The following is a 56,105-nucleotide window of genomic DNA, read 5'->3' as shown; positions in this document are numbered from 1 at the left end:
TTGCTACCCAATTGTTTTGCTTTTTCAACCGATTCCTTGGCAATGGCATCTGTCATTTTGACCAAATCTTTAACCGTGCCATTGGTTTCCGTTGTACGTGTGATTGGCGTCTTGGTCAGGTTCGTACCGTTAACACCGTTCACATCTACCACGAGCTGTTCTTGCTTGGCCGTTGGTGCAGGGGTAGACGTTACTGGTGCAGATGATCCACCGCCACCGTTACCACCTGTGTTGTTGCCCGGGTTAGGTGTGGAACCATTCCCATTACCGCTGTCACCATTGGCTGTAAAGACGATCTTCACAGCGCGTCCTGGCAATGCATCACTAACGGCCTTATGACGCACCCAGACTGTTTTGTTACCGCTAAAATCCAACTTCTCAATGGAAGCCAGATCAATCCAGTTCAGTTTTCCATCAAAAGAAATTTCCATCGTGTCATTCAGACCTGTTATTTTGTTGTTGATGTCGTCGCCCTGCACATTAGGAGCTGTGAAGAAACGATTAATGACGTATTGCAGATTCCCAATTTCCTTATAGCTGTCTTGTTCATCAAGTACCCATTGTGCCAATTCCTTTTGATCTTCCACGCTAAGCTCTGCTCTTTTGGACAGGTCGAGGGCACCCGTACGATCAAAAGCATATTTCTTGAAGAAAGCCTCACCCTCCATTTGATCTTTCATAGCACTTTCGAGCCACTGACTCATTGGATCAATTTTGGTGGCCTTTTCAATAGATTGATACGGGGCAGTCAAAAGCCCTAACACTACCATTGGTTCAACAATATCTCCTTGGTAGAGTCCTTCCAACTTTTCATAGGCCATCGAATACAGATATTTATAAGCAAAAACATTTTTGTCTACTTTATTGGAGAGTTTCAAATAGTTTTGACCAATGCTTCCATACTCTTCTGCTTCTTGGTCGTTAAAGTACTCTGATATATCTACCAATTTTTGTGCGAGTAGATCCAGTTTATTGCTCAAAGCAGTAAGCTCCGTTTGTTCCCAAACAGATTGTGCCAACATGCCAAGTTCAATCATAAGCTGAACCTGATTTTTATTCTCGTAATCTTCACTGACGTATTGGATCAAGAATCCTGCAATGAAATCTCTAACCTGTGGGTTTAAATTTTCGTAGCCGTCAGGAAATTTAATTCCTAAAGCCGGATCTTCCATAGCATCACGCATGGCTGTTTTATTTCCATTTTTCCTCGCAGCGTTCAAGACAGACAATACATCCGTGTTATTATCGCTGGAGAAAAATTTGTCAAAAGCGGTCTGGATTTGAACAAAGGATTCGTACCCGCCAGCTGGCCGCTCCGCAATCATATGATCTGCCAGTGCATTTAACTTTTGTGCATCTGTCTTTATTCCATTCATTTTGCTCATATCTAGCAGAAAGCTATTTACAGGATCTCCTGGTTTGTTATTGTTGTATTCCGTAATTTCAGACTGAATATGTTGCAATTCGTACAGAGAAACCAGCATTTCATTAGTGGTCAGCGCCTTGTTAATTACGGGAGTGAACCTTGCTGCATCATCGAGATAATTTAATAACCTGAACACAGACGACGGACCCTTTTTAAGTTGTAGCTCAGTCATAGTCGCTGTGATACGTTTTTCAATGCCTGAGAATTGAGAATACTTACCAACAAACTGATAAAACATACTATTAGGGGCAGGGGAATCCAAATAGTTCACTTGTTGCATCTGCTTCGCATATAGTTCATCAAGTGAACTCATTTCATCCGGTCCACCAATGTCATGAATGAATTCAACCGCTTTTAAAGCTAGTTGCACGAGGTATTCAACTTGCGCTTTATTCTCGTACCCTTCACTGGTTGGTGGATCTAAATTAAGCATATATACTGCGATATCCTTCTGATCATCTAAGGATAGTTGCTTGAAACCAGGCGCATCTATGAAACTTTCATCACTCAATTGTTCAACAGCATCAGCTAAAAAGTTGCTTGCGTTGCCTTTTGCTGCTTTTATTAATTCGTTGTACTTTCTCAACCCTGGTTCAAAGAACGCATCGAATGCTTTTTGCACATCAGACACGGTTTCATAGCCATCCTGCTTGTGATCCAGCATCCATTGAGCAAGTAACTCTCTTTGGGATACATCGCTTTCCATAACCATAGAGAACATCTTACTCATATCAACCGGGTAAATATGAAAATTAAGACTGGGATTTGCACTGGCAAAGCTGGAGCTCATTAAGTGATCACCAAACATCCCTTCAAGGGCCACATCCATATCCGTAACATTGTCTGCAGCGTTGATAGAATGGTAATCATTTAGCGTTTTGATCAAAGCTTGAAGTTGACCATTGTAGTTAATTGGATTTTTATATTCTCCTAAAACTGGCTCGAACATGATGAGATTAGTGAATATAAGCCTATCTACATTGCTTAATGTACTGTACTTTGCACTTGCTGCAACCATGGAACTTGCTTGATACACCGGAATAGTAACATCCGCAATACTGTACAAAGCATATGTCTCATTCAGGAGATTCTGTACAGTTGTTGGATCTAATGTTTTAGGTAACTTGACCAAGTTATGCATTAACATAAAAACATAATCAATTTGGCGTTGATTGCTATACTCTTGCCCGCTTGGCAAAAGTAAAATCATACCGCGAGCAAGTTCTTTTTTCTGTTCTGCATCGAGCGGATCATACAGTGTAGTTTGATCAGTAATATCTATTAAACTGCCGTCCTGAAGCATATCTTGGACTTTATTGATTGCATCATCAATGTCTTCATTCTGATTTCGAACCTGATTCAGTTTTTCATATCCTGTCAATGGATCAGCACTGGCAACTCCTCCCGCACTAACAACCTGTAGCAATAAAACTGTAGCTAATAGACAACTTACCAACCTTTTAAAATACATTTCCCTACTCCTCCTCATCCCATTTTCAATTGAAATTGCAGACATCCTGAGACGTAAGACCTATTTTAGAACACAGCAATAAACAGATTCTAAACAAGAAATGATAATAAACGGAAAAAAATCCACTCCATAGTTGAAAATAGAGTGGATTTCTTCATATTTTTCGTCAAAATTCATCATTTTAAAAAAATTTTAAGCGAAATTCATTGTTAACTATCCGGCTTCACCTGATACTCCCGTAATCTACCCTCATACACCAGCTTCAACTGCTCGCACTGGCGAAAATCATCCGGAGTTACGAGCGCAGGCAACTTGTTCCATAGCTTGATGCCTGAGCGTTGCAAAATTTCGGCTACAAACTGGGAGCAGAAATAAGAGTTGCTGAACTCCACCGGCTCCTTGAGTGTAATACCAAGAACGCCCAGCAGGTTGTACATATATTTCTGGCGGCTGCGAATGAAAATGTGCAGCACACGCTTCATTTTTTCCACTTCCCGCTCCGAGACCCGAAGCTCATAGATGACACATGTCGTATTGGGATACTTACTGTATGTACCCGTCTGGATATCTTCCTTCACAAACCCGCCATTCAGCGGATTGCTGGGATGTTTGCGTCCAAAGCTGTACAATTCCGTTAATTCCCGGTCAAACGAGATGGAGGCGTGGTTATACGGCGCTCTGGTGTAGGTCTGAATGACTCTTGTAAACAACGTACCTGTATTCGTCAGCAAAATATAAATCGAACGTTCCTCGGTCATCCTCATATTTCCCCTTATCAAGTTGGCACTATTCCTTCATAATAACATAGGTACCCTATAATGGAATCTCACATTGAATAAGCAGGTGATCTTATATGAGTAGCTCTCTATTCACATTAACCCTGATTTTTGCAGCCTTACTAGTTATACATATCGTCTACAAAGTAATTGCCAAGCTGCAGCCGGACAAGGATTATTCGGGCATTGGAACAAAAATTAAAACCTGGTGGGGCATGCTGGTCATCTTTTGCCTTGCAACCCTGTTCAATCCCATCGTCTCGCTGATCTCACTCATGGTGCTTGCCTTTTTCTCGCTCAAAGAATACTTTTCCATGATCCGTAACACCCGGAAAGCCGACCGCCGCCTTTTTCTATGGGCATACCTCGCGATCCCGGTGCAATTTTACTGGATATACATTGGATGGTATGGCATGTTTATCATCTTTATTCCGCTCTATGTATTTCTCGTCTTGCCCATGCCACGTCTGATTAACAAGGGAACGATCGGATTCCTGCGTAGTGTCAGCTCCACCCAGTGGGGACTCATGCTCATGGTGTTTGGATTAAGTCATCTTGCTTATTTTCCATTTGCCTCACCCGAGTACGGATCGAAACTGGTGTTGTTCCTCGTTGTGCTAACACAGCTCAATGATGTGGTGCACTATCTCGTATCTCTTTATCTGGGCAAACGAAAAGTGGTGCCTACAGCGAATCCTTTTATTACATGGGAAGGATTTGTGTGTGCATTCCTTGTCACGACGGCAGCCTCCTATTTCATTCATCCCTACCTCACGCCATTCGACTGGCCATTTTCGTTGTTCATCGGGGCGCTGATCGGCCTCGCCGGATTCTTCGGCAGCCTCACCGTATCTGTGCTGAAACGGGATCTGCTCATCGGGGATGATAACAAGTCGGATGCGCTCAAAAAAAGCTATCTCAGCCGGGTAGACAGTCTTACCTACACCTCGCCGGTCATGTTCCACGTCGTTCGTTATTTCTTTGAATTCATGTAGAAACGACCGTTTACTAATCATATAAAACAAATTCTAAAAAAACGATAATGCATATCAAAAAAAGCAGCCCGAAGGCTGCTTTTCCCGTTTTATTTTTATCTCTATCCGTACAGTGATTATGTTTCTCCGTTTCCTGAGCTCTCTGTGTCTACTTCAACCTAATCTCCTTCTCGGACATCAGGATGTTACCCTTATCGTTGGTAAAAACAAATATGGCTTTCCCGCGTTCACCCTTCATCTCGTCCGAATAGATAAAGCCTGAGAACTGTCCATTACCGCTAAAATAAAAGCCGTCTTCTCCGTTCCCGCCGTGCTCGATCGCTTCCTGCATCGTATTCACAATCGTTACCGTGTTGGATGTCCAGCGCATTTCCGTTAGGCTGTAACCTTTGGGCACTTGTTTGATCGCAAAATCAAAGCTGTTGCCTTCACTCGGTTTATCCGATTGATCAATGACAATGTTGATCTCCTCAGAAGTTGCCGCAACGTTAGACTGCGTCTGCATCTTGTCCTCTTCATCTTTTGCGCTACTCTGATCGTTCTTGTTTTTGGCCTCCGCATTAGGTACCGATCCCTGTCCAGCGTCCTCGATGGGTTGCTTGGACTGCGGGTATGCGTGCTCCTGTACAGACTCTTTATTATTTTTGGCGCCACAGGCGCTAATAACAATGACCATACATAACACAGCAGTATACAGTGCAGATTTCTTGATCACCTGTTTCATACTCCATCTTCTCCCTTCGTTCTTCTTGCATCCTTCTCACACACAGATTAGAACCTTATTCATCACTACACCATATCGTCCCTCATGAAGCTCCATAATATGTAAATGATTTAAAATTCCAGACTGCACCTGTTCTTTTGCAGTGATGCGTGTATGAGTTTTCATGCAAAGCGATGGGAATCAGACGTGTATCATCTCTTATCATTAATGTTGAAATTGCGGCAACTCCAGCACTTGTCCTGTCTGAATGTTTCCGTGTGACAATTGGTTTGTATCTTTGAGCGCTTCGACATAAATCCGGGTATCCATCTGATCCGGTTTGTTCGCAAGAGATATACTCCACAGCGTATCGCCGGAAGATACAACAACCTGTTCATTCAGCAACACTGGCTGATCTCCCGCCGATGCCTTGAATACTACACTGCAACCAGCGATAAATACGCTCATCGTGATGAGTAGCTTAATCATCGCCGGGCGTGTAATCTGATCTCGTAAAAAGAGCCTTGAAGCGTGTTTTCCATATGAAAATTCCGGCTTGGTTCTTAGAACCTGCTCAGGTTCATGAATGCTTTTGTACGTGGAATATTTCATTTCCATCTGACCCCCGATTGTTATCTTCCTTTTTTCGTCAATCTTCAACTTGCTTGCCTATATAACTTCATTTAACAACATAATTTCCATCTCTATCTAAAGACAAATAGGCACATATTACTAGCTTTTAATCGAACACATAGGTCTATGTTATCACTTCATTCTAAACAAATTCTGAACAATGCCCGGGCCGACTGAACAAAAGTTTAAATTCGAGAATGGGTGCCTGATTTTCGGCGATGGGACATATAATTCTGCCCTATAATAAGGGAAAGATTGTGATTCTACTGGAGTAAGGGTGTGCAGTTTATGATCTCTGCTGATCTGAAGGAACAATATTACCAGGCGCTAATCGCTAAAGATTCAGAATACGAAGGTTTATTTTATGTGGGGGTCAAAACAACAGGGGTATTCTGTCGTCCCACCTGCCCGGCTCGGAAACCTAAATTTGAGAATTGCGAATTTTATGAAACCGCTCAGCAAGCACTGCTTGCGTCATTTCGTCCATGCCAGCGATGCCGGCCTCTATCTCACCCCAATCATGTCTCGGATGTGGTTCGCATGCTGGTTGAGGCTGTCGAGAAGGAGCCGGAAAAACGCTGGAAGGGACAAGATTTCAGGGCACTATCCATTGATGAATCTACCGCTCGCCGTCAGTTCAAAAAAAGATTCGGGATGACCTTTGTTGAATACGCTCGCGCACGGCGTATGGGACTAGCGCTGAAACATATTCGTTCAGGGCGCACCGTCATCGATAGCCAACTCTCCACCGGATATGAATCCAGCAGTGGATTCCGCGATGCCTTTTCAAAGATTATGGGAGCTGCACCTACACACGTAGATGACGAACGGGTACTGAAGGCAACCTGGATCGATACAAGGCTTGGCCCCATGATGGCTATAGCGGATGAGCAAGCTTTATATTTACTTGAATTTATTGATCGCAGAGGGCTGGAACGCGAGGTGGAACGCCTGCGCAAGCGCACCAAATCCGCGATTGTACCTGGCACAACAGCACCTATTCAATCCATTGAACGGGAATTAAATGAATATTTCGACGGCAAAAGGACAGCGTTCGACACACCGTTGTTCTGTTTAGGAACACCATTTCAGAAGCAGGTCTGGGAAGCGTTATTAGCCATTCCGGCTGGGGAAACGAGGTCTTATCAGGAGATTGCAAACGCCGTTGGAAAACCGTCTGCATGCCGGGCCGTAGCCCAGGCGAACGGGGCAAATCAGCTAGCTATTGTTATTCCGTGTCACCGTGTGATTAATGCAAGTGGTGAGTTGGGCGGTTATGGAGGTGGACTGACACGAAAAAATTGGTTGCTTCAGCACGAGAGACAGATGTCATTGCAGTAGGAATTCACAGTAGTAGCAGCCTATCTATTTCTATAAAGGAAGTGAGCCACGATGAAAAACAACCATTGCACACAAAAAGAAAAAGCTGAACAATTTCATCAATATCATGTGAAGGGACAACCTCTCGTACTGGTGAACGTGTGGGATGCCGGGAGCGCACAGACCATTCAATCTACGGGTGCCAAAGCTCTGGCTACGGGAAGCTGGTCTGTTGCCGCCGCTCATGGGGAACAGGATGGTGAAGCTCTGCCGTTTCAACTCGTGCTTGCTAATCTCGCACGTATTATAAAGAGCGTAGATCTACCTGTCACCATCGATATAGAGGGAGGGTATGGCAGGTCCGTGTCAGAAGTGAAGCAAAACGTGTTGCAAATTATTGAACATGGTGCGGTAGGCATTAATATCGAGGATCAGTTGCCCTGTGATGAAGGCCTGTACAGCGTCGCAGAACAATGTCTGAGACTATCCGCTGCTCGCGAAGCGGCACGTGAGGCAGGCATTCCCCTTTTTATCAATGCACGCACAGATTTATTTCTACAACAAGTTCCTGAGAAACATAATGAAGCGTTAGTTAACGAAGCAATTGCACGGTCCGAGGCATATGCGGAAGCAGGGGCAAGCGGTATATTCATTCCAGGTTTACAGGATCAGTATTGGATTCAGGAACTATGTGACCGTTCGCCAATCCCCGTCAACGTGATGGTAACCTCCAACGAACCTTCACCCAGACAACTGGCAACACTAGGGGTGGCACGAATCAGCTACGGGCCTTATCCTTATCTGCAAGTTATGGAGAACCTGAAAGCACTTGGGCAACGTATTTTAACAGGAGCATAAGGATTATACTAATGAGGTGTGTTCATGCCACGGCGTCCCACACGGACAGAAGATAGGATGTTTCCAGCCTTCACCTGTGGTATAATCCCACTACCTAACAGTAACAGGAGGCACATATGCTTAACGTTGAACAAAAGCTTGAAATTCTCGAGTCGTACCCACAGCTGCAGCGCAAAAATGTATCTCTGGGTCGTGTGAATTTCCACTACGAGGACAGTGCCTACGAGAAAAAAATTGTAGCACTCCATATTCACCCTAACGGTAACGGTTATATCTATGCAGGGTTATTGCCGAACTACGAGACGGATGCCAAAGGGTTCGTCAATGTCCGTGATTACTCCGAGGGAGATCTGCGTACATTGCTGGATGCAACGCTCAAAGCGATGTCTCATAATCCAGACGCAGTTGAAGTGACTGAGAACGTACCATCCCCTAAAGAATCTGCCCCGGTCACCCTGTCATCAGGCGGTGGTATCTGGATCAATGAAGAGGGACACACACTTACGTTAAAATATGACAATGACATGTGGTGTGTATATGCTGGTCAGGAACTGGAGATGGCTTTTGAATCACGCGGTGAAGCTGGCGAGTATCTTGAAGAGGAAGGTTTCAAATCGCAAGCTCAAGCATAGATTAGAGTACAACCCATGGGAGAAAATACAATAAACACGAGGTGAGCACACACTCCCTCGTGTTTTTTTATTGCCCTGTCGAATGCCTTTTCTAAATCTTATATCCCTTAAGAAAAGTCTTTCTCCCGGTAAGCTTTTGGCTGAACTTTCGTTAGTCTTTGCTCCCTTTTCGACCAAGCGGCGCATGCTTCATCATGGGATACGTGGATAGAAGGAACGCTCCGCCGATTAAACCCAGTACGGTGAACAGCACGATCCTGTTTAATCCGGCAATCCACAGCATCAGCTGTCCCAAGTCTGCAAATGCAATGATCAGTGACAGCACCAGACCAAAGCCAAACAACAGAATCAGGAAATTACGCAGGCCCAGCCGAATCCAGCAAACCGTCAAGAAAACAGATAGACCGAGTACCAAGAGCCCCAGCATCACGTCAATCCACAGATAAGGAAACACGAGATAACTCGAAGAATAGAGCATTCCCGGTTGGTACAACGTGACCTGTAGCCATCCCCCGACATTCAGCAAATGAACGACCCCATAGATCGCATGCAGAATGATCATCGTGCCCACAACCATACAGGCTCCCATCATATAGAAAGATTTCATGAATTGAATCCGTGTACTGCCCATACCAATGGCCACCGGGTAGAGCGTGATTAGACCCGCAATGGCAAAAGTACAGATCCCTCCATACATCGGCCCGAATAACTGCGATGAATAACTGACATGAAACAGAAAAGCAATCGCCACATAGACTGCTGTCAATCCAAGTGCAATGGATGTAAAGATGATCAGATATAAACGCATATCATCTAAAATCAGCCGATTCGTTCCTTTTACTGCATTCATGCTCTCACCTCCTCCTGCTTCCGCGTTACATTCACCAGATAATCCTGGAGCGTCGCTTTTTCAATGGAAATCCCGTGATGCCCAGCCTTCGCTACCCATTCCTTCGAGTAAACATCATCAATCATCACTTTGCCGGTTGTACCCATGCGAGCAGAATCAATAATATTAGCATCTGCAGAGGCCAGCTTAACATCTTGAATTAACCCTGTTAGAAGAATCCCGCGCTCACGTACTTCCTCCATGGGGTGATGATATAACACTTTTCCTTGATGTACCACGATCAGCGTTTCACACAAAGGCTGTACCTCTTCGATATGATGCGTTGATATCAGAATCAGACGAGGGTTATCTTCATACGTTTCCAATAATGCTTCATAGAAAAGTTTTCGTTTCTCGGCATCGAGTCCATTCGTAGGCTCATCCATAATCGTTACACTCGCATTACTGCACAGCCCCAGAATAATTTGAGCAGCTGTCTTCATGCCCTTCGAAAATTTACTCATTTTCTGTTTGGAAGGCAGCTCAAATATATCGATGAGCCGCTTGGCAAGTTGTTGATCCCATTGTGAATGGAAATGTGATCCGATGGTGACCAGATCATTTATTGTCCAGTTTTTACCAAGCGGATGATTCTCCTGGATGTAACATAGATGTCCTTGAGCAGACAGATTATTGTAAGGGTTCTGACCCATAATTTGAATGGTGCCACTGTCAGGGCGGTTATGTCCGGCGAGCAGGCTCATTAGCGTCGTTTTACCAGCACCGTTCCTTCCCCAAATTGCACCAATGACAGGTTCATTCTCATGCAGGGTGACACTGTTCAGAATAGAGGGTTTACTCTTTTGATAGCTGTAACATACCTGCTCCATATGAATCATATTTCACTCTCCTTATCCTTCTTACCGCGAATCAGATCAATAATCATGTCCTCGTCCATCCGAATACGTCTGGCTTCTTCAAGTAGAGGTTTGATGTATTCCTCGTAAAAATGTTGCTTTCGTTCAACAAGCAAGGCTTCTCTGGCTCCTTTGGCAACAAACATTCCCACACCTCGCTGTTTGTATATGATGCCTTTGTCTACCAACTCCTGTAGCCCCTTTCGCGCCGTAGCCGGATTAATATTGTAAAAGCGTGACAGTTCATTCGTCGAGGGAACCTGCTCCTCCACCCTCAATCTGCCTTCCACAATATCATCCATGATCATCATGGCGATCTGATGAAAAATAGGCTGGGATTCATCCAAAGTCGATTTCATCTGTTTCCAACTTTCATACATAATAATGATTCTGCGTGTGTCTTATCTTTGGGTCAATTTTTCATCCCTTAGTTAGTTGGTTAGTTACTTATGTAACTAACTATAGTATACAAGAACATAAATGTAAATAGACCTTTGTTAATTGATTAACTTCTCCACACGGATTCGGTTATATTGGTTCAGGAGAGCGTCAAGGAGTATGGACTGTCTAATCACTTCAGGATGAAGCAGGCTACCGTATTGCAGATGTATCTGATGCAGCTGTTGTCTCGCGTCTTCTATCTGTGATTTTAATTCCATACGATCCATAGCACCCCCTCCTTTTGTCATATTTTAGCTTATTATGCCAATCGATAGTTTAATGAGGGTATGACAGATAAGCTCTTCATACGTTACCGGACCGTTTATACATACAAAAAAGAACGCCTCTGAGTTATTCAGGAGCGTTCTGTGGCTCAGGCTTATGTCCCTAAACCGTGATCATTCGTTCGGTAGATTGGAGGAGGGGTATCTTCCTTGACTGGAGATGGCCCGGTAACCGTCGGCAGGATGTTCACCGCGATACTACAAGTAACTATCAGCAAAGCCAGTTTTTTCTTCATTGATTTTTTGCACCTCACCAATCAAGATTTTGTATTGCTGTATAGCAGTATCGGACGCATAATCCCTGTATTGTTCGAATAGTCCGACACTTCTAAGCATACCTCGTCCATCACTAATTTCAATAGCAAATCTTAAGCTATCCAGCACAAAATTTAAACCTTGTGCAAAGTGATCCCTCTTCAGATAATATTTGCCCAATCCAGCCAATAATCGAACGTAACGATCATCCGTAACCTGCTTGCTGACTTTTCCAATTCGGTTCCGTTGCTCCTGATAAGTAAAATGCGGTGCATACTCTTCTAATACATCATCGATATCCATATCGTATCGATTCGCCGCAGTAACAATATCACATAGCGCTGGAAAGATCTCGTTCTCTTTTGTTGAAATGTAGGCCAGATACTGGGGAAGAATTTCAAACTGTCCAGCCATTAATTGATATATATAACGATTCCCCTCAGCCCATTCCTGAAATTGTTGAATAACAACCATTTCTTCATGATCCGGATTTTTGACCCAGGAGGAATCGGTGTATAACGAAACATATTTGAGGGCCATCTCATAGTTGTCTAAATGGAAGTAAGCACTTCCCGATGCCAAATAAGCATACATAACATAGAATATAATAGGTCTTTTCGTTTCTTCCGCTTTCTTTCTCCCATTCAATTCATAGTGAATGGTTGCCTTTACTCGCAGTTTTTCTGACAACTCCTGCACCTTACTCCACCGATGAAGCGAGGCAAACGCATTAATCAGTTCATTCAATGCATCCAGTTGATAGCGTTCATCCAGCCGATCCACATAATATTCAAATTGAGCCGCAATAATAACATTCCGTTGCTGATCATTCGACAGTCCGAGCTTGAACAGACGATACTGACAGAGCGCAAGCCGCTCGGAATGTTGCATCTTCTCACTTTCAGCGATTGTTTCATATAAGAGAGTTGCCGGTTTCCATTTACCAGCATGATAGAACTCCTCCGCCACATCAAATAACATCGGGATATACGAAAGATTATCCATCATGAGACGGACGACCTCTTCGATACAGTCCAGCTTATCCAGTTCAGCACATCGATGCAGAAAAGGACCTAACCTCCGCCAATCCGGCGTTGCGTGCACAAAGCACTCATCAATATACAACTCATAGAAATGGCCCGCTGCAAGCTTCATAGCCACCGTAATACGGTCCAGCTGCTGCATGGAGATAGGTCGATTTTTATTCAAAATGTTGCTGAGTGTGCCAGAATTAATTCCGGACAGCTCTGAAAATAAACTGATCGACATCTGTTCACGCTTCAGATAGCTTGCTAAATGATCGCGTATCGTGGTTGTTGTCGGCTCCAAGGGAACACCACCCTCCAAAATAAAAACACCAAAAGCGAGCATACAGGTACATGCAAAAGTAATTATATGTAATATGTACGTGCTTTTCAATAAAATAATTTCAACTAATTTGTATTAATTACATTTTAACCCTTTTAGAGCGAGAAAATATGTATCTATATTTTATATCGAAATGGTCTGTTCTTCCAAGACCCAACTGCACAAAAAAACACGAGCCAGGCGGGCTCGTGTCATTTGTCAGAATATCATTACGCATTCGGCGTATTTTCACTTTTACTCCATATTCAATGTATGTGACTTAAGGCAGTACATTCCCTGCAGCGCGATAAATTTCATACCACTCTGGACGAGTGAGGTGAACTTCACTTGCTTTCACACAATCTTGCAGACGTTCAATGTTCATGGTTCCTGTCACGGGCTGCATCTTTGCAGGGTGACGAAGCAGCCACGCAATTGCAATGGTTGTGTTGCTCACGTTATACTTCGCAGCGATCTCATCGATCTTGGCATTCAATTCCGGGAATTTCTCATTGCCAAGGAAGACCCCCTCGAAGAATCCGTATTGGAACGGAGACCACGGCTGAATGGTGATATCATGCAGACGGCAGTAATCCAGAATGCTGCCATCTCTGTTCACCGCAGCGTCATTCTCCATATTCACGTTGATGCCGCTATCGATCATCGTCGTGTTGGTAATACTCATCTGTAGCTGGTTGGCTACCAGAGGCTGTTTGACATATTTTTTGAGCAATGCGATCTGGTTCGGATTCTGGTTGGATACGCCGAAGTGACGCACTTTTCCCTCACGCTCCAACTGATCGAATGCTTCGGCCACTTCCTCCGGCTCCACAAGTGCATCCGGGCGGTGCAAGAGCAACACATCCAGATATTCCGTTCTCAGACGTTGCAAAATGCCATCCACTGAATTCAGGATATGCTCTTTGGAGAAATCAAACATACCCTTGCGAATGCCGCATTTGGATTGAAGAATCAAATTCTCACGAACTTGGGGATTCATCTGCACAGCATCGGCAAAAATCTCCTCACATGTCCCTGTGCCGTAAATATCGGCGTGATCGAAGAAATTCGCGCCTACTTCCATAGCAGAACGTACAAAATGCTCCGCATCCTTACTATCCAAAGAATTGATTCGCATACAACCTACAGCAACTACAGGCACATCGAGTGCACTGCTGCCCAGTTTAATGGTTCTCAAGATGTTTCCCCTCCATTATTCAAAAATAGTTTATGCGCATGAGACACTGATACATATCCGTATATGTACGTCCACGCTTGTCTTCCGTCTATGATTGTGACACACATCTGCAATCGGTTTCAATAGACTTTCCCTACATTTATATGGAGAAATGATTTGTTTTAAGTCATACTGCCCAGCCTTGGGCAGAAATCATTAATCTTTTTCCGGCACGATCACCTTCATATAACCAGGCAATACACGGATATCAATCGGTAAAGCTGGGCCTTCCTCTCCATCAACATTCGTACGGATGGTTTCGTCGGAGCGAACACGCACTTCTTTGGCTGTAAAATAGTGCACGTCCTTATGGGCCTTCAGATTGCCGAAGAACAGTGAAGTGCCTAAGGTCAAGCTGTTGAACACACCGATGTTCTGAATCACAAAGCAGTGGATCAATCCGTCGTCTACCGCTGCATCCGGTGACAATTTTTCGAACCCTCCGACCGAGTTGGTAAGTGCTGCCACAAAAAGCGGAGTCTCTCCTTCCCAGAATTGCCCGTCATATTCGATCTTCAAAACGTTTGCCGGTGTATTTACCAGATCCTTCAAGCCTTCTTTCAGATAAGCGAATGATCCCAGCTTTGATTTTTCCTCTGACGAAACCGAGAATAACGCCTCCGCCAAGGAGCCGGCTGCCAACACATTGGCAAACAGTCGCCCATTCACCATGCCGAGATCTACCGACCGGGTCTGTTCCGAACGTAACTGCTCGATCGCTTCCTCCGGGTCAAGGGAGATATGTAACGCCCTTGCAAAATCATTCACTGTTCCCAGTGGAACAACGCCTAGAAGAGGACGATGTTCCTGATCCAGCATACCGTTGATCGTCTCATGCAATGTGCCGTCTCCACCGATCGAGATGACCAGATCATACCCTTCTTTGCAGGCATGCAGACCGTAATGGGTGGCATCCCCTTCCCCGGCTGTTTCGTTAACCACGACTGCGTATTGTCTGGATTCCAGAATAGCCCGAACTTGGGATACATATTGCTCTGCTTTTTCCTTGCCTGACGACGGATTGCTAATGATCATTGCTTTCCTCATCGATACATCTCCCTCTCCGCATATAGCCTCTGTACATCCTTACCCTTTCCAAGATGGGATTGAATACAGTGTGATGCAACTATGTTGATCACCATACAAATTTTTATAATTTGCACAAAGTTATGCTGAAAAAGTGCAGGGCATGGGCCTTATCATATAGAATAAAAGTATAGATAGATAAACGTTATAAAATCACTGTTCCTATATCCCCAAGACGGGTTAATAATAAGAGATGTTATGATTTGGAGGGAAGGCATGTAATGAAGAGAATCGCACTATTATTGTTGATATGTATTCTAAGTATAGGTACGGCGGGGCAAGCGAAGGCATACGTGCTCGATGATTCAGATCATTCCCTAATTAAAGATCCCGCGCTCGAAGAAGGACTGAAGCTGATTCTGAACATCCCTGTAGGTGAACCCCTGACATCCAAAGACCTGAAGCAGCTTCGTGTGGTGGATCTGAGCAATGCCGGCATTCAGAGTCTTTCCGGGCTGGAACATGCCGTAAGTTTGACCCATCTGCGTCTATACGGTAATGAAATTACAGATCTCACACCACTGGAACACCTGACGGAGCTTCGCGAGATTGACGTCCGCAACAATTACATTACATCCATTCAGCCTCTCGCGGCATTACGGCAACTGGGACGTCTATATATCAGTAACAACTCAATATCCTCCATTGACGTCGTGCGGGAATTCCCCAGACTACATACATTGCATGCCAGCGGCAATCAGATTCCAAGCCTGAATGCTCTAACAGAGCTACATTCGCTGAAATGGCTCGAAATCTCAAATAATTTCATTACAGATCTTACACCACTTACGGAACAGACTGAGCTGAAGCGGCTGAATGTGGCTAACAATCAGATTGAAGCACTGGATGCTCTCGCAGAGTTGCCAGATACCCTGCGTGAGCTGAATGTGGCAGGTAACCATATATCTCGCTTGGCACCCCTGAGCCACATGAAAGAACTGCGGAAACTGGATATCTCGGGTAACCAGATCCAGCAACTGAGCGACATCGCAACATTAACAAACTTAACGGAGCTGAATGCGGAGTCCAATCAGATCTATAATCTGGAGCCGCTACGCAAGTTAACCAAACTAAACGTCTTGAAGCTATCGGACAACCGGATATGGGATCTGACACCAATCTCCGAATTATCCTTCACACCGGATAACTCAGATGTACCAAGCGTAAACAACATCTCTGATTCCACTTCTATGTCCTTAAGCACACCAAATATGATGACAGAGGCAACTGATGCCGGGCTTACTGTACATAACAATTATCTGGATGTGACAAGTGGCAGTCATACGATGCAACTACTGAACGAGATGAATGTCAGAGAGCAGAAGCGTACGCCGCAGGGCCGTTTTCAACGCTTAATTGAAGGGTCTGCCACAGCATATGTGGGCGACCGTGCGTACGAACTTGATGGAGCTCCTTTTATTAATGAAGGCCGGACATATGTGCCTCTTCGATTTGTATCCGAGCATTTAAATGCTCGTGTGAACTGGAACAGCGGTACACGCGAAGCAGTCATTACACAAGAGGATCAAACCATTCGCTGGGGCGTAAGCAACAAGCAGGTCACCGTTAACGATGAACTCATCATGAATGATGCTCCGCTGTTAATGAAGGATGGCAATGCCTATGTTCCAATTCGATTTATTTCAGAGCAGCTTCATACAACCGTTGGATATATCGCCAAGAGTAAAACGATTCTGATCTTTGAAAACAAATAACTATATCCCCGCCGCATTGTTGGTGGGGATTTTTTCTGTTTTCAGAGGAATAGGGTATATCTTGCTAACTATATGATGATCCCTTAATCACAGCCAGCATAAGTGTTATAGGTGTAGTGAGCCACTTCCTCCCACTCCATAATGATTCATTTCCAAACGAACTACCTTGGATTAGGGTAAATATTGCACGGATTAGCACATCTGCTTTTGCTACGGAAGTTGGTATACTTAACGTAATCAAAAGGATTACTTACCAGCCTACGAGGAGGATCATCATATGACATTTACGTTTAACGGATTTTCGACTACACCTACAGAGCCGTGGAACGAGTTATCTTTTTCAACTACTCATGAAAGCGCTAACTTAAAATTAACCGGTGAGCAGCATCAGCTGGTTGAAGGGTTCGGTGGTTGCTTCAATGAACTGGGTTATTTGGCTTTGGCCCATTTAAGTGACGAGCAGCGACATGAAGTCATGCATTCCCTGTTCCACCCGGAAGGGGAACACCGGTTCACGATCTGTCGCCTGCCGATTGGCGCGAGTGACTATGCAGAGCAGTGGTATAGCCACAACGAAGTAGACGGAGATGTGGCGATGGACCATTTTTCCATCGAACGAGATTTCAAATATCTGATCCCTTATATCAAGGAAGCTTTGAGTTATAACCCGGATTTGCAATTATTCGCATCGCCATGGAGTCCGCCAACCTGGATGAAGTTCCCCAAAGCTTACAACTACGGAACACTGCGCTGGGAAAAGGACATTCTCGAAGCCTACGCTCTGTATTTTGTGAAGTTTGTTGAAGCCTACCGCGAAGCAGGCATTACGATTCATCAGGTACATGTGCAGAATGAAGTGATCGCGGATCAGAAGTTCCCTTCCTGCATGTGGACAGGCGAGCAGCTACGTGAATTTATCGCTGATTATCTAGGGCCTGCTTTTGAGAAGCATGGTCTGGACACCGAAATTTGGCTGGGTACGATCAATGCGCCTGATCCGTGGGAAGAACTGATGAAAAAGAAAACAACCGGATTCGATGAATATGCCGGACTGGTGCTCAGCGATCCCAAAGCCTACTCCTATATCAAGGGGGTCGGATATCAATGGGCAGGCAAACATGCCATTCAGCGTACCGTTGCTAGTTACCCGGAGCTTCGCTATATGCAGACCGAGAATGAGTGCGGGGATGGGAACAACTCGTGGAACTACGCCAAGCACGTGTATAACCTCTATCAGCACTATTTCAGTAACGGCGTCAACGCCTATATCTATTGGAATATGGTGCTTGAGCCTAGAGGACGTAGCACATGGGGCTGGGAGCAAAACTCAATGATCACCGTTGATCCTGCAAGTAAGGATGTCACTCGTAATCCAGAGTATTATGTCATGAAACATTTTGCTCATCATATCGTTAACGGCGCTCGCCGGCTGGGTCTCTCTGGAGCATGGAGCGGCAAAGCCGTTGCTTTCCGCAACCCGGATAACAGCCTCGTTATCGTTGTTAACAATCCGTTCTCGGATCGCCGCGACCTTCACTTGACGTTCGCCGAAGGACAAACGATTCATGTGCAGCTAGAGGCTGATTCCTTTAACAGTATGGTGATTACAGCGAATTAAAACACCTTGCAGGATGGTAAGAAACGTAAACATGGCATGATGTTTCTACAAGCCAAAGAGCCTGTCCCATATCATAACGGGACAGGCTCTTATTTGAGGGGATAATGCAGGTCAAACGATTTTAGCTGATAGAGCGAATCCATTCTACTTGTACTTGTACTACAGTGTTATACAATTGCCAACTCCAAGGTTCGCACCTGGGCTTAAGGATTGTTCGCCAGGTAGTTTTTCAGCCACTGCATTGCAGGACGCTCTGTGCCATTACTTCTTATCAGGTGGGAACCACTAGTCCAAGTTTGGTTTTCGTTGTAACCCCACAGCGTAACACCTTTAACAGCCGGGTGTTTCCAGAGTACAGGGAACTTCTGTTGGTAACGTTGCAATTGGGTATTGTCATCGCCAGTCATATCCAGCTCGGATACATACACTGGAAGACCTGTTGCTTGCAATTTGTTCAGAACAGTGTTCATCGTGTTCACAGATACATTGTCCATATTGAAGTAATGCGCTTGAATACCGATGCCATCAACGAGGCCTCTGTTTTTCAGCAGGTTGATGATTTGGATATATTGATCTGCTTTGGCAGGATCACCGATAATGCCATATTCATTGATCAGCAATTTGGAATTCGGGAAAGCTTGTCTTGCTTGTTGGAAAGACCAGATAACCCAATCCCAACCTGTCTGCCCATCTCCGCCAATCGCGTTGCGGAAGGATGGCTTCGCATGCAACGGCTCATTGACTACGTCAACATACTCCGCTTGGGAATAACGCTGTCCTGCAGCTCTGATCCATTGAAGCACTTCGTTTCTCTGATCATTAGCAGAGAGGCCATTAATCCAGTTAGGTGCCTGGCTACCCCACACAAGGGTATGGAATTTGAAAGGCATATTATTGTTCTTCGCGTAGTTGTAAGCCATATCTGCCTGGCCCCAGTTCATCACATTACGCGTGCCTTCTACTGCACCCCATTTGGTGGAGTTCTCTGGCGTTACCTGATTCCAGTACGGACTGAAATTGTTTGGTACCTGGCTAGCTATAATATTCCCCAGGAATTTACTGCCTTTAGCCAATCCGGCACTGACACTACCCACCGCGACTGACGCGGCCAGCACACCTGCCAGAGCAAGCGTACCTACCGTCTTAAACCATTTGGACTTCAACATAATATTCCTCCTTGGTTGGGTTTATTTTATAAAGCGCTTACAAGGACATCATAATGGATAATTTTGGTTTTATACACATATAAAACATACTATTTACTTTGAAAAGTATACTTCCTATTGCTTTATCTTTTCCCCCACTTTATTCAACTGTATCGAACATATATGTTACATCTGCGTTTACATTACGTTGATGTTTCTCTAGTATGGAATGGATACGTATAAATACACACACTAGAACACAAGGGAGATTACACATGCGCACACCTGGTCTAAAACGTTTCGCTAGTTGGTCATTATCCATTCTATTAGGCACTTCCCTGCTGCTCGCGCCGCTTGCTTCGGAAGATGCTCACGCAGCTGAAGCAGATCCAGAGACTAAGATTACTTTGCTTGGCACATCTGATATTCATGGTCGCTTTATGCCATGGGACTACGCACTGGATGGCCCCAACCCTGCCGGAAGCATGACACAGCTCTATACGATGGTAAAAAAAGTCCGTGCTGAGAATCCCAACACTATCCTGCTGGATGCGGGAGATATGATTCAGGACAATTCTGCCGAATTGTTCAATGATCAACCCCAGTCACCGATGATGGTGGCCATGAACGAGATGAACTATGATGCCTGGGTTATGGGGAATCATGAATTTAATTTTGGCCTGGACGTACTGGAGAAAATCTCTTCTCAGTTCAAAGGCCAGGCGCTTGTCGGTAACATTTTCAAAGAAAACGGTGACCGTTACATGCCTGCCTATACCATTATCGAGAAGGACGGTATCAAAGTAGGCGTGATTGGAATGAATACCCCGATGATTACCGAGTTTGAAAAAGGAACGGATCACTTGAATGGTGTCATTGTCAAAGACCCTGTGGAAGAGACTCGCAAAGCCATTGCCGAGCTGAAAGGCAAAGTGGATGTAATGGTTGGCCTCATGCATATGGGACTGGATAACGAGAACGGCAAACCGGGAACCGGCGTCACGGACATTGCCAATGCCAACCCGGAGCTGGCTGCTATTTTTGCCGGACATATGCATCAGCTGATCGAGTCACAGACCGTGAACGGCGTGCTGATCTCCGAGCCCAACAAATACGGTACACACATGTCACGTATTGACCTGACGTTTGCTAAAGAGAACGGTAAGGTTGTATTAAAGAGTAAAGAAGCGAAAGCACTCGCTGTCAAAAAGGCAGACGGCACTTATGAAGTTTCCGATCCTTCTCTGGAAAAAACACTGCACCCGTTCCACGAGTTCGCTCGTGCCGATGCTAACATTGAGGTAGCGGAGTTGAAAGGCACCAATCTGGTTCCGGCGGATGAGATCAAAGGCATCCCTGCCGTGCAGATTCAGGAAACGCCGCTGTCTGATTTTTTCACCGAAGTTATGCTCCATTACAGTGATGCCGACATTGTTGCCCATCAGATCGATAATGACAAAGCCAAGCTGGACGTTGGCCCGATCAAGAAAAAAGATATTGCGTTTAACTACCAGTACACATTTGGTGAAGTGACGGTATATGAAGTGACCGGACGTGATCTGAAGGATTACATGGAATGGTCTGCAGGATACTTCAACTCTACTCGCCCCGGAGATGTAACCATAAGCTTTGATCCGAAGCGACGTGCTTCCAAGTACAGCACCAATGATTTCTTCGGCGGTGTGACCTATGAGATCGACCTGACCAAGCCATATGGTAGCCGCATTACCCATTTGAAGTACAGTAACGGAAAAACGGTTCAGGCAGATGATACACTCAAGCTCGGCATGAATGCTTATCGAATGGAAGCACTGGTAGCCAAAGGCGGAGCTCTTGAAGGACGTAAGTTTAAACAACTCTGGTCTTCTAAGGATGCTTCGGCCTTTGGTGAGATTCAAGGCACGATCCGTAATCTGTCTATCGCATATTTGAAAGACGTGATGAAAGGTGTCTACGAACCGAAAGTGCAGCAACATTGGAAAATCACCGGCGTAGACCTGACTGCACCGGAGCGTGCAGATGTCGTGGAACTGATTAATGCTGGCATTATGACCGTGCCGACAACAGAAGATGGCAAGTACACCAATATTGCCTCCATTAACATTTTGGATGCTATAACTGAAGATGAGATGCAAGCCCTATCCTCCAAAGCAGGGGTAGATGTAGGCCAATTCAAAGGCGTAAAAACGAAAGGTGCTTTCTACCAGAAGTTGAACAAGGCTCGCAAAGCTGCAGATGGCCAAGGCAATGGCGAGAACTCTCCATCTCCAGTACCTGCACCGGAGAAACCGGTAACTCCAGCGAAGCCGAATCCAACTCCGGTTCCTACACCTGGAGCGGCAAAACCAGGTACTCCGAAACCAGGTAAACCACCTGTTTCTTCGGGCAATGGTAAGCCAATTGTCACAGCTCCAGGCAAACAAGCGAGGGTGACAGCCACTCATTTGAATGTACGTGCGGGTGCATCCTCCAAATCTAAAGTGATTACTTCTGTACCACAAGGTACGATACTTGAGGTAGTTAGCACAGGCCATGCCTATGGCTGGGTCAAAGTGAAGCTGAATGGACAGACGGCATACGTTTACGGCAAATATGTGAGTATTCTAAAATAACACCGTATGTATCAAGGCGGTACCCCCATGTAATGATGGCGGTATCGTCTTTTCTTAATATCTTAATATGAGTTCAATATCGAGGAAGCTCTCTGTAGAATGATACAAATCGTTTCACGTGGAACGTTGCACATCTAACGATCTCCAGAAACGCTATTTAGGCGATTTTACGCGTTTTTATTTTCTAACGATCTCAGGAGACCTTATTTGGGCAAAATGAGGTGAGATCTGACGTTTTTATCGTGTTCTCAGCAAGATAAGCTCCCTGGTGATCGTTACAATTCCAACACGCTCTATATCGTTCAAATAAGCTCATCTGAGATCGTTAGAATAGGGCTTGCCGGTCCGGGTGCGGACAATGACCGTAACTACCTTCACTGGTATATAGGGGTGAACCGCTATTTTGAAGGGGAGTCTCTTTATTTGCCACCGCTTCCCGTGCACATAGAGTATAATAGGCAGGTATATGTTACATGTACGGTGCAATGCTGGTAAGTAAGATCATTCACATGGTTACAGAGACCAAAATAACGTGAGCAGACTGCATTTCAAAACTAAACGCAAAAGAGGTAAACGATGAGTAAGCAGTATTTTAAAGAGTTTGGCTTAGGGGAAGAGATCGTCAAAGCACTGGACAGCCTGGGTTACGAGAATCCCACCGAAGTTCAGACCCGGGTTATTCCCGTCGCTTTGGAGAATCAAGACCTTGTTGTGAAATCACAGACAGGTAGCGGCAAAACAGCCGCATACGGTATACCTCTCTGCGAGCTGGTGGACTGGAACGAGAATAAACCGCAGGCCCTGATCCTGACTCCCACAAGGGAGCTGGCCCTGCAGGTCAACGAAGATATTACCAACATCGGGCGCTTTAAACGTATTAAAGCTACCGCACTGTATGGGCAATCCCCTTTTCACATTCAAAAAGCCGAGCTGAAACAACGAACACATGTGGCCGTAGGCACGCCAGGCCGGGTTCTGGATCATATTGAACGGGGAACGCTGCCGCTGGATCGCATCGCATATCTGGTCATCGATGAAGCAGATGAGATGCTGAACATGGGCTTTATCGAGACGGTACAAGCGATTATCCAGGCATTGCCGCAGGAACGGACAACGATGCTGTTCTCCGCAACGTTCCCGGAGGATGTGGTGAAGCTGTCCCGTCAATATATGAACACTCCTGTAGAAATCGAGATCAAGGCTAGCGGACTGACTACAGCGACGATTGAGCATGCCGTGATTCGCACGTCGGAAGTGAACAAAACTGCACTGCTTCAGGACTTGTTGATTACTGAAAACCCGGACAGTTGCATTGTATTTTGCCGTACGCAGGAGAATGTCGATAAGCTGTTTCGTGTGTTGGCTGATTTGGACTATCCAGCGGATCGCATCCACGGTGGTATGGAGCAGGATGAGCGAATCGAAGTGATGAATGCCTTCAGACGTGGACAATTCCGTTATCTGATCGCCACTGACGTTGCCGCGCGTGGAATTGATATCACGAACATCACCCATGTCATCAATTATGATATCCCGCTTGAAAAAGAAAGCTATGTACACCGTACAGGCCGCACGGGCCGTGCAGGTAAAACAGGTAGAGCCTTCACTTTGGTCACGCCAAAGGATGGCAGACGTCTTGCGGAGATCGAATCCTACATTGGGTTTGAGATTCCTGTGGTCAAAGCACCTTCGGAAGATGAGGTAGACCGCTGCCGGGAAGCATTCGAGAAACGTCTCAAGATCGCCCCTGAACGCAAAAAGGACAAGCGTGAGCAGTTGAACCAGCAGATTATGAAGCTGAACTTCAACGGAGGCAAGAAGAAGAAGCTTCGTGCAGTTGATTTTGTAGGTACCATTGCGAAGATCGAAGGCGTAAGCGCAGACGATATCGGGATTATCACGATTCTGGATAACGTGACGGATGTGGAAATCCTGAATGGTAAGGGACCGCTCGTGCTGGAAGTCATGCAGCATACTACGATCAAGCGTATGCAACTTAAGGTACGTAAAGGGCGCAAAAATTAACGAAGAAGCAATGAAACAACGAGTAACGAAAGAAGAAACCAATCCTTTTCTTTGCTTATGAACTCAAAAACAAAACCAGGGATAAAAACTTTTGAAGTCTATCCCTGGTTTTTGATCTACATATAACAAATGCCATTCCATCTCTAGGATGGCTATAGATATCATCTCATTTTCAAATCCCACACCGTAATATTCAGATCTACTTTATCTTCTTGCGCACCGCTCCATCGTGGATAGAATACCGAAACAGCTTATCCTCCGCACCACCTTCATCATCCGTCACCTGAAAGGTCTCCGCATCCGCCGTCTTGTATACCCCTCCTGTCACAAAACTGAATACGGCCTGATCATCCTTGCCCCAATACCTGTTCAACATGACAAAAGATGCTCCATCGATGCCTTTTACGGTACGTTTGCCGTTGGCATTATAGAGCCCATTTCGATCCTTGGCCCAGCTCTGGGGATCAGCTTCGAGCAAATGAGTAAAGCTGGCACGATCTATCTTTTTATTGACTATGCCCCACAGATATACCTGATTCGCATCTACAGCCCAACTACCGGATGGTGTGAGCACTTCAAAAGTTGCTGTATCCGCTCCCTTGATCCGTTGAAGCACATCGTCAGGATGGCCGAAAGGCTGAAGGGTACGCGCATACTGCGCATGATATACATGGTTCTGATCTCTGGATAAACCCAGATGCTCCGTACCGCCTAACACTTCAAACGTTAGTACATCTGCTCCCTCAATACGATACCCGTTATAATAAATATGCTGCTTGTCCCGGCCAAATCGGCCTCCAAGTGACTCGAAGCTCTTCGGATCTGCTCCACGGATGGTACGCCACTGAAAATAAACCTGATTCCGATCACGCGCAAACTGTTCATCTAGCGGTCCAAATGAACTTCGATCCGCACCGCGAACCAGATTGAAGGTTTCTTTAGCATCTCGCCTGTACCCACCGTCAGACTCTGTCCGATAGAATACGGAGGTAGCCGTGGCATACCAATCCCCCGTAAGCTGGATCGCATTATCTGCATGATGAGCATAGCCAGTCTGCCACCAGCCAGGTATATCTGGATGATGCTCCCGTAGCCAATCGACCATCTCATGTTTATATTCATTGGCATAACGAAGGCCGCTCGACAAATGAAACAGATGATCCTGATCCGTACAGTAATCATGCCGCGCAATGGCTGCACTTGTATCCATTTCATCGAACACATGAAAATGCTGGCTTTCTTTGACGTATAGCTGGTGTTTATCCTTTGCAAAATATGACGTCCCTGGCAATAGTTCAAAGCTGCCTGGATCGGAGGGAGAAACGGGCTTGTCCTCCAGATAGACATGCTGCGAATCAGAGCTGTAATCCTCGTGCACGACGCGGAACGCTTCTATGTCTTGACTGAACAAACTGGCCTTGTTCGTACGCGCATTGAACCACCATATACCCTGATGATCTTTTAGATAGGCAAATGTCAGCCAGCCTTTGGAGTAGATCGATAAGACTTCGAAACCATCAGCAGTGATCCCGCCCTTGACCAGCACCGCGTTTCCGTCCTCTTTCTGCAAGACCACTAGAGTATTCGCATTGATCACAAAGCGATCCATAACCTTTCCTCCCTCAATCCATGGCTATATCGTCAGAAATTATAAGTGTGAGCCACCACTGGCATCCAGACATTGTCCTGTCATCCAACGACTATCCGCCGAGGCAAGAAATGCAGCGATATCAGCCACATCCTCGGGTTCTCCCCAGCGATTCATTACAGATAGCCCGGCCGCATACGCCTGTCCTTGTGGATTCGCAAGTGTTCCTGCATTCATCTCGGTGTTGATGATACCCGGTTGTATGGCGTTAACCCTGATCTGGCGGCTTCCCAGTTCTTTGGCTAACAGCTTCGTGAACGTATCCACAGCCCCTTTGGTCATACTGTAAGCAAACACCCCTGGCGAAGCTACCCGTGTCACAAAAGAGGAAATATTGATGATACACCCTCCGTCCCGAAGCCGAGAGACGGCCTGCTGCGTCACAAATAGCGGTGCTTTTACATTAATTCTCATGACATCCTCAAAAGATTCTTCCGTCGTTTCCTCCAGGCTCAGGATCTGTCCTATGCCAGCGTTATTGACCAAAATATCCAACTTGCCTTCTTGTCCGTGCTTCTGAACAGCTGCATCAACCTTGGCAAACAGGGCATGAATGCCATCCAGCGTACTTAAATCAGCTCCAATGGCCTGCCCCTGTCCACCACGGTCTATGATGTGCCTCACCACACTCTCCGCTTCTGCCTGCCTTGTTGCAAAATGCACAAGAACGTATGCCCCCTCCTGTGCCAGACGGATCGCAATACTTCGGCCAATACCTCTGCTCGCACCTGTTACTACGGCTACTTGTCCTTCCAGTCTTCTGCATGTCTCGTTCATAACGTCATCCCCTTCAATGAATAATCTGACCTTCTCAAAGGCTCAGGACAGTTATATCACGAGACGACAATCACAATCTTGCTCTTATATTCGAGCGATACCTCAATCACTTGTACAGCCTCAGTCGGTGATGAAGTTGCTCTCGAATCTCTGTCTGATTGCTCACTTTGACGATCAGCGAAGGTTCGTAGTGTTGTTGCATGATCTCATATGAAAACTCCGGACCGGATGATGGGAAGACCGTCTGAAACAGCTGATAGAAGTATAGGCCATTCGGTTCGTCTGAACCTCTATACTTATACGGTGCCTGATAAATCAGGTAAGGCAATTGGGCCAGATCAGGCTTAGAAGGTCTCTTTTTATCGTGATCCGACAGCAGATTTATCCATCGTGGATCATCGACCATGTCCTCAATCAAGTTATAACGAGATGTCTTCAATTTCACATTTTCCAATATTAATTCAGTCACATCGGCTGTATTCTCTCTCGAAAAACCATATACGTACCCTGCCTGACTCGGCTCCTCGCTATGATCGGCGCGGCTCAAACAGGCAAAATAGAGCGCGCGTAGCGGAGACGCTGTAAGCTCCAGCAGATTCGTAGGCAGACCCTCATGATGACACCAGGCTAACACATGCTCGTGCTCCCACTCTCCCGCTTGATCTGCCATATCTCGGACATAATCATTTACTGCATCCACATAATATTCCGGGTTATCTCGAAGCAATCGCGCTATTCCTGATCGAAGTAAGGAAGAGGATTGAGTGGCGTATCGCCTGTTTTCTCCGCGATAATAATACCCCTCCTGACCATTCGGTAACTCTTCGATCATCGCTATATAATCTTCTACCGAATTTACCTCATAGCATACGGCATCATTCATAGCATCTAGCACCTCCAGCGCCTATATGTGTTTTATCCTTCATCTTCCTACAAAGATACTACCATTTATATACGACTTCATCTGATTTCTGGCTTCATATCACAGTCAATAGGGGCAGCATTATGCTCTTTCCGCTTATTCTCCATCAGATGTTGCTCTGTTCAGCAATCTCTGAATTGTTCACTTGCTAAATATTGTAAATCAACTACAATAGATTTGAAAGCGCTTTAATTATTTTCTAATCTATATGGAGGTGTACGTAATGGGAAAACGTAAGACGGTCTGGCTTCTGGTTTTCACACTCGCATTAACGATGTTTGGTCTACATCCTGAACGAAGCAACGCGGCAAGTGTAGCAATTACCAATGGTACCGATTGGCTTGATACGGCTGGCAATCCCATTCACGCCAACAGCGGTAACATCCTGCAGGTAGGCTCAACGTATTATCTGTATGGCGAACATGCGGTGGGCGGCAAGTTTGACAGCGTGAACGTCTACACCTCAACGGATTTGAAAAATTGGACTTTTAGCAATGCCATCCTGACCAAAGACTCCGCTACGGAACTCGCCTCCAGTAAAATCGAACGTCCCAAAGTGATCTATAACGCCTCCACCAAGCAATATGTGCTCTGGGCTCATTATGAGAACGGTACGGATTATAATCTCGGCCGCGTTGCAGTAGCTACCAGCAGTACACCCAATGGAAAATTTACGTATGAGGGTAGCTTCCGTCCGCTTGACTATGAATCCCGTGACATGACTGTTTTCGTGGATACGAACGGCACAGGTTATCTCGTAACGGCCTCCCGTAAAAACGGCGGTGCGAATGATACGATGGCTATTTTTAAAATGAATGCAAGCTACACAGGGGTACAGTCGTTCGAAGGATGGTTGTTCGAGAATGCATACCGTGAAGCCCCTGCTGTTGTGAAAAAAGGAAACCGCTACTATCTCTTCACCTCCCAGGCCGCTGGCTGGTATCCGAATCAGGGAGCATACGCTACAGCTACGTCCATGACAGGGCCATGGACTGCACTTACGCCTTATGGCAATCCATCAGCCTTTGGCTCTCAGATTCATGATATTGCCACGATTCAGGGTAGTAACACCACTTCATATATCTATATGGCAGATCGCTGGAATCCGATGAATCTGGGCGAGCACAAACATATCTGGCTACCACTCACGTTAAATGACGCCAGTGGAACGGCCTCGCTGGAATGGTATACGTCATGGAACATTGACGCGGCAACAGGCCAGGTCACGTTACCTGCGCTCGTCAATCATGCCCAAGGCAAGGCAGCCTCCGCCAGCTCGACGGCCTCTGGCTCGTCCCCCTCCCTTGTCAATGACGGTAACTATCAGACCTCGTGGGTAGCTTCCTCCAATAGCTGGCCGGCATGGTGGCAGGTCGATTTCGGAGCACCAAAAACCATTACGGAGATCGACATATCCTGGTTTATGTATAAAGGTTCCGAGGGGTATTACAAATACAAAATCGAGATTAGCAACGATGGCGTAAATTACTCCACGCTGGATCGCACCAATAATCTGACGTATGGCTTCACCACGGATGCGGTGCATTTCATAGCTCGCTATGTGCGAATAAATATGGTCAACGCTGTCTTGTGGAACAATCCGGGCAACTGGTACACCCCAACACTGCATGAAGTCAAAATGCTGGGCCCATCCACGCCTGAAGCTACAGGCTACAGCCAGTTCACTTCACACAATGTACCGGATCGCATGATCCGTCACGCCAACTACGTTGCTCGCATTGATGCGAATGTCACCCCCGCTCTGGATGCCCAGTTCCGCGTTGTACCGGGTCTTGCCAGCTCTACAGGTGTTTCGTTGGAGGCAATCAACTACCCTGGTTATTTCCTGAAACGTAATGCAAATAACAAAATTGTACTTGAAGCCTTCACAAACACTACCGCATATAAGGGCGATGCTACATTTCTGATCAGCCCCGGCTGGGCAGACAGCACCAAAGTATCTCTTCAATCATATAACCAGCCCGGATATTACATCCGACATTATGATTATGTGTTGCAACTGGATGCGGTGAATGCCTCCAGCAATGCTACCGTTAAGGGCGATGCCACGTTTACGCGATTGAACTTCTAGTCTATCTAAATTAAGGAGCGGTTTTTCTAAGCGGATGTACATCTTAGAAAAGCCGCTTTTGATTGGGAGGATACCCAAAGATTATGTCGAACTTTATCATATTAATTCTAAGGCAGACACTACAGATGATCAGAGCGTAATGTCTGCCTGATTTGTTATCAGTTCATATATCAACGGTATGATTCGAGAAACGAAAAATTAATTTGAGCCCATCCTCGTCTGCATCTGCGGTTAAGGCTACTTCTTCCTCGTACAATCCTTTCGTATAATTCGCTACCGTCTTGCGCCAGAAATGCTGACCGGTTTTGTTTTTCTCCCCTGGATTGGTGAATATCTCCCAGTTGCCTTTAAACATAGCGAAGATCGTTGCCGCCGCTTGCTCTGCAATGCCCATCCCCCGATATGGTTGCAGCAGGAAGAATTCGTTCATGAAAAAATCGATGCCCGGTGTACAGTAAGGCGGTGTTGCCACCAATGCAAATCCAGCAGGCCTATCCTCAGCCATGACCAGAAAAGGATAGAGACAACCCGGCTTTTCCCACCATATATTTTGCACATCGTATTGGTCTTGTAATGTTCGGTAGTCAGAACTCTCTTCGTAAATACCATGTACATTCGGTCGATGTGCCTCCTGCAGCCCATAATGTCCTGACAGGTCATGCAGGTATAACGGATACATGTTTTTGATGATATATGCCTTGTCTGGATTCGTCAGTTCCACTTGGATATTCATGTTTATCTAAATCACCGTTCCTTCCACTGGTTACGCCCGCTTTAAGTAAACGTGCCCTCTGGACTCTATTGTACGAATGCTGGCGGCGGACAGATATGTAATATTCGTTTTCTAATCATTCTTTACATCCATGTCTGCTCATTGAAGGAACATAGTAAAAAGCCACATCCGATGGCTCGAATGTGACTCCCTTTTCATCCAATCTCATTTCATTCCTATTTCGCTTTGCTTTTTAGAATATACAATTTTCTTAATACTCTCGATGGATAAACAATATTGCTCTGCAAGCTCATCGGTCGTTGCTCCCGTAGCAAACTGCTGGCGAATCTCGTTGTTCCGCTCCCGGATCAGTTGTCGACCGCCTGAATTCTCTCCCCATTTCTTATGGGTATCCTTCGGCCTCGGAATATAGATTAATCCACCAGGAAGATGACGTTGTATCTCTTCGAGCAATGCCTTCGGAAGGACGGCATCCGCATTCACATATTTCATCGTACTCCACTCCTTAAAAAGTTAATCTTTAAGGTAGCAGAGTCTAACGAGAAAACTTCTGATTTTATCATATCAATGATGGCGGGAATGGATATTAGGCTCTATGCAAACAACCGCCGTTGTTCCTCGCTTGGACTCTGCATAGAGCGGGTGTTAAAACTTCTTATGAATCGTATCATGGTAGCCCCCCTTTCGCTGAATCGATATAAGATTACGTTAAGTCATGCCCCGGCATTTCGGGTAACACTTCTATATCTTCCATATGAGAAGCCAATATCCTCTAATCCTCCTTATATTGCGCTACACTTTGCTCCAGCATCGTACGGACCAGCTCCTGCAATTCTCGTGGAGATATCACCTTGACCTCAGGTCCATAGGAGAGTAGCCTACGCGCTGTAAAAGCAAACTCCGAATGTGGCACAACGCCGCGCCACTCTTGATCTGATACGGTCTTGAATAATGCATCCGACGCAGCTATTCTTGCCCCGAATGCTGTAAATTGCAGTACAACCTCTTCACCATCCGTGTGCGTTGCCTGTTTCAGCCATGCTTTTAGTGTAGGTACAGATTCATCGATCTGATCCAGCACCGTAAGCTGCTTTATTCGATCCACACGATATAACAATACGTGATCGTTATGCCGTGCAGGCATGTACCAATACCCCTGCTCATAATAGATGCCTATGGGATAGACGGTCACCTTTTTCCAACCGCTCCGAGCGTGGTACATGAATGAGATAGCTTTTTTCTCGACAGAAGCTGTTAACAGATCGGATGTGAGAGACTCACGATGTTCGCCTGGATGCTGCATAAATGCAATGTGTTCCCTCATCCCCGCAATCCGCTCCTGTACATCCAAAGGCAGTGTAGAGAAATACTGCTCTGCCAGATGTTCACGAATCGAACCATACGGAAAATCAGGAACCATCTCCAAATATTCAAGCATCATAAACAAACCCAATGCTTCCTGCTGCGTCAGCTGCAGAGGTGGCAAAATGCGATTGGGCAGTACACGGTATCCACCGTTAACACCTACCTCCGTGTATAGGGGAAAGCCTATTGCCTGTAATGCATCCAGATCACGCTGGATGGTTCGAACCGACACTTCGAATCGTTCTGCAAGCTCCCGAGCCGTGAACTTATGTCTGGAATCCATGAGGCGCATCATCGCCAGCCTGCGTTGATTCATCATATCCCCACCTTAACTACGTCACTTTTTGTCATAGAAAAATTGTAACATATCCGAGCTACTCCACGAACGCGAAGTCGTTATAGCATCCTTGAATGATTTTGCTTTGCAGGCAGGCTCTCCGCACATAAATGTAGAATTATAAGGCATCTACCATTAAATGTCGGGAGTTGAGACCAACAATGACCAGTAAAGAAATCTTTCCTGTAAATGTACGTGAGATTATTGATTACATGGAATATGGCAATGTATTGAAGGGAGCATATCCCCCCGTTACCGATGGCGTTACAGCAGATGTAGCCGCTTCTGAGGCACCAAATCCGTTTACGAATCTAGAGGAAGCCCTGTTATTTTACCAGGATGAGGATGTAGAGCCTCCTTTTTATTTTCTATTAGACATCACTGCAGACGCGTCAGGGGATATTCCACCCGCCTCTGGTGATCAGGAGAAGTCTCTTGCCCGAGCGTTCATTATGTATGAAGAGGAGCAAGATTTCTACGGCATAATGAAGAAAAAATTAGAGGGACTGGCTGATGAACTGCACCTCAAGCCTGCTCAAATCAACCATCTCGCTGATATCATCAGCGGTGATCTATTTCAGATTGCGCGAGCCCGATTGTTATGCAAGGAGCCACATCCTTATTTTGAAGAGATGTTCAATGTCTATAAAAATCAGGGACTGCCTGTGGGCTGGATCGGCAGCGAATCTGCCAGTGAAGGGCACTTCGTCATTTACAGTCGTCCATAAAGTAGTTTATAAAATTTTGAAATTTGCATACAAATAACATTGAATTATTTTCCATTACAGGTTATGGTAAAGAAGGCTTAGCGATAAGCAAGTTCCTTACACGAAGGGAGAGGTTTTAATTGGCTACTACTTATATTGATTTGGTGGTTCAGTATTAAAACTGAATAGCTGGCATAACTGAAAAAAAAGCGGGAATGACTCCCGTATTCTTTGTTATGCCCTTCAAAGTAACCTTTCGTGAATATTGCTGTTTGCAGATACGATGAAGGTCGTATCTTTTTTGCGTCCTGATGCCGCAGAACAGTAGCTTCGTAAGAGGCTGCTTGTTTGCGGCATTTTTGCGTCCAAAAACAATATTAAAGGAGCTAACCTTATACCCATGATGAATTTAAAAACCTACGGATATATCGAAACAGAAGAGGTTCCCGATGGATTATTACCTGGAAGAATTACAGAACTTCGGCGGGAGCAATTCACGGTCATGACAGAGCGGGGTGAAGTCACCGCAGTACTAAAAGGTTCATTTTATTATCAGGCGGATATGCCAACTGACTTTCCTTGTGTGGGGGATTTTGTCCTGCTGCGCTACAACGATATCGGTGATTCCCTGATCGTTAAGGTGTTGCCCAGAAGGTCCAAATTCTCGCGTGCAGACTATGCAGGCCATGCTGCAGGCTATGCCAAAACGATATTGGAGCAGGTTGTCGCCACCAATTTCGATGTCGTATTTATCCTGACTTCGCTGAACCAGGATTTCAATGTGAATCGTATCCTGCGTTACCTGACGCAAGCCAGACAAAGCGGTGGTAAACCGGTCATTATTTTGACCAAAGCAGACCTCGTCACTGAGTCTTATCCTATGCTCGCAGAAGTGAAACAACGCATCTCCGATGTGCCTGTTCACGTGATCAGCAGTCATACCCGTCAAGGGCTGGACGAACTCGCCCCATATCTGGCACCGGGTCATACCGTTGTATTTCTCGGCATGTCTGGCGTGGGTAAATCCTCTCTGCTCAATGCATTAATTGAAAATGACGTCATGAAAGTTCAGGCCATACGGGAGGACGACAGCCGTGGACGCCATACCACAACACATCGTCAACTCTTCATGTTGCCTTCGGGCGCAATGGTTATTGATACTCCTGGCATGCGTGAGCTTGGGCTTTTTGATGCTGACGAAGGTATTCATGCAAGCTTTGCCGATGTCGAAGCATTATTCGCTCAGTGCCGCTTTACCGATTGCCGCCATAAGACCGAGCCCGGATGTGCCGTTCTCTCTGCACTAGCAGACGGTTCGCTACAGCATGAACGTTGGGAGAATTATATTTCCCAGCAGTCAGAGAACAAGTATGTACAACACAAAACAAACTACCTCATCGAAAAAAGAGCGAAAAACAAAATCAACAGGATTCAGAGTAAACAAACCAACAAAAGCGGAGGTCGTAAGAAATGAATAAGACGAAGCTGACGAAAATAAAGATGCAAACCTTAACTCATGTTTTAAACCAGTATTTTAAGAAGAACATTATTGCAGCGGACTATCATACAACCACTCTGCATGGCGGAACTGTGGGTAACGTAAACCTGGTAACTGGAACAGCCGAAACCGAAGATGGCCAAAAGTTGCCTTACCAACTTGTACTGAAAGTTCAGAAACAATGGGAACGTTATAATGATCATGGTTCATGGCGCCGGGAATATGATCTGTACATGTCTGACCTGGGAACGACATTCTCGGAAACCTTCCGCTGGCCCACCTGTTATTACGCGGAGATGAATGCTGAAGAAAATGAATTTCAGCTGTGGCTGGAATATATCGACGGCGTGTCCGGTCTGGATCTGTCTGTTGAAATGTTTGAACAGGCTGCGCTGGAATTAGGGCGTTATCAAGGCAAATTGTATGCGGAACAGCCCGCAGTGCTGAAGAGTCTGACCAACTTGAGCCATGCCGATCTCATGAAAAATACGTATCTGCACTATCGCTCATGGCCTGTCGTTTATGATTACATCCGTTCTGAAGACTGTGAGTTCCCACCCCATATCCGGCAAATGTTGATCGATATGGATGAACACTCGGACGAAGTATTGGCTCGCATCGAACAGCTGCCGATTGTGTTGAACCATCGGGATTTCTGGGTGACCAATCTGATCTATGCCGATGGGAACATCGCGCTCATCGATTGGGATACCTCAGGGTGGGGATACTTTGGAGAGGATATCGCCAGCCTGGTTGCCGATGAGTGCGATATTGAGCAGATGGTGGAATACTATCAGCGCTGTGTTCCTGCGTATTATAAAGGCTTTGCGGAATATGCGGAAGCTCCCCCACTCGCTGACCACTGTGTACACGAGATGATTCTGTTCGTGTTCGGATACAGACTTGTCGAAGGTTATGTACATGCCGAGTCCGATGCGGCGAAGGAAGAAAACCTGCGTATACTCCAGAAAGTCTATGAAATGGAACATAGCCCGTTGAAGGCATAAACGGCATGGTAGTTCATTGCTGATCCAGGCTTCCAAGCTCCCACCTAGCTGTACTATGAATAAACCATTAAACTACGTCAATTGTTGTCATAGTTAGAGTGTATATTACAGTTATTACAAAAAGGGAGCGATGAATTATGAATAATCCAAATTCAAAAGCGATTCTTTACATTGCCATGAGCCTGGATGGATATATTGCCCGATTGGATGGTACGTTCGATTGGTTGCTTGATGTGGAAGGCGATGGCGGCGATAACGGCTATGCCACATTCTACGAAACGATTGGCAGTGTAATCATGGGACGTTCCTCGTACGAGGCAGTTCTTACCATACCGGGAGACTTCCCTTATGCAGATCGCCCGACTTATGTGCTTTCTCGCTCAGAACAGCCACCTGCACCGCATGTGCAATTCACAACCGAGAGCGTAAAAACACTCATTCCCAGGCTGAAACAGTCTTTCGAGGGAGATGTATGGATTCTAGGCGGCGGCCAGCTTGTTCAGTCTGTGATAGAACATCAGTTACTGGATGAAATTGAGGTCGCTATTATCCCGAAAGTACTGGGTGAAGGTATTCCGTTATTTCCAAACGGCACCGTCCCCACCTTGCTGAAAACGATTCGTACCCAGACGCTTGGACAGATCATTTCCATCCGTTATGAGGTGCAAAGCCATCTTGCAACAGAGGCTAACCAAAATTAGACGACCAGACTGATTAGAGTCAATAAAACAGCTCAAGAAAGACCGTACAGCGTCCCGCTGTGCGGTCTTTCGTTATTTTACGAATAGAATCATCATGGAGACTGCCATAAGAAGAATCTATATAAGCTGAACTATTCATTTACACAATTCTGTCATCGGAGTGTTCCGTGTAAAAAATGTAGTTCATCTTGTATATTATAGAATTCGCCGAATGTACTCTGTTAAAACATCAGCCGCCCGGCGATGGGATCGTTCGCCAGGGTGTGTCCTTGCACCTATCGTTTCCTCGGTCGTATTCGGAAGCTGAAGGATTGAAACAGCAGGATCTCTTGTCTGCTTGTGATAGGTATCTACTGCTCGGTAGATTGCGGGCAGCAAAGAAGCTCCGAGCATGCCATACGCCCAGACGATATGCGCTTGCGGGTTGTTTTTCCGCAGCTTAATCAGGAACTGCTCCACGGCCCTCTCAAACTTGGCCAAGTCCTCCTCATGATATGTCCCATCTTCGTTGAGGCGTTGCTTGTACACTTGTCCTGTGATCGGATCTGTCCACGCTGGAGACTGGAATGCGCCATCATCATTGCTACCCAGATTGACTACAATAATATCAGGTTGCCAAGAGCTAAATTCATATGGCTCTAAAGCGCCAAGTTGCTCATTTCGCTCCCCCTTCAGCAGACCACAGACCTGTCCATAATACTCCGGAATATTACCATTGGGGTTGTTGTCCCAACTGCTCAATACGCCCCATCCGCTCTGAGAGATGACATGATACGCTGCATCTAATGCTTCAGCTGTCATAAACGTATAATTGTGCAGTGCACTGAACCACATCGGTATCCAGTCCTCTTCTGTCTTTGCCCCAATCGCACCTTCTCCCGAGGTGATGCTATCTCCGATAAACTCGATTTTAAGAGCTTTCTCTTCTACAGGCAGGAACGTGCCCTCCGCCTTCACCGCATGAAACTGCAGACTGTGGCCCGGGTCAACACTCATCGCCTGTACATCCTTGATGATACGCACATTTTTGACCGCATTAGGATTCATGCCACGAAATACACAGATCCAGGCTCTGCCCCTGATTAACATCTGACGGCTTACCGGAACACCATTGATAACAATACTGATCCAGGGCTCAAGCAGATCATAGGACGACTCGATTTCAACCCAAAATTCCGCACCCCGTACGTTAAATTCGACTGCACTGCCTGTCCAAAACAAGTTCAATGGTGACCGCCCGGCCGTAGTTCTACCGTGTATTTTTACATGCTGTACATCTGAAATGGCGATGACCTCTAATTCTCCAATGGAGCTGTTACTCATAGGAACCCTCCTGTTCAATTCATGGTTATAATCTTACCTATCGGGCACTACCACCCGGAATGGCGCGTGCCCTGTTTCCGCATGAAGAAGCTGTGTGGGTTTACGCAGACGCAGACTGCAGATCAGTCTAAACACGGCCCGTTTCTGTTCCACCTCCACCAGCATAACATCGATCCATAAAGGAACCAGCGGGGCATGCCAGCATAAGAGATCCACAGCCTCATCCACTGTAAATTGTCGATGCTCTACATTCTGCGGAGCAAGCACCACCAGTCGCATCATCTCGTCTGCACCGTTCAGCGTTTTGTCCAGTTCGGAAGCAGGCTCAATGAGCAAGCCAATCTCTTCATACTCCAGTTGGTCCCGCTCCCTAATCTCTTCGATGGCCTGTAGCAGATGTGCTCGGAAGATCACTTTATCCATCTGAGTTATTCGCTCCATAAACCCATGCCCTCCCTGGTCGTGATATGTACTGACGCTACTGATGAATCTATATATATGTTTAAATGGACACTCCAACTTATAAGGGCTTTTATAATTATTATGCACAACAGCAAAAATCCCCTGCAAGCAACCCTGTTCAAGTTCATCATATCAGATGTGCTCAAGTCCATGGTTTGCCCGCAAGGGATATGTTCTTTTATTTTTGATTATCGGAGAAAAAAGGTAGCCTTTTCTGCCTTCTCTTCTGCGCGTTACAGCACCTTACCCAGAAATGCCTTGGTTCGTTCATGACGCGTATTCTGAAAAAGTTCCTCCGGCGTGCCTTCTTCGACAATATAACCGCCGTCCATGAAAATCACCCGATCCGCGACCTCACGGGCAAAGCCCATCTCGTGTGTCACCACAATCATCGTGATCCCTTCATGCGCAAGATTTTTCATGACTTGCAGCACTTCCCCAACCATCTCGGGGTCCAGAGCCGAGGTTGGTTCATCAAACAACATCACACTCGGATTCATCGCGAGTGCACGCGCAATGGCTACACGTTGTTGCTGTCCACCGGACAGCTGATCGGGATAGGCATCTTTTTTCTGAGACAGCCCTACCTTACCAAGCAGTTCCATTGCTTTTTTCTCATTTTCGGCTTTGCTCAGCTTCCGGATATGTTTGGGTGCCAGCATGATGTTCTCCAGCACGGTCAGATGCGGAAACAGATTGAACTGCTGGAATACCATGCCTACATTGGTGCGAAGCTCGTCGATGTTGGTCTTCGGAGAGGTAACCTCCACCTCGCCAATCATGACCTTGCCTGACGTGACCTCCTCCAGCAGATTGAGGCAACGCAAGAACGTACTTTTGCCAGACCCCGAAGGGCCGATTACACATACCACTTCTTGCTCCCGAATCGTTGTGGAGATATCCTTCAGTACCTCGTTCGCACCAAACTGTTTCCTCAAGTTCTCGACAGTAATCATCGGATTGCATACCTCCTTTCAATAAATCGGGAAGCCCGGGATAACAGCACGATGATGATCAGATAGAATATGCCGACAACGCCCCAGATTTCAAATGCCCGGAAGTTGGAAGAGATAATAATTTCCCCGGTCTGCGTCAACTCTGCAATACCTATGGCTGATAACAGCGACGTATCCTTGATGGTAATGATGGACTGGTTTACAAAAGTAGGAATCATACGCCGGGTTGCCTGCGGTAGCACCACAAGCCACATCGTTTTGAAACGACTTAAGCCTAGAGATCTTGCGGCTTCATGTTGCCCTTTGCCAATAGACTCAATCCCTGCACGGAAGATTTCCGAGATGTATGCTCCAGCGTTCAAGCTAACCGCAATAATTCCTGCCGTCATGGCTGGAATACGCATATCCAGAAACACCGGCAGACCGAAATAAATGAAATATACCTGCACCAGTAGAGGTGTGCCACGGATGATATCCACATAAAGCGAGGCCTCCAGTCGCAATAACCGATTCAGGGAGGTGCTCATCAGGCCGGAGATCAGACCAATCACCATTGCAAAGATGAGCGAGATCACAACAATTTTCAACGTAACGACCGTTCCCTCTAACAGAAGAGGCAGTGCGTCCAGTATGACTTGCCAGGAGGAATTCATCCGTACCACCGTTCCTTTCTACTTCGCTGCTGTTCCTAGATATTTTTCAACGATCTTGTCGTATTCGCCGTTTGCCTGCAATTTTTTCAATCCGTCATTAATCTTCTGCTGCAATTCAGTATCGCCTTTAGCTACAGCAATCCCGTAGAAGTCACCGTTCAAGCGGTCGCCAACGATTTTAAGTTTGGAATTGGGGTCCACAGCGATTTTATAAGAAACCACCGGGAAGTCTTCAAGTGTCGCGTCTGCATTTTTATTTGCTACTTCCTGATACATGGATGGGCTATCATCAAAATATTTCACGGTTGCGCCATAGGTCTTCGCGTATTCATCAGCGAGATTCGCACCTGACGTTCCCTTTTTGATCGCAATCGTTTTACCTTTCAAATCCTGTGGGCTTTTAATGTCGTTGTTATCCTCATTCACGATTAAGGACAATCCGGCTTGATAATAGGGTTCTGAGAAATCTACAACTTTTTTACGTTCATCCGTGATGCTGATGCCTGCGATTGCACCGTCCAACTGATTTGCTGTGATGGCTGGAATAATACCTTTGAAATCCATCGGCTTGATCTCCACCTCAAAGCCTTCTTCTGCCGCAATGGCATTCATCAGGTCAATGTCGATCCCAACGTATTTTCCATCCTTCTGAAACTCAAACGGGGGATATGTTGCATCCGTACCGAAAGTATATTTTGTTACTGCCGTTCCACTTGCAGACTGGGCACTGCTGTCTTCTCCCGATTTTGCTGCGCCGCAGGCACTAAGTGCCAGAGCGAGAACTGAAGCCATAACGATGGATGCTACCTTTTTCATGGAAAAACCCCTTTTCCTGATTAGATTGGGATCGACCGAATCGATCATTTGTATTTATGTACGTATTGTATTTCTACACCTACACAAACTTACGCAATCCTACACAATTTATTAACAACTTATGAAAAATAAATTAACACAATGTTGTTTTTGACTACTTTTTTGTACAAAAATCTAAATATTAATATAGAAATCGCTTATTCAATGTAATCTTATATAACACAAAATAAAAAAGACCCTCGAAAAGGGCCTCTAGAATTCTGAATTACACATACCTTGCGCTGGGAATTTCATTCACTTACTGTTTTAGCTATTTATTTTCTCTACCGTCTCCATGTAGAACACTTGCAGGAATTTCTTGATGTTCACCTTGCTCTTGTTGTCGCTCGCCTGCTCTTCCTCCATCGCCCTCATCTTCATACGCACGTCCTGAAAATCAAAATAAAGCGGCGCATAATGTTCAAATTTATGATTGCTGTAATCCGTAAGTCCGATGGACGCCAGATTTGTCAGTGCCGTCAGAACCGTTCTACGGATGCGTTGCTCCATCGCCTTGCACTCCTTCTCCACTTCCTTGGGCGTTAGCTTGTACTTTTGAGCCACAGCTTCATAGGATTCCTTCAGAGGCGGCAACTCGGAGGCCTGCTTTTGCTCAATAGCATACTCCATCAAAGCTACGATATCTTTGCTCCCACTCTCACCGATAATGCCCAGATCCATTAATATGCTTCGCGCCGAATCACGCACCGTTCGGGTCTGAGCAGGAGCCGGGGCCTCTACCAGATTGAGCCGAGCCATGGACTGTTTGATCTCCTGCACATAACGCTCATACTTCCATTGCTCATTCACTTTATTGAGCACATGTTCTACTTCGACCCGGTTGATCGGTTTGTGAATGAAGAACTCAATCCCCTTCTGGTAGGCCGCTTCCACCATCTCTTTGTTGACGACCTGTGAGATCATAATCAATTTGCCGCTATAGCCGCTCTGCTTCAGGTTCGCCACGGTTTCAATCCCGTCTTGATCTGGCATCAACAGGTCGATCAATACAACATCGGGTCTGAGATCCAGAATCATACCCTGTCCTTCCAGACCCCCTTCAGCCATGCCCGCCAGCTCTAAGGTTCCACTATTCTCAATAATATCCTGTAGCATGCTGCGGCTCACCACATCATCATCCACGATCAGGATCGAAAGTGTCATGGGCATCGGCCTCCTTCATTAGATTGACCCTGGGGATCGTGACTGTGAACACAGTACCTCGTCCGGATGGAGCACCTGCTACCTGAATCTGTCCTTCCAGCGACTGAACGATATCACGTACATGGGACAGGCCAATCCCTGTGGCAGCAATGCCAACTTCATTAAACTTGGTCGTATAACCGGGTTCAAAAATAACCCCGTGCTTCGCGTCAGGTACACCTTTTCCCGAATCGGTCACCTCAAAACGCACATCCGCATCCTGTTCAAACACCCGTACTTGAATCATGCCCTCGTGCTCAATCGCCTCAACGGCATTAGCCAGCAAGTTATTCAAGACCGTAAGCAGCGGAATATAATACGGTGACTCGCCTTCAAACTGCTGTTCGATTTCGATCATTACCTGTTTGTTTAACATCTCACTGTATTTGCGATTGGCCTTACCTGCAAAATGCACCACTTCCGACAGACTCATATTAACCGCCTTCTCGTTATCATAAAGCTTCAATAATCCGGCCAGAATGCGCTGCGAATCCTTCTTCACTTCATGAATCTGTTGAGCAATGCCCAAGGTTCGCTGGCTGTATTCGTTCATGTCCTGCTCACGCAGATCCCGATAAAGCTCATAACTGTTAGCCGTGATGCCTTCAATGGTATTCATCGCTTTTTTCAGGTAAAAGACCTCACCGTACAGTCCCGAATTCACGCTTAACATCTGTTCCATCCGCTTTTCCTGTTCTGCATGCAGGAGCCTGATCTGTCTAACTGCAAAACTGTTATACAGCCCAATGACAAAGTAACTTCGCAGACCGCCCACAATTAGCAGATACAGCCATTCACGCATATAAAAAATATTCGTCCCGCTTAGCACACCTCGCACGAATAACTCTACCAGGTTAGAGGAAAAATCAATACCGGTGATAATGCCGCTGAGCAGTAGCGGAGGAATCTCATGAAAACGGCGCTTGATTTTACTCAGCCCATAGGCAAATACCACATAATACAAACCCGCTCCCAGGTTATCCCGCAAGCTTTCGAGCATCGATAAGTTGTGTATATGATGAATCAGGTCAGCCGATTGGAACGCTATGCTCGCTAGCCCCGTCAGAATCCCTGTTTTTATATAAGATAAATGGGGCATAATCATCAGCAAAAATAAAAGAATGCTGACCCCGAGGCCGATCCGGAAATAATCTTCCCGAAAGGGATTAATTTTGAACTGTGCGCCTACGGACGTAGCCAAGGCAACGGCAACCATCTGCACATTCTCGTTTTTGACCCAATTGCGCATTCCTTAATCCACCTACTATCGCAACGTTCACAAGCCCTTACTATAAGACTCGCGCTTCTGATGTTAAATATACTAACATACGAAAGAAACATTAGGAATAATTAAAATTTGGGCAATAATATGATCTTTGATACAAAGTAACCTAAAAAAAGATGGAGGGTGTACCTCATTTTAATTTCTCACAATTTAATTGTATAATGTATATAATGACAGGTCAGAGACCTGTTTTTCAGAGAGGAAGATTGCACATGTCAGATGTTAATCAAAGTTTTGGACAAGCCCTGGTGAAATCCCTGGTTGGAGAGCGCGGACATATTCGTATCGCCAAAGCACTACCGGATATTGACGTGGAGCTTGCAGGACGTACACACGATGCCATGCCTTATACCATCTACCAATTGGTCAAACATATGCATTACTGGCAGCATTTCATGCTAGAGCATGTGGAGGGACGTAAGCCGCAAATGCCAGCGAATGTGAGCGAGAGCTGGCCCGTGGAGACAGGCCCACAAGATGAAGCGACATGGAAAGAGGATATTCAGGCGTTCCTGAGCGGTATTGATCAAGCGGTATCCATCGCAGAAACGGCCCAGTTGAATGATCCGTTGCTCTATTTCCCAGGAGAAACCAAGGGCGGATTATTGCGTAACATTGCCTCACACAACTCCTATCACCTGGGCGAAATCGTGCTACTCCGCCGTTTCTATGGCGCATGGCCGCCTCCAGGTGGCGGTTTCCCGGCATAATCGTACAGCACAGATCAACGCTTTATCTATCCTGCATTGTAGACGAGAAGCCGCAAGGGTCCAGCCCCTGCGGCTTCTCGTCGATGTGAATTAAACTTCCGGTCGCATTAACCCTTGAATAAACGTCTCAAAGTTCGGTGCGAGGGGAGTAATTTTACGATGTTCTTTATCTACGTACACGACCTCCGGCTCACCATCATTGCCGAAAGAACGGTAGTCCAGCATGACAACCCCTGCTTCAGAAGGTGATTTGGCAATGACCACACCAATTTCGGGATACCCGTCACGTTCAATCACAGCCCAGCTACCCTCTGCACCGCATAGCGCATGGCGTTTCTCGCGACCGATACCTAATATCCCCTCAATCTCGACATACCCGGTCTCTCCCGAATCTTCATTCGTCACCGGGAAAAAACGGTTATACGGAATGCCGCCGTTATGTTCCTTCATCATCTCAATGTAAGAGACCGGCAAACGGAATACCAACTGCTCCTCCACCGATTCGATCAAGCCATCACTTGGTGGATCGGACACATACTGCTCCAGAGCCAGCTCGCTATCATTCCAGAACTCACCCGATACCGGGACGGGTGGATCAACATGCACTACAGGTATCGATGAGATTACCGCAGGTGACTCTTCGTCTGCTGTCTTTTCCAACGTGTGATCTTCATACTCTTCACCCGTAACGTCCTCATCACTTTCCTCGTGTTCATCTTCCTCATCCCTGTTGCGAATCCATCCCAGAAACTCCAGTGTATCTTCATCCCCAGGCTCCAGCTCGTCGGACCGTTCAAACGCTTGCTCTGCCTTGTCGTATTGTTCCAGATAGTAATAAGCCAGTCCAATCCGGTATTGCCAGAGCGGGTCATCCGCTCCCTCTTCGGCCACGGTCAGGAATTGCTCCACAGCTTCTTCATATCGCTCCAGATTGTTTAAGGCCCTGCCCAAGTGATTCACCAGCTCATAGTCTCTCTCTTCTGCAGGAATCTCCTGCACCGCTTCTACAATCTTCTCGTACTCATCTTGCTCATGCCAAGTTTCCAGCTTCTCCAGTAACTCTTCGTTCATCATCGTGCCTCCGTTCCTTCTTTTCATCATTATGTATTGAAAATTATACCACTATACGGAACCGCTTCTCCAGCGAAGAAGGAAACGGTCTACACCCCTATGGCGTTTAACATTGAAAAGCATAAAAAACGTAGCCCGACCTCATGTTATCCATTCAGTCAGGCCACGCAAGCTATAGCTTCCTCCGTTAATCCTTAGATAGTTAATCCTTCGTTAATTCAGCAGTTCCACGCAATCGTACACCCAACCTGCACTTAACCAGTTGCCCAAATCGCTGGAGCCGCTGATCGGTGTAATGGTAATTGTATTGGCACCGTTAACAAAGTGTGATGCGGGAATATTCCAGCTAAAGGTAGTGTTATTGCCACGGTACGTGCCGATGGTGAAACTGCGTGAATTAGGCTGAGCGGAAGGAGCTGGGTTACTTAATGTGCGTCCATTAATAGTTACACTTGGTCGCCCATTAATGTATGCAGCCGTAATACCGATGTTCAGCACATGTGCGGAGGATGCCTGTGCAGCATTCAAGTTAAAATTCACCGTTGTAGGTGAGTTCTGACCCCGGAATTGAATAGCCGGAAAACGGTTCGTTGCACTGCCTGGAGTATACGTCACCGGCCCCCAGCTTGGGTTGCGACTGTCGGAAGGATGACGAATCGGAATCGTCTGTCCGTTCAGGAATTCCCGTGGTGTCCCATCCCAGTTCCCAATCCGCCAGATGCTGGAGGCCTTGCTCGGATCATTGTTGATGGTGCGGGTATTCACCGTTGTAGTTTGTCCCGCATTCACGTTCACATTTTCCGTGTATACGGCAAGCTCACCTTTATACACCGTCATGGTATATGTTCCCGGAATCATGCCGTACTTGGTAGCAGCCCCGCTGGCCGACGCATTTGCCCAATACTGAGCGTTGCTGTTCGCAAATCCAATCGTGTAAGCGTAACCTGCCTCCATGCCCGAAAGTCCATTCAACACCAGATTACCTCGACTGCTCACCCATCCTTGCAGATTTAATCCTGACATCCAGCTAAAATCAGGTGCGGCAGGTGTTCCTCCAGTTGTAAAAATAAGTGCATACGGCCCATGCAAGCCGAGACGCCAGTTCTCCGTCTGGGCATGTCCCGAGTTCATGTAATTATAGACTTCCGTTTCAGAGCCGCTTTGGAACTGAATATCACGGAAGAAAGGCCCGCCCGAGCTTTTCTCCCGGTTGCCGTACGCCATGAATACACCTACTCCGTTGCCCGTTACCCCTCGGACAGACAGATCTTTCGCCTGATCGTTACCATAATATTTGGAGGCCGATTGCCCATTCGAGAATCCGAATACATCCTGACTTTCAATCGCCCCCGTATTACCCCGGTTGTTCGAGTTCATCGGCACACCGGTCAGCACACTCCCATTGCCGCGGAAAATATAACGAAGCTCACCAATAGACGGCTGTGCCGTAATATGGGTCGCCATATAGATGATGTTCTCGCCGCCGCGCGAAGCATAATAATGCGTTAATGTACTGGTAGAAACAGTGATTAATACCGTTGAACCCGAAGGTGATCTATTCCACGTCACATTCGCGGAAGACCCTAAACCTGAACCAATATGTGATCCTCTATTACTGTTCAGCTCCGTTCCGTTCATCTTGGCCGAGATGATATCTCCATTGGTTTTGTTGACCACATACGCAAGCCCGGACCCGGTATTTACCTCGATTCGGGAACCATTGTCTGTCACCTGAATCGTGGCTGCATGGCTTTTTGAAGCAGGAAAAGCAAAAACGGAAGCAACCATGGCGATGAACAGCAGCATACTCGTCCACTTTTTTACCAAACGTTGATTCATGTGAATATCCCTCCTGATTATAATCACATTATGAAGCGCTTACATTTTGATGTATGCTCAACCTCTACGGTGGATTTTGATGTGCCACATCGTTTGGTGTGTACCTCATAGTTGCAATACTTCGTTGCGCATTAACCTCCTTTCCCAAAACACCTTTTGATATCATTTTCTTACAATAACATTATTATAATACCATTATATTACATATACATACAATGGTAAGCCTCTCGTCCCTATCTTACTTGAATACTTCTTTTTCTTATTTGGTGTCCATTACAAGCTTGTATTGATCAAAAATCCAGCCACTCCTGATCTGCTCGGCAGCCTTCTTGCTAATACGAACAGAAGGTTTTTGCACCCGCAACCCATCTGGTTCAGACACCGAAAACCGCAGCAGTTTTGTTCTGTTTTTAATCTCGCTCACCAGTTCTTCGTACAACTTATATATGGAAGGCCGCTGTTCCCGGATATCTTCATACGTATACTCTGTTCCTTCGCCACTTTCGGCTTGAATTCGGATATCTTTGGGGAGCGAAATCATAATGCTAGGCAGCTCATCCACAGCCCATTGCTCACGATAAGGGAAACTGATGCCTTCATTTCTGACGAAAAACCCAGCCATCCCCTGATCCATAGCAAGTACGATGGAATATACAAAGTGCGGGAAGTAGTCCGCCACCTTCTCATTAGCTACATAGTAATCATAAAATTGCTCATATGCCTGAAGCACCTGTTGTTTGTCATATGAGGTCTGGGCATAGTTCGTTGATACAAACGAAGCTTCTCGATCCTTAAACAGCTCCAGGATCTCGCCACACTCTTCCGGTGTAATCCAAAACTTGATTTTATAGAATCCGCTATTAGTCAGTCGACTCAAGTTCTCCCCGCCCTTTACGTAAGTTATATTCGCACAAAAACCGAAACGGCTCGCATATGCGAACCGCCCCGGCAATCTTGATCAGATCCAAGTAGGATGAGATGTGATGAGATTCTAATTACAGACCTGCGATCAACGATTTGATTGTGCTGTCACTTTCCAGTGCACGGATAATGATCGTTACCGCTTCAGCGCGAGTAGATTTGCCATTAGGCGCGAACTCGGAAGCCGTCAATCCATTGACCAGCTTCGCGGATGAAGCAAGTTCAATCGCCGCAGCTGCCCAGTTATCGGATTTCACATCGCTAAAACTGATCTTCGTACCGATTGCCAATGTGTTCAGATCCAGTACACGAGCAATGATGGTAACCATCTCGGCACGAGTGATCGTTGCGTTTGGCTTGAAGGAGCCATCCGCGTACCCACCGATTACACCCTTATCTGCCAGAGCCCCGATATATCCAGCAGCCCAGCTTGTATTTGTATCTTTGAAGCTGTTCGCTGCTTTATTCTCGCCAAGGCCAAGTGCACGAGCAATCATCGCTGTGAATTCAGCGCGCGTTACAGAGGCATTTGGCTTGAATGTGCCGTTCTCATATCCGTTGATGACACGCAGTTTCAATGCAGCATTAATATTTTTATTCGCCCAGTGTGTAGAGATATCACTCATCGCCATTGGTTCATTTTTCGTTGCTTCAATCGCTGCATTTACGTTGTTCAAAACGTCAGTTTGGCTGACAACATCCGATTTGAACGGATTTGTCGTTACGCCACCCGGATTTGTAGTATCCTTAACAGCAAGGACAACACGGTCATTTAGATACACAACCTCAGTTGTATATTGGCTTGGCAGACCTTTCACCTCTACCGATGCAAATTTACCATTCAGTTTGTTTGCATCAAATTTGATCAAAGTGAAGTTGCCTTGTGCAGGTACATAATTGTTGTCAAAGTTTACTTGCAGCTTACCATTCGCATTCACTGTACCTTTGACATCCAATACATCACTCGCAGTACTCACATTCAACTCCAGTGTTCCGCTTGAGGCTTGTGTGAAATCACCTTTAATGTTCCATTTACCTTCAACTTTCTCTGCAACCGTACCGCCATTATTCATGACAGAGCCAGCACCAAACGCGTTAGCTGAATCACCTTCCAATGTACCTGCCTTAACCTCAGTACCTCCTGAATAGGTGTTGTTACCTTGCAGATGAAGAACACCACTACCTTCTTTGGTCAGCTTGCCTGTACCAGAGATGTCATTACGCCATACGTCTTTGGCGTTGAATCCACCTTTCGCCGCATCCATAACTACCGTTACATCCGTGTTAAACGCACCATATCCATCTGCCGCCGCGAACAGGTTAAGACGTCCCCAACCTTCTGGATCGTCCAGTACCGGATAACCTGATGCAATACCTGTAGTCGCCAGTACCGCGCGACGTTGTTGATCGTTCAGGTAAGGCTGTCTTGTTTCAAGCAGTACTTCCGCACCTTTAGGCACCTGCACTGCCTCTGTTGTGGAGCCGATTTGCGGGAATCCATACGTCATGCGCTCTGTGAATTCGGATTTGTTGCGAGCATAATTGGTAAAGCGGTCTTTACTTATGCCCGTCTCTTTCAAAAGAATTTCATGTGCTTGAGCATACGCTTGCTCTTTCAGCTCTTTGTTATCCGGATCATTCAGTGCGGATGCCGCAAATGCTGTTGCCAGCACACGGCCGCCCATCACATCCAGTGGGGAGTGCATACCGGCTACGATTCGGTCATCACCCATTTCAGAAGCGCGAGTCATCAGCTCCTGGTAACGTTCAGGTACAGCGTAAGCAAGTGCGATGGCTGCGAGATAGGATGCATTCGTATGACCGCTCGGGAAACCACCGTCCGTCTCCGGTTTGCTGCTCTGCACAGCAACCAGTGAAGGTACGATCAGTTGTTGACCCTGCCAGCGGAACGGGCGTTTATACTGGTAGAACATTTTCGCCTGTTGTGTTGAAGCGTAATCACCACGAACTTTGCCGATCAGATCAACCATTTTCCCCAACTCGGAATTGGAATCTCCTGCTTTATTAGAATCATTTTTATCCGAATACTTGGTTGTCGCTGCATCTGCCGGAATACTTGTAATGGAAGTGAATGTACCTGACTTTTCCCGATACACACCAGCCAGTTTTCCCAAACCTTCCACTGCGCCATATGATTGGTTCGTACGATCCGTATAGTAGGCAGCATCCTCGTCCGCTTTGGAACGTGTTTTAGCACGCTGTGCCACATAATCAATGTTGTAGTCCAATACGGCGCTGTTCAGCTTGGTACCATTATCCCACGCATTTCCTGGTGTCCATAGGTCGAGGAACTTGGATAACGTGCCGATCGCCGGATTGCTGGATACCGTCATATTATCCGGTTTGTTATTTTTGTACGTGTCTACGAAGTAACCCCATGCCGGTTGTTTCGGTAAAGCCACGGTATCATTATTCTGTGCTGCGAGTGCAGCGCCTGGTGCAATAGAACTTGTCAGAACGACCAAACCTAGAGCAGCAGTGAACAATCTTTTCTTGTTTTTGTTTGTAGCAACTTTTGTTTTCAAATCATGTCGACTCCCATCGTTTAATAGTTGGTCTCGGTTCGGTCTCAATGTAGCATTGTAGCCGTAAAACCAGCAATAAAACAATTTCGTCATTGTATCAATTTCGACGCAATATCATAAATCCTCAACATTTTACATGAAGTTAATATAAATCGTGAACCTTGCAGAATGTGGGTAGTGTATAATTTGGGCCGGGAGGAATGTTTGATGAAAAAGTGGAGCTCTGCATGGGCGGGACTAGCCCTGTCATATGGTTCAATCGTCATCGTTATTGTGCTGCTGATCTGCTCATTTTTCTATATCTATTTCTCACGCAGTTACAATGAAGAATTAAGAAATAAGAATCAGCTGATTCTTGAAAATACAGCACGTACTATCGAAGGAACCGTACTCAAGCGGGTGCAGCAGATGTATGTTGACCTATCTCTTAACAAATCAGCCAACATTCGTCTCTTTGCCGATCAGGAAGATCGAAACGGATTAAACCAGGTGGTTGATCTGCAAGAACTGCTCAAAGCCAAGGTTGCCGCCAATACCGATATTGTTCAAGGGATTCATCTCTATTATCCTGCACGTAATATCATGCTCTCCTCGCTCTATGGACTACGCTATAATGCGGATCAGAGCGAAGGGTCTGTGTATTATGCGGACTGGCTTCAGGAGATGCGCACCAGTAAACATAACAGCCTGTGGACGCCAGTACGCCATATTCCAAAGGACATTTTCTCCAGTCAGACAAGCGGGAATACCAATGGTTTATTTACGTATGCGCACAGTTATCCTTTTCGCTCAACAGGGGAAACCAGTGATGTCATTATCGCCATAGATGTCAAAGAAGAGGCCGTGAATACCATCATTGAGAATATGATGCCTTCCCAGTATCAACATACCGTGATCGTTAACGCTGCCGGGAATGCAGTGAGTCGATTGCAAGAACAAAGCTCCGGACAGTCTGATATGTACACCGCAAGTCTGAAAAAGACGCTTGAGCTAGGCCATGCCAAAGGTAGCTTCGACGAGAAGATTGGCGATGCACCATATGTGGTTTCCTATCAAACGTTACCATCCACTCAGTGGATGATCTACAGTGCTACGCCATCCAGCTATTATTATGAACAGTCCATCATGATCCAGAAACTTATCCTTGGGATCTGTCTCATTGCGCTGTTGATCGGGCTGATCTTATCCGCTGTGCTTGTACGCGCGAATTATAGTCCGATCAAACGACTGGTGGGCCGCATTAAGGATCTTTCAGGAACTGCATCTCATCAGGTTACCAATGAATTTCGCCTGATCGACAACGCCTTCCTTCATCTTAAAGAACAAGTGAATCATCTCGAAGAGACTGTACATGCGAACAGTGCGGCTGTAAGGCACAAAGCCGTGCTTAACCTTTTGCAAGGTAATCCGGAACACAGGCCATGGAAACAGGAACGTGCTGCTCTCGGTATCGCAAGACAATACAAGGAATACTGCTGTATGCTGATGAATACCGGTTCAGCCATTGCCGAAAGTGGATCATCCAAACAGCCGGAGACCATTGCCAAACTGATGCATGGGCTGGAGTGTTTGTCCTTGCAAGATAGCCGTCTCATTGCAGAAGAACTGCCAGATAAACGATTTGCCGTCATTCTATGTACGGATGTGGCTTCAGAAGCATTATTGGACAAGTTCGCCGAGCTGCTACTTGCAGAGACACGTCAACAACTGCAACCAGACATTCAACTGTCTACAGGCTGTTGGGTCAAGGATCTCCGTGATATCCATCAGAGCTTCAACGAAGCGCAGGCCTTGATGAAATATGCCTATCTTTTGCCAGAACTGCACATTCTGAAAGATCATTCCCTGCTTCAGCGTGAGCACAGCCTGGACGAAATTCCGCAGACTTTGCTGGCCAAGTTCAGAGACAAACTTCAGAGCAGGCAACTTGATGAGGCTGTAAGCACCATCGAACAAGTGGTTGAACTTATGCGGGAAGGAGAATTCCCTGCGGATTATTGCCATTTTATCCTGTCAAATATGGTGTTTATCTACTCGGATGCAGCCAAGAACGTGCGGTATAAGCACCCGCTACAGTTCGGACACCCTGATCTGTATCACGAATATACGAATCTGCATGATATATTGGCATACCGCAACTGGCTGACAGCATCGATCACCACATTTATAGAAGAAACCGAGAATCGCAACAGTGATCGAGCCGTCTCCACCATCGAACTGGCGAAGCAATATATTGAAGCCAATCTTTCGAACGACCTCTCGCTTGAGGCTGTTGGAAGCAAAGTATTCCTTAGTCCCAAGTATTTAAGCAAGCTCTTTAAAGAAGAAATGGGTGTCACCTACACCGACTATGTAACATCAAGGCGGATGGAGCAGGCCAGGCTGTTGATTGAAAACAACAACATGACCATTGACCGGGTCGCAAGCTCGGTTGGTTACGGCACAACCGCCTATTTCATTAAACGTTTCAAAGAAATGTACGGCTGTACACCGGGCAACTATGTACGCAATCTCTCTTCGGCGGCAATATCCGAGGCCGGATCATAAGGATGAGGAGGATGGATCGGATGAAGGTGAAGGAACTGAAGGCCGGAGCGAAAGTTCCTTATCGCTATCGGGTATTTCTGACTACGGCCCTGCTGACGTTGGCGGGCGTTATTCTTGGCGGCTGTAATCTGCTGACCGGACCCAGTGCTGTAGTCGAATCAGAGCTGAACGGCACGCCATCCTCTCCTTCGGGCAAAGCCAAATATCACATCTCGTGGACGTTGCATCAGAATCTGCCCGTTCCGCAAGATGCCGAGATGTTGAAACAGGTGGAAGAGCAATTTGGTGTAGATCTGGACATCTGGAATATGGAAAACAACAAATATGAGTCGCTTCTCGATATGAAGCTGGCTCAAGGTAACATTCCCGACCTGTTCCGTATCCGTCAGCCTCAGGATTTGTTGAAATATCAGCAACAAGGGGTGCTTGCCGAGATTCCGTTGGAGACGCTGAAGCAATATGCCCCAAATCTCATGCGTATCATCCATGAACAAGCCCCGGCCTATGAAAATACAGGAGTTATAGACGGGCAGTATTACGGCATCCCTGTCATCAATCCAACGAACATCTACCGTACACCGGTGGTATATCGGCAGGATTGGCTTCACAAGCTGGGTTTGTCCGTTCCTCGGACGCTGGCGGAATTCGAGAAGGTTATCTATGCGTTTACCTTTGATGATCCTGACGGCAACGGCATCCAAGACACGTATGGTTTGTCCAGCGAAGGCATGAATGTGGTATTCGGAGCCTTCGGTCAGATTGTTTTTGCAGATCAGCTATACTTCGGCACGAAGGATGGGAAGAAAGTTATTGGTGCGTTACAGCCCGAAATGAAGGAGGCACTGACCTACCTGCGGAAATGGTACAAGGACGGTGTAATCGATCCCGAGTTTGTCACTGGCGAGAATAAGGGCGGTTACAAACATCTGTCCCATGCGTTTATTAACGGTAAAATCGGGATGACCTCAATGGGTAACTACTACCACTGGATTCAGGATGGCGATTATGAGGATTGGCACGTTGAACGTGACGGTAAAGTGGTGAAAAGCCCAGTCCAAGCCACTTTTAATGTAAAAGAATTAACGGGCAAGTTCCCTGAAGCTCGGGTTACTTTAGGCCAACCCTTCATCGGGCCTCACGGACAACGCGGTTCGAAAGGCAATGACATGTTGATGAGCTTCACCGCAATCGGAGCAGATGCGGTTAAAGAGCCGGGCAAGCTGGAGATGATCCTGCGTATTTTGGATGAGGTTAGTGCAAGCCCTGATCCAGATAAAGCAACAAGCATGACCTATGGCGTGCAAAATAAACACTGGGTCTGGACACCGGCCGAGCCGAAAAACATTGTCATTATGCCACCGTATGACACCATGTTCGGGTATCAAAACACGATTGGAGCCAACATCGGTATGACGGTTCCGTTGAAAGAAACAGGAGAACGGGAACAATGGGCTTCAACGCTACACCTCGATCAGGACGGTATTTACAACGCGCTGGAGATCGCTACACCCGCTCTGGCTAAATACAGCGATTCGTTAATCCGGTTGAAGAACAAAGCCTATATCTCGTTTATTACAGGTGAGCGACCACTCCGTGAATTCGATGAGTTTGTACAGGAGTTCATGGCTGCAGGTGGTGCAGAAGTGGTGAAAGAAGCGAATGCGTGGAAGCAGTAGGGAATGCGGATTGGAGGGAGTTTCTCGCAGGCGTGCCGGGGCGGCTGTCAAGGGAAAGTGACGCAACATACAATTGTGAGAAATCCACCATTTCGCTCCGCACTCTCGGGCTCTAACGATCACCAGTAACCTTATTGGGCTGATTTCCGCACATTTAGAAATGTAACGATCACCAGCGACCCTATTCTTGCCAAAATGAATCACAGACGACAGTTTTCCGCTGAAAAAACCCAAATAGGGTCATCTGTGATCGTTAAATTTTCAAACAGGCTCAAATGCTCCAAATAACGTTATCTGTGATCGTTAGCCGCGTCCAAAGCTGCGGGGACGGGAGCTCAGCTAACTTATGCATCTCTAGACCAGCTGAGGGAGAAGAAGCAATAGACTACACAACATCACCGTCAGAATTGCAAAACAAACTCCAGCCCATATAACATATTTTTTGGGTGCCTGAGGATTAATCACTTTACACATAAAGTAAATAAAGAAATAGCTAATCAACGCAAACAACACCAGAATGACAGGGGTAATGGTCATATTTCACGCCCCTCCTTCTTGGACACCGTCAAATATGCCCAATCTTCTCCACGCTTGATTAGACTGTTTCCATCCTCTTGAAATTTGATGAACGCCTCGTCATACTGCTGTTTCTGCGCTTCACTTAGACTCGCAACGTATCGTTGTCTCGCCAGTTCAAATTGTGCATCTGTCCCATAACGATAGTAAAAATAAGGGCTGAAAATTCTATTTGCCTCTATCACACCTTGAGGATCAGATATCAGTTGCTCGATTAACGGAATCTCGTGTTGCTTGATATAATCCGTCATGGATAGGAGGCTGTTCCTAAATGCCTCTTTCCCGAATAATTCATACCACTTTAGCTCCGAATGCTCATAGTAACTCTCCAGTAGACCCGTGTATGACTTATGCTTATTATGGGTAACTTTACAATGCAACATGACTTCTATACTCGCTCCTGCTGTATTATGTCTATTGGCCTGCAAATAGAAGGATATCAACAATTCCTTCGTTTTCTTCTCGAGGGCTTTGCGGGATTTGACAATCTTGAAGCCAGCGAGTGGCAACAAGTCCTGCAATGATTTTAATGTGAACTCGATCAACTCCGTGGAAGATGACTGCTCGTTAAATGCATACTGGCCGAGAATGGAATCCACGCTTGTATTTTGACTTGAGTTATTATTCATGTAGATCAGGTCACTCCTTTGGGCAGTTCTTTGAAAAAGAAAGCAACAACCCCTTATAGTCACGCCAAGGTTACTATACAATGGAACTCATCGTCAAATGAAGTCATGTTAACATGACTCTCCCATTATCTGTTCTTCTCATTTTCTGGTCAGCCCAAAAAGAGCAGCCTTATGACTGCTCCTTCTTCTCCAGTTGCGCTAGTTGTGCTTGCACATACATACTCATAGACTCCCAACACAACATATCTCTTCGAAACGCCATTTCACTCCAGCCCATGCTGGATCTGCAGATCAAGCCAGATATTCCGCCATAATCTGCTCGATATCATACGGTGTCACCCCTTCATCGACCGCATAGATCGTATCGGCCTGCTCCTTCGTATCTACCAGTTCACCTCTCGCCTTGGCATGCATCATGAACAAGTCATACAGGTGAGGTTTGCGTAATGAAGTCATCGCCTTCCCCATCAGTACGATGCCTCCCCGATTGCCTTCCACATTGTTGTAATAGTCCGGGTACCTCGTCAGCGCCATATCCGTCCAGATGATCGTACGGTCGACCAAATCCAGAATGACGGGAATGGCAATCTGCGTATCAGCCGTAATATCGATCTTGTTCTCCACCGTGGAAGGCTCATAGATTTCGCCCGATCCGGGTTTCTTGCGCATCATCCAGCCTGCAAAACATTCCGGCAAATTACAGTACGGATGGCTGGTAAAGGAGTGAAGTGTGGTCACCAC

General features: G+C 46.2%; 48 protein-coding genes (1 of these 48 running past the window's edge). 16 read left to right on the top strand and 32 right to left on the bottom strand.

The window, feature by feature from the left end:
- On the bottom strand, nucleotides 1-2,897 hold a 2,897-nt coding region (locus FS818_RS23580; RefSeq protein WP_186375576.1), incomplete at its 3' end, for a DUF4073 domain-containing protein.
- 209 nt (nucleotides 2,898-3,106) lie between these two features.
- Nucleotides 3,107-3,655, bottom strand: a complete 549-nt coding sequence (locus FS818_RS23575) for a hypothetical protein (protein WP_145335247.1) — start codon at nucleotides 3,653-3,655, stop codon at nucleotides 3,107-3,109.
- 95 nt (nucleotides 3,656-3,750) lie between these two features.
- Between FS818_RS23575 and FS818_RS23570 the strand changes: the two genes are divergently transcribed.
- Nucleotides 3,751-4,668 carry a phosphatidate cytidylyltransferase gene (locus FS818_RS23570; RefSeq protein ID WP_145335245.1) on the top strand — a complete coding sequence of 306 codons (918 nt, stop codon included), beginning with the start codon at nucleotides 3,751-3,753 and terminating at the stop codon, nucleotides 4,666-4,668.
- 148 nt (nucleotides 4,669-4,816) lie between these two features.
- Here FS818_RS23570 and FS818_RS23565 read toward each other — a convergent pair whose 3' ends face one another.
- Entirely contained in the window at nucleotides 4,817-5,392 is a 576-nt protein-coding gene (locus FS818_RS23565) for a hypothetical protein (RefSeq protein WP_145335243.1), read from the bottom strand.
- 204 nt (nucleotides 5,393-5,596) lie between these two features.
- Complete coding sequence (locus FS818_RS23560; protein WP_260984797.1) at nucleotides 5,597-5,983, bottom strand: LysM peptidoglycan-binding domain-containing protein; 387 nt, start codon at nucleotides 5,981-5,983, stop codon at nucleotides 5,597-5,599.
- 309 nt (nucleotides 5,984-6,292) lie between these two features.
- Between FS818_RS23560 and FS818_RS23555 the strand changes: the two genes are divergently transcribed.
- The 3 genes from FS818_RS23555 to FS818_RS23545 all read left to right on the top strand — a co-directional run bounded on the left by FS818_RS23555 (nucleotide 6,293) and on the right by FS818_RS23545 (nucleotide 8,814).
- Nucleotides 6,293-7,345, top strand: coding sequence for a bifunctional transcriptional activator/DNA repair enzyme AdaA (locus FS818_RS23555; RefSeq protein ID WP_145335270.1), 1,053 nt, complete (start codon nucleotides 6,293-6,295; stop codon nucleotides 7,343-7,345).
- Nucleotides 7,346-7,396: 51 nt separating this feature from the next.
- Nucleotides 7,397-8,182, top strand: coding sequence for an isocitrate lyase/PEP mutase family protein (locus tag FS818_RS23550; RefSeq protein WP_145335239.1), 786 nt, complete (start codon nucleotides 7,397-7,399; stop codon nucleotides 8,180-8,182).
- A gap of 116 nt (nucleotides 8,183-8,298) precedes the next feature.
- Nucleotides 8,299-8,814 (top strand): hypothetical protein, encoded by a 516-nt coding sequence (locus tag FS818_RS23545; RefSeq protein WP_145335238.1) that lies wholly within the window; start codon nucleotides 8,299-8,301, stop codon nucleotides 8,812-8,814.
- Between the two features lie 151 nt (nucleotides 8,815-8,965).
- On the opposite strand, the gene FS818_RS23540 is transcribed toward FS818_RS23545, so the two are convergent.
- From FS818_RS23540 to FS818_RS23510, 7 genes are all read right to left on the bottom strand, one after another.
- Nucleotides 8,966-9,664: a hypothetical protein gene (locus tag FS818_RS23540; RefSeq protein WP_145335236.1), complete on the bottom strand. Its 699-nt coding sequence runs from the start codon at nucleotides 9,662-9,664 to the stop codon at nucleotides 8,966-8,968.
- Nucleotides 9,661-10,542 carry an ATP-binding cassette domain-containing protein gene (locus FS818_RS23535; RefSeq protein ID WP_145335234.1) on the bottom strand — a complete coding sequence of 294 codons (882 nt, stop codon included), beginning with the start codon at nucleotides 10,540-10,542 and terminating at the stop codon, nucleotides 9,661-9,663. The genes FS818_RS23540 and FS818_RS23535 overlap by 4 nt, the downstream gene beginning before the upstream one ends.
- Nucleotides 10,539-10,919, bottom strand: a complete 381-nt coding sequence (locus FS818_RS23530; protein ID WP_145335268.1) for a GntR family transcriptional regulator — start codon at nucleotides 10,917-10,919, stop codon at nucleotides 10,539-10,541. The genes FS818_RS23535 and FS818_RS23530 overlap by 4 nt, the downstream gene beginning before the upstream one ends.
- Before the next feature lie 138 nt (nucleotides 10,920-11,057).
- Nucleotides 11,058-11,228, bottom strand: coding sequence for an aspartyl-phosphate phosphatase Spo0E family protein (locus tag FS818_RS23525; protein ID WP_145335232.1), 171 nt, complete (start codon nucleotides 11,226-11,228; stop codon nucleotides 11,058-11,060).
- 255 nt (nucleotides 11,229-11,483) lie between these two features.
- Nucleotides 11,484-12,869, bottom strand: a complete 1,386-nt coding sequence (locus tag FS818_RS23520; protein ID WP_313960300.1) for a helix-turn-helix domain-containing protein — start codon at nucleotides 12,867-12,869, stop codon at nucleotides 11,484-11,486.
- Nucleotides 12,870-13,167: 298 nt separating this feature from the next.
- Nucleotides 13,168-14,085, bottom strand: a complete 918-nt coding sequence (locus FS818_RS23515) for an aldo/keto reductase (RefSeq protein ID WP_145335228.1) — start codon at nucleotides 14,083-14,085, stop codon at nucleotides 13,168-13,170.
- 195 nt (nucleotides 14,086-14,280) lie between these two features.
- Entirely contained in the window at nucleotides 14,281-15,171 is an 891-nt protein-coding gene (locus FS818_RS23510) for a diacylglycerol/lipid kinase family protein (RefSeq protein ID WP_145335226.1), read from the bottom strand.
- Nucleotides 15,172-15,431: 260 nt separating this feature from the next.
- On the opposite strand from FS818_RS23510, the gene FS818_RS23505 reads away from it, so the two are divergent.
- Entirely contained in the window at nucleotides 15,432-16,925 is a 1,494-nt protein-coding gene (locus FS818_RS23505) for a leucine-rich repeat domain-containing protein (RefSeq protein ID WP_145335225.1), read from the top strand.
- Nucleotides 16,926-17,202: 277 nt separating this feature from the next.
- A complete protein-coding gene (locus FS818_RS23500; protein ID WP_145335223.1) occupies nucleotides 17,203-18,543 on the top strand; it encodes a glycoside hydrolase family 30 protein in 1,341 nt (446 codons plus the stop codon).
- 203 nt (nucleotides 18,544-18,746) lie between these two features.
- On the opposite strand, the gene FS818_RS23495 is transcribed toward FS818_RS23500, so the two are convergent.
- Complete coding sequence (locus tag FS818_RS23495; protein WP_145335221.1) at nucleotides 18,747-19,709, bottom strand: endo-1,4-beta-xylanase; 963 nt, start codon at nucleotides 19,707-19,709, stop codon at nucleotides 18,747-18,749.
- Between the two features lie 254 nt (nucleotides 19,710-19,963).
- On the opposite strand from FS818_RS23495, the gene FS818_RS23490 reads away from it, so the two are divergent.
- Nucleotides 19,964-22,300: a 5'-nucleotidase C-terminal domain-containing protein gene (locus FS818_RS23490; RefSeq protein ID WP_145335219.1), complete on the top strand. Its 2,337-nt coding sequence runs from the start codon at nucleotides 19,964-19,966 to the stop codon at nucleotides 22,298-22,300.
- A gap of 576 nt (nucleotides 22,301-22,876) precedes the next feature.
- The gene (locus FS818_RS23485; protein ID WP_145335217.1) at nucleotides 22,877-24,325 is read left to right on the top strand and encodes a DEAD/DEAH box helicase; all 1,449 of its coding nucleotides are present in this window, start codon (nucleotides 22,877-22,879) and stop codon (nucleotides 24,323-24,325) included.
- Nucleotides 24,326-24,524: 199 nt separating this feature from the next.
- Here the strand turns inward: FS818_RS23485 and FS818_RS23480 are convergent, their stop codons facing one another.
- From FS818_RS23480 to FS818_RS23470, 3 genes are all read right to left on the bottom strand, one after another.
- Nucleotides 24,525-25,934, bottom strand: coding sequence for a DKNYY domain-containing protein (locus FS818_RS23480; RefSeq protein ID WP_145335215.1), 1,410 nt, complete (start codon nucleotides 25,932-25,934; stop codon nucleotides 24,525-24,527).
- A 39-nt stretch (nucleotides 25,935-25,973) separates the two neighbouring features.
- The gene (locus tag FS818_RS23475; RefSeq protein WP_145335213.1) at nucleotides 25,974-26,750 is read right to left on the bottom strand and encodes an SDR family NAD(P)-dependent oxidoreductase; all 777 of its coding nucleotides are present in this window, start codon (nucleotides 26,748-26,750) and stop codon (nucleotides 25,974-25,976) included.
- 106 nt (nucleotides 26,751-26,856) lie between these two features.
- Nucleotides 26,857-27,633 (bottom strand): FRG domain-containing protein, encoded by a 777-nt coding sequence (locus FS818_RS23470; RefSeq protein WP_145335211.1) that lies wholly within the window; start codon nucleotides 27,631-27,633, stop codon nucleotides 26,857-26,859.
- 262 nt (nucleotides 27,634-27,895) lie between these two features.
- Here FS818_RS23470 and FS818_RS23465 point away from each other — a divergent pair, with 262 nt between their 5' ends.
- Nucleotides 27,896-29,764, top strand: coding sequence for an AbfB domain-containing protein (locus FS818_RS23465; RefSeq protein ID WP_145335209.1), 1,869 nt, complete (start codon nucleotides 27,896-27,898; stop codon nucleotides 29,762-29,764).
- Nucleotides 29,765-29,927: 163 nt separating this feature from the next.
- Here the strand turns inward: FS818_RS23465 and FS818_RS23460 are convergent, their stop codons facing one another.
- From FS818_RS23460 to FS818_RS23450, 3 genes are all read right to left on the bottom strand, one after another.
- Nucleotides 29,928-30,497: a GNAT family N-acetyltransferase gene (locus FS818_RS23460; protein ID WP_145335207.1), complete on the bottom strand. Its 570-nt coding sequence runs from the start codon at nucleotides 30,495-30,497 to the stop codon at nucleotides 29,928-29,930.
- A gap of 204 nt (nucleotides 30,498-30,701) precedes the next feature.
- Nucleotides 30,702-30,989: a CD3324 family protein gene (locus FS818_RS23455; protein ID WP_145335205.1), complete on the bottom strand. Its 288-nt coding sequence runs from the start codon at nucleotides 30,987-30,989 to the stop codon at nucleotides 30,702-30,704.
- 280 nt (nucleotides 30,990-31,269) lie between these two features.
- On the bottom strand, nucleotides 31,270-32,178 hold the full coding sequence (locus tag FS818_RS23450) for a helix-turn-helix transcriptional regulator (RefSeq protein ID WP_145335203.1): 909 nt from the start codon (nucleotides 32,176-32,178) through the stop codon (nucleotides 31,270-31,272).
- Between the two features lie 182 nt (nucleotides 32,179-32,360).
- Here FS818_RS23450 and FS818_RS23445 point away from each other — a divergent pair, with 182 nt between their 5' ends.
- From FS818_RS23445 to FS818_RS23430, 4 genes are all read left to right on the top strand, one after another.
- Complete coding sequence (locus FS818_RS23445) at nucleotides 32,361-32,927, top strand: hypothetical protein (protein WP_145335201.1); 567 nt, start codon at nucleotides 32,361-32,363, stop codon at nucleotides 32,925-32,927.
- A gap of 379 nt (nucleotides 32,928-33,306) precedes the next feature.
- Nucleotides 33,307-34,380 (top strand): ribosome small subunit-dependent GTPase A, encoded by a 1,074-nt coding sequence (rsgA, locus tag FS818_RS23440; RefSeq protein ID WP_145335199.1) that lies wholly within the window; start codon nucleotides 33,307-33,309, stop codon nucleotides 34,378-34,380.
- On the top strand, nucleotides 34,377-35,411 hold the full coding sequence (locus tag FS818_RS23435; protein WP_145335197.1) for an aminoglycoside phosphotransferase family protein: 1,035 nt from the start codon (nucleotides 34,377-34,379) through the stop codon (nucleotides 35,409-35,411). The genes rsgA and FS818_RS23435 overlap by 4 nt, the downstream gene beginning before the upstream one ends.
- 137 nt (nucleotides 35,412-35,548) lie before the next feature.
- Complete coding sequence (locus FS818_RS23430) at nucleotides 35,549-36,112, top strand: dihydrofolate reductase family protein (RefSeq protein WP_145335195.1); 564 nt, start codon at nucleotides 35,549-35,551, stop codon at nucleotides 36,110-36,112.
- 195 nt (nucleotides 36,113-36,307) lie between these two features.
- Here the strand turns inward: FS818_RS23430 and FS818_RS23425 are convergent, their stop codons facing one another.
- The 7 genes from FS818_RS23425 to FS818_RS23395 form a co-directional block, all read right to left on the bottom strand.
- On the bottom strand, nucleotides 36,308-37,435 hold the full coding sequence (locus FS818_RS23425) for an SGNH/GDSL hydrolase family protein (RefSeq protein ID WP_145335193.1): 1,128 nt from the start codon (nucleotides 37,433-37,435) through the stop codon (nucleotides 36,308-36,310).
- A 33-nt stretch (nucleotides 37,436-37,468) separates the two neighbouring features.
- Entirely contained in the window at nucleotides 37,469-37,876 is a 408-nt protein-coding gene (locus tag FS818_RS23420) for a hypothetical protein (RefSeq protein WP_145335191.1), read from the bottom strand.
- A gap of 254 nt (nucleotides 37,877-38,130) precedes the next feature.
- The gene (locus FS818_RS23415; protein ID WP_145335189.1) at nucleotides 38,131-38,853 is read right to left on the bottom strand and encodes an amino acid ABC transporter ATP-binding protein; all 723 of its coding nucleotides are present in this window, start codon (nucleotides 38,851-38,853) and stop codon (nucleotides 38,131-38,133) included.
- Complete coding sequence (locus FS818_RS23410; protein WP_145335187.1) at nucleotides 38,850-39,506, bottom strand: amino acid ABC transporter permease; 657 nt, start codon at nucleotides 39,504-39,506, stop codon at nucleotides 38,850-38,852. The genes FS818_RS23415 and FS818_RS23410 overlap by 4 nt, the downstream gene beginning before the upstream one ends.
- Before the next feature lie 18 nt (nucleotides 39,507-39,524).
- Nucleotides 39,525-40,322 carry a transporter substrate-binding domain-containing protein gene (locus tag FS818_RS23405; protein WP_145335185.1) on the bottom strand — a complete coding sequence of 266 codons (798 nt, stop codon included), beginning with the start codon at nucleotides 40,320-40,322 and terminating at the stop codon, nucleotides 39,525-39,527.
- 306 nt (nucleotides 40,323-40,628) lie between these two features.
- Nucleotides 40,629-41,525, bottom strand: a complete 897-nt coding sequence (locus FS818_RS23400) for a response regulator (protein ID WP_145335183.1) — start codon at nucleotides 41,523-41,525, stop codon at nucleotides 40,629-40,631.
- Nucleotides 41,497-42,813, bottom strand: a complete 1,317-nt coding sequence (locus FS818_RS23395) for a sensor histidine kinase (RefSeq protein WP_145335181.1) — start codon at nucleotides 42,811-42,813, stop codon at nucleotides 41,497-41,499. The genes FS818_RS23400 and FS818_RS23395 overlap by 29 nt, the downstream gene beginning before the upstream one ends.
- A 248-nt stretch (nucleotides 42,814-43,061) precedes the next feature.
- Here FS818_RS23395 and FS818_RS23390 point away from each other — a divergent pair, with 248 nt between their 5' ends.
- A complete protein-coding gene (locus tag FS818_RS23390) occupies nucleotides 43,062-43,559 on the top strand; it encodes a DinB family protein (RefSeq protein WP_145335179.1) in 498 nt (165 codons plus the stop codon).
- 90 nt (nucleotides 43,560-43,649) lie between these two features.
- Here the strand turns inward: FS818_RS23390 and FS818_RS23385 are convergent, their stop codons facing one another.
- From FS818_RS23385 to FS818_RS23370, 4 genes are all read right to left on the bottom strand, one after another.
- Entirely contained in the window at nucleotides 43,650-44,630 is a 981-nt protein-coding gene (locus tag FS818_RS23385; RefSeq protein WP_145335177.1) for an SMI1/KNR4 family protein, read from the bottom strand.
- 213 nt (nucleotides 44,631-44,843) lie between these two features.
- The gene (locus tag FS818_RS23380; protein ID WP_145335175.1) at nucleotides 44,844-46,469 is read right to left on the bottom strand and encodes a rhamnogalacturonan lyase B N-terminal domain-containing protein; all 1,626 of its coding nucleotides are present in this window, start codon (nucleotides 46,467-46,469) and stop codon (nucleotides 44,844-44,846) included.
- Nucleotides 46,470-46,728: 259 nt separating this feature from the next.
- Complete coding sequence (locus FS818_RS23375; protein WP_145335173.1) at nucleotides 46,729-47,346, bottom strand: hypothetical protein; 618 nt, start codon at nucleotides 47,344-47,346, stop codon at nucleotides 46,729-46,731.
- 118 nt (nucleotides 47,347-47,464) lie between these two features.
- The gene (locus FS818_RS23370; protein WP_260984794.1) at nucleotides 47,465-49,936 is read right to left on the bottom strand and encodes an S-layer homology domain-containing protein; all 2,472 of its coding nucleotides are present in this window, start codon (nucleotides 49,934-49,936) and stop codon (nucleotides 47,465-47,467) included.
- Nucleotides 49,937-50,143: 207 nt separating this feature from the next.
- Here FS818_RS23370 and FS818_RS23365 point away from each other — a divergent pair, with 207 nt between their 5' ends.
- Nucleotides 50,144-52,483, top strand: coding sequence for an AraC family transcriptional regulator (locus FS818_RS23365; protein WP_145335169.1), 2,340 nt, complete (start codon nucleotides 50,144-50,146; stop codon nucleotides 52,481-52,483).
- Nucleotides 52,484-52,503: 20 nt separating this feature from the next.
- Nucleotides 52,504-54,159, top strand: a complete 1,656-nt coding sequence (locus FS818_RS23360) for an extracellular solute-binding protein (protein ID WP_145335167.1) — start codon at nucleotides 52,504-52,506, stop codon at nucleotides 54,157-54,159.
- 354 nt (nucleotides 54,160-54,513) lie between these two features.
- Here FS818_RS23360 and FS818_RS23355 read toward each other — a convergent pair whose 3' ends face one another.
- The 3 genes from FS818_RS23355 to FS818_RS23345 all read right to left on the bottom strand — a co-directional run.
- Complete coding sequence (locus FS818_RS23355; RefSeq protein WP_145335165.1) at nucleotides 54,514-54,696, bottom strand: hypothetical protein; 183 nt, start codon at nucleotides 54,694-54,696, stop codon at nucleotides 54,514-54,516.
- Nucleotides 54,693-55,364 carry a hypothetical protein gene (locus FS818_RS23350; RefSeq protein WP_145335164.1) on the bottom strand — a complete coding sequence of 224 codons (672 nt, stop codon included), beginning with the start codon at nucleotides 55,362-55,364 and terminating at the stop codon, nucleotides 54,693-54,695. Before FS818_RS23350 ends, FS818_RS23355 begins: the two co-directional genes overlap by 4 nt.
- Nucleotides 55,365-55,655: 291 nt before the next feature.
- Nucleotides 55,656-56,105, bottom strand: the final stretch of a protein-coding gene (locus tag FS818_RS23345) for a TerD family protein (protein ID WP_260989954.1). It continues 1,704 nt past the right edge of the window; 450 of the gene's 2,154 nt are visible here — the last part of the coding sequence; its start codon lies beyond the right edge, outside the window; its stop codon occupies nucleotides 55,656-55,658.

The sequence above is a fragment of the Paenibacillus xylanexedens genome (assembly GCF_007680605.1).
GTDB classification, from domain to species: Bacteria; Bacillota; Bacilli; order Paenibacillales; family Paenibacillaceae; genus Paenibacillus; species Paenibacillus xylanexedens_B.
This window is presented reverse-complemented; position numbering and strand designations above follow the sequence as displayed.

Coding starts and splice junctions, on each gene's coding strand:
- FS818_RS23435 (WP_145335197.1), top strand. CDS start 34,377: ATGAATAAGACGAAGCTGACGAAAATAAAGATGCAAACCTTAACTCAT.
- FS818_RS23355 (WP_145335165.1), bottom strand. CDS start 54,696: ATGACCATTACCCCTGTCATTCTGGTGTTGTTTGCGTTGATTAGCTAT.
- FS818_RS23485 (WP_145335217.1), top strand. CDS start 22,877: ATGAGTAAGCAGTATTTTAAAGAGTTTGGCTTAGGGGAAGAGATCGTC.
- FS818_RS23390 (WP_145335179.1), top strand. CDS start 43,062: ATGTCAGATGTTAATCAAAGTTTTGGACAAGCCCTGGTGAAATCCCTG.
- FS818_RS23470 (WP_145335211.1), bottom strand. CDS start 27,633: ATGAATGATGCCGTATGCTATGAGGTAAATTCGGTAGAAGATTATATA.
- FS818_RS23475 (WP_145335213.1), bottom strand. CDS start 26,750: ATGAACGAGACATGCAGAAGACTGGAAGGACAAGTAGCCGTAGTAACA.
- FS818_RS23525 (WP_145335232.1), bottom strand. CDS start 11,228: ATGGATCGTATGGAATTAAAATCACAGATAGAAGACGCGAGACAACAG.
- FS818_RS23445 (WP_145335201.1), top strand. CDS start 32,361: ATGACCAGTAAAGAAATCTTTCCTGTAAATGTACGTGAGATTATTGAT.
- FS818_RS23455 (WP_145335205.1), bottom strand. CDS start 30,989: ATGAAATATGTGAATGCGGATGCCGTCCTTCCGAAGGCATTGCTCGAA.
- FS818_RS23380 (WP_145335175.1), bottom strand. CDS start 46,469: ATGAATCAACGTTTGGTAAAAAAGTGGACGAGTATGCTGCTGTTCATC.
- FS818_RS23405 (WP_145335185.1), bottom strand. CDS start 40,322: ATGAAAAAGGTAGCATCCATCGTTATGGCTTCAGTTCTCGCTCTGGCA.
- FS818_RS23460 (WP_145335207.1), bottom strand. CDS start 30,497: ATGAATATCCAAGTGGAACTGACGAATCCAGACAAGGCATATATCATC.
- FS818_RS23505 (WP_145335225.1), top strand. CDS start 15,432: ATGAAGAGAATCGCACTATTATTGTTGATATGTATTCTAAGTATAGGT.
- FS818_RS23410 (WP_145335187.1), bottom strand. CDS start 39,506: ATGAATTCCTCCTGGCAAGTCATACTGGACGCACTGCCTCTTCTGTTA.
- FS818_RS23430 (WP_145335195.1), top strand. CDS start 35,549: ATGAATAATCCAAATTCAAAAGCGATTCTTTACATTGCCATGAGCCTG.
- FS818_RS23535 (WP_145335234.1), bottom strand. CDS start 10,542: ATGATTCATATGGAGCAGGTATGTTACAGCTATCAAAAGAGTAAACCC.
- FS818_RS23480 (WP_145335215.1), bottom strand. CDS start 25,934: ATGGATCGCTTTGTGATCAATGCGAATACTCTAGTGGTCTTGCAGAAA.
- FS818_RS23450 (WP_145335203.1), bottom strand. CDS start 32,178: ATGAATCAACGCAGGCTGGCGATGATGCGCCTCATGGATTCCAGACAT.
- FS818_RS23350 (WP_145335164.1), bottom strand. CDS start 55,364: ATGAATAATAACTCAAGTCAAAATACAAGCGTGGATTCCATTCTCGGC.
- FS818_RS23365 (WP_145335169.1), top strand. CDS start 50,144: ATGAAAAAGTGGAGCTCTGCATGGGCGGGACTAGCCCTGTCATATGGT.
- FS818_RS23540 (WP_145335236.1), bottom strand. CDS start 9,664: ATGAATGCAGTAAAAGGAACGAATCGGCTGATTTTAGATGATATGCGT.
- FS818_RS23360 (WP_145335167.1), top strand. CDS start 52,504: ATGAAGGTGAAGGAACTGAAGGCCGGAGCGAAAGTTCCTTATCGCTAT.
- FS818_RS23425 (WP_145335193.1), bottom strand. CDS start 37,435: ATGAGTAACAGCTCCATTGGAGAATTAGAGGTCATCGCCATTTCAGAT.
- FS818_RS23395 (WP_145335181.1), bottom strand. CDS start 42,813: ATGCGCAATTGGGTCAAAAACGAGAATGTGCAGATGGTTGCCGTTGCC.
- FS818_RS23385 (WP_145335177.1), bottom strand. CDS start 44,630: ATGAACGAAGAGTTACTGGAGAAGCTGGAAACTTGGCATGAGCAAGAT.
- FS818_RS23420 (WP_145335191.1), bottom strand. CDS start 37,876: ATGGAGCGAATAACTCAGATGGATAAAGTGATCTTCCGAGCACATCTG.
- FS818_RS23495 (WP_145335221.1), bottom strand. CDS start 19,709: ATGTTGAAGTCCAAATGGTTTAAGACGGTAGGTACGCTTGCTCTGGCA.
- FS818_RS23530 (WP_145335268.1), bottom strand. CDS start 10,919: ATGAAATCGACTTTGGATGAATCCCAGCCTATTTTTCATCAGATCGCC.
- FS818_RS23565 (WP_145335243.1), bottom strand. CDS start 5,392: ATGAAACAGGTGATCAAGAAATCTGCACTGTATACTGCTGTGTTATGT.
- FS818_RS23490 (WP_145335219.1), top strand. CDS start 19,964: ATGCGCACACCTGGTCTAAAACGTTTCGCTAGTTGGTCATTATCCATT.
- FS818_RS23510 (WP_145335226.1), bottom strand. CDS start 15,171: ATGAGGAAAGCAATGATCATTAGCAATCCGTCGTCAGGCAAGGAAAAA.
- FS818_RS23500 (WP_145335223.1), top strand. CDS start 17,203: ATGACATTTACGTTTAACGGATTTTCGACTACACCTACAGAGCCGTGG.
- FS818_RS23465 (WP_145335209.1), top strand. CDS start 27,896: ATGGGAAAACGTAAGACGGTCTGGCTTCTGGTTTTCACACTCGCATTA.
- FS818_RS23575 (WP_145335247.1), bottom strand. CDS start 3,655: ATGACCGAGGAACGTTCGATTTATATTTTGCTGACGAATACAGGTACG.
- rsgA (WP_145335199.1), top strand. CDS start 33,307: ATGATGAATTTAAAAACCTACGGATATATCGAAACAGAAGAGGTTCCC.
- FS818_RS23555 (WP_145335270.1), top strand. CDS start 6,293: ATGATCTCTGCTGATCTGAAGGAACAATATTACCAGGCGCTAATCGCT.
- FS818_RS23415 (WP_145335189.1), bottom strand. CDS start 38,853: ATGATTACTGTCGAGAACTTGAGGAAACAGTTTGGTGCGAACGAGGTA.
- FS818_RS23400 (WP_145335183.1), bottom strand. CDS start 41,525: ATGACACTTTCGATCCTGATCGTGGATGATGATGTGGTGAGCCGCAGC.
- FS818_RS23570 (WP_145335245.1), top strand. CDS start 3,751: ATGAGTAGCTCTCTATTCACATTAACCCTGATTTTTGCAGCCTTACTA.
- FS818_RS23545 (WP_145335238.1), top strand. CDS start 8,299: ATGCTTAACGTTGAACAAAAGCTTGAAATTCTCGAGTCGTACCCACAG.
- FS818_RS23550 (WP_145335239.1), top strand. CDS start 7,397: ATGAAAAACAACCATTGCACACAAAAAGAAAAAGCTGAACAATTTCAT.
- FS818_RS23560 (WP_260984797.1), bottom strand. CDS start 5,983: ATGAAATATTCCACGTACAAAAGCATTCATGAACCTGAGCAGGTTCTA.